Below are 56,174 nucleotides of genomic sequence, written 5' to 3' on the forward strand. Positions count from 1 at the left end.
CCGCATCGGCCTGTCGGCCTGCGACATCGGGGTCAGCTATTTCCTGCCCCGGATGGTCGGCAGCTCGGTGGCGGCCGAATACATGCTGACCGGCCGTTTCATGGGCGCCGAGCGCGCCTACCAGTTGGGCCTGGTCAGCCGGATCGTCGAGCCCGACGCCCTCGAGGCCGAGGCCCGGGACTTCGCCGCCGACATGCTGCACGCCACGCCCCTGGGCCTTCGCCTGACCAAGGAGGCGCTGAACCACGCCATCGACGCCCAGGGCCTGGAGGCGGCCATCGCCATGGAGGACCGCAACCAGATCCTCTGCGCCCAGGACGGCGATTTCGGCGAGGGCGTCCGCGCCTTCCTGGAGAAGCGCAAGCCGGTCTACGCCACGCGCGAGAGCTGATGCACAGGGTCCGGCGGACGGCGGCTCCGCGCCGCTTGTTCGCCTCATGTTCCGGTGTTATCCGGGGCTTTCTGCAAGGGGGAGTCCGCTAGCCCGTTACCGGGCCGCGGCGAGCGCGCCATGTCCGACGACCAGAACTTCATCCGGGTGCGGGGCGCCCGCGAGCACAACCTGAAGGACGTCGACATCGACATCCCGCGGGGCCAGCTGGTCGTGCTGACCGGCCTGTCGGGCTCAGGCAAGAGCTCGCTGGCCTTCGACACCATCTATGCCGAAGGCCAGAGGCGCTATGTCGAGAGCCTCTCAGCCTATGCGCGCCAGTTCCTGGAGCTGATGAGCAAGCCCGACGTCGACCTGATCGAGGGCCTGTCGCCCGCCATCTCCATCGAACAGAAGACCACCAGCCGCAATCCGCGATCGACCGTGGGCACGGTGACCGAAATCCACGACTATATGCGCCTGCTCTGGGCCCGGGTCGGCACGCCCTACTCTCCCGCCACCGGCCTGCCCATCGAGAGCCAGACCGTCTCGCAGATGGTCGACAAGCTGTCGGCCCTTCCCGAGGGCGAGCGGCTCTACCTGCTGGCCCCCGTCGTCCGCGGCCGCAAGGGCGAGTACCGCAAGGAGATCGCCGAGTGGCAGAAGGCGGGTTTTCAGCGCCTCAAGATCGACGGCGCCTTCTACCCGATCGAGGACGCCCCGGTCCTCGACAAGAAGTTCAAGCACGACATCGACGTGGTGGTGGACCGACTGGTCACCCGCGGCGGCCTTGAGAGCCGCTACGCCGACTCCCTGGAAACCGCCCTGCGGCTGGCCGACGGCATCGCCGTGGCCGAGTGGGCCGACAGTCCCGAGGGCGAGGATGAGCCTCGGCGACTGATCTTCTCCGAGAAGTTCGCCTGCCCGGTCTCCGGCTTCACCATCTCCGAGATCGAACCCCGGCTCTTCTCGTTCAACAATCCTTTTGGCGCCTGCCCGTCCTGCGACGGCCTTGGCGCGCGGCTGGCCTTCGACGCCGACCGGGTCGTGCCCGACCGCAGCCGCACCCTGCACGGGGGCGCCATCGCCCCCTGGTCCAAGGGCCCCTCCCCCCTCTACACCCAGACCCTCCAAGCCCTGTCCAGGCATTATGCCTTCTCGATGGATGCGCCCTGGAGCGACCTTCCCGAGGCCGCCCGCAAGGTGGTCCTGCATGGCTCGGCGGGCGAGAAGATCCTGTTCGTCTACGACGACAATGCGCGGAAGTACGAGGTCAACAAGACCTTCGAGGGGGTCCTGCCCAACCTCGAGCGCCGCTGGCGCGAGACCGATTCCGCCTGGGTGCGCGAGGAGCTGGGCCGCTTCCAGTCCGAGACGCCGTGCGAGGCCTGCGAGGGCTATCGTCTCAAGCCGGAGGCCCTCGCGGTGCGGATCGACGCCCGGCACATCGGCGAGGTCTCGCGCATGTCCATCCGCGAGGCCGGCGCCTGGTTCACCAGCCTGGAGGGGCGGCTGACGCCCAAGCAGATGGAGATCGCCCGCCGGATTCTGAAGGAGATCAACGACCGCCTCCGCTTCCTGGTGAATGTCGGCCTGGACTACCTGAACCTGTCCCGGGCCTCTGGCACGCTCTCGGGCGGCGAGAGCCAGCGGATCCGGCTGGCCAGCCAGATCGGCTCCGGCCTGACCGGCGTGCTCTACGTCCTCGACGAGCCATCCATCGGCCTGCACCAGAGAGACAACACCCGCCTGCTGGACAGCCTGCGCGGCCTGCGCGACCTCGGGAACTCCGTGCTGGTGGTCGAACACGACGAGGAGGCCATCCTTACCGCGGACCATGTCATCGACATGGGACCCGGCGCCGGGATCCATGGCGGGCACGTGGTCAGCCAGGGTCGCCCGGCGGAGATCATGGCCGATCCGGCCAGCGTCACCGGGCGTTACCTGAGCGGCGCCGAGGAAATTCCGCTTCCTGACCGGCGGCGCCCGGTCAAGGGCGCCAAGGTCCTGAAGGTCGTGGGCGCCACCGGGAACAACCTCCAGTCCGTCACGGCCGAGATCCCCGTCGGCACCCTGACCTGCATCACCGGCGTTTCCGGCGGCGGAAAGTCCACCTTCACCATCGAGACCCTCTACAAGGCCGCCGCCCGGCGCCTGCACAACGCCGCCGACGCGCCGGCGCCCCATGACCGGATCGAAGGGCTGCAGCACTTCGACAAGGTCATCGACATCGACCAGTCGCCCATCGGCCGCACGCCGCGCTCGAACCCGGCCACCTACACCGGCGCCTTCCAGCCCATCCGCGACTGGTTCGCCGGCCTGCCCGAGGCCAAGGCCCGGGGCTATGGCCCGGGGCGCTTCAGCTTCAACGTGAAGGGCGGACGGTGCGAGGCCTGCCAGGGCGATGGCCTGATCAAGATCGAGATGCACTTCCTGCCGGACGTCTATGTCACCTGCGACGTCTGCCAGGGCCGCCGGTACAACCGCGAGACCCTCGAGATCCTGTTCAAGGGCAAGTCCATCTCCGACGTCCTGGACATGACGGTTGACGAGGCCCACGACTTCTTCAAGGCCGTGCCCACGGTGCGGGAGAAGATGGCGACGCTAAAACGGGTGGGCCTCGGCTACGTCAAGGTCGGCCAGCAGGCCACCACCCTGTCGGGCGGCGAGGCCCAGAGGGTCAAGCTGTCCAAGGAACTGTCCCGCCGGGCCACCGGCAAGACCCTCTACATCCTGGACGAACCCACCACCGGCCTGCACTTCGAGGACGTCCGGAAGCTGCTGGAGGTTCTGCATGAACTGGCCGACGCCGGGAACACCGTGGTTGTGATCGAGCACAACCTCGACGTCGTGAAGACGGCGGACTGGATCCTCGACTTCGGCCCGGAAGGCGGGGATGGCGGCGGCCGGATCGTCGCCTCAGGAACGCCCGAGGCCGTCGCCGCCGAGCCGGCAAGCTGGACGGGACGCTATCTGGCGGACATTCTGGCGCGGCATGAAGACAGGCGATTGGCCCGGCGTCGCGCGGTCATGGCCTGAACATACGGACCGACGCTCCCAGGGAGGAAATCCATGAAGCTCTATGGCGCGCCGAACCCGGCCCCCAACCCGCGCCGTGTGCGCATCTTCCTGGCGGAAAAGGGCGTGGACCTGCCCGAGACGCGCATCGACATGATGAAGCGCGAGCACAAGTCCGAGGACTTCCGGGCCCGTAACCCCCTGGGCCAGATCCCCACCCTGGAACTGGATGACGGGACCTGCATCTCCGAGACAGTGTCCATCTGCCGCTATTTCGAGGAGATCCATCCCGAGCCGCGCATGTTCGGCAGGACGGCGGTGGAGAAGGCGCTCGTGGACCAGTGGGTCCGCCGGGTCGAGTTCGTCGCCATGATGCCGGTGGGCAATTTCTGGCGCCACGCCCATCCCCGCACGGCGGCCCTGCTGACCCAGTACAAGGACTTCGGCGAGTCGAACCGAGACACCTGGGCCGGGGCCCAGCGGTTCTTTGACCGCTCGCTACAGGGGCGAGAGTTCCTGGCCCTCGACACCCTGACCATGGCGGACATCTGCCTTCAGACCACGGTGGACTTCGCCGACTGGATAGGCCTGCCCTGCGACCCTGAGCTCAAGGCCCTCGCCGCCTGGCGGGAGAGGCTGGCCGCCCGCCCGAGCGCGGGCGCCTGACCTCAGGCCGCTGCGCGGCGCGCCCGGATCTCGCGGTAGATCACCGCCGCCGGGGCGGACATGACGGCGTTGTAGACTGCGCTCATGAAGGCGCCGAACAGGATCATCAGCACCTGTCCGGGTGAGAAGAAGGCCTGGATCGAGCTCATGTCCGGGTTCATCAAGCGGCCCACGGTCTCGATATCGCCGCCCGAGATCAGGGCTCCGAGGGCGGCCACCAGGACCATCGCCAGAAGGTAGAAGACGGCGATGGCGATGACCGCGAGGACATAAGCGCCGAGAATTGGCCAGAAGAGGCCCCGGGTCAGGTTCCAGGAGTCGAAGAGGGCGATCCGGCCCTCGGAGAAGGTGATGACCGGCCCCAGGGACATGCGGATCGCGACATAGACGAGCCCTCCCATGAGGGCGAAGCTGACCAGCAGTCCGACCAGCGGACTGGCGCCGACGGCGGCGGCAACGCCTGCGAAGACCCCACCGACCAGGACCGCCACGACAACCGCCACAAGGAAGAGCAGGGTGTAAGCGAGGGCCAGGACAATCTGGTGGACCTCTTCCCGCCCGAACTGGACGGGGTGAATCCGGGAATCTTCGGGGTCCAGGACCAGCCGGAAGACTGCGGCGGCGATCATGGCCTGAACCACGAGGCCCACGGGGATCAGGACGGCGTAGAGGGGCGCAAGAGCCGCCAGGCTCTCCATGGCCGCGGTGGGATCCTGGGAAGGGTTTCCGCTGGCCGCCTCAAGTTCGGCCACCTTGGTGTTCAGGCCCAGCCCGAACAGGGCCAGGGGCATCAACAGGTTCACGATCAGGAAAAAACCCGTCCAGATCAAAAGGGTCTTCGGCTTCTCCCAGGTGACCCGGAAGCCCTCGAAGGCCGCATCGACTGCGGAAAACACCGTCATTTCGTGCACCTGAACCGTGACCCGGCGGGTCCTGAATCGGCCCTTCCCCAAGTCCATTTGGCTTTCCGTCCGCCGCCAGTGCAAGCACTGCGGAGGTTCGGCTCGCGATCCGGCCGGATCGTTGCTAGTTAGCCACGCATGTCACCTGCACCCATCCATGTCATCGGCGGCGGACTCGCCGGTTCGGAAGCGGCCTGGCAGATCGCCGGGGCCGGCGTCCCGGTCATTCTGCACGAGATGCGCCCCGTCCGGGGCACCGACGCCCACCAGACCGACGGCCTCGCGGAACTTGTCTGCTCCAACTCCTTCCGGGCCGACGACTGGACGTCGAACGCCGTGGGCCTGCTGCACGCCGAGATGCGGAGCCTGGACTCGCTGATCATGGCCTGCGGCGACGCCTGCCAGGTGCCCGCAGGCGGCGCCCTGGCGGTGGACCGCGACGGCTTCTCGGAGGCGGTGACCGCCCGGCTGACGGCCCATCCCCTGGTGACGATCGAAAGGGGCGAGGTGGCGGGCCTGCCACCCGCCGAGTGGGACAGCGTGATCGTCGCCACGGGGCCCCTCACCTCGCCCGCCCTGGCCGAGGCCATCCAGGGCCTGACCGGCGAGGGGGAACTGTCCTTCTTCGACGCCATCGCCCCGATCGTCACCCTGGAGTCCATCGACATGGGCGCCGCCTGGCGGCAGTCGCGCTACGACAAGGCGGGGCCCGGCGGGGACGCACAGGCCTACATCAACTGCCCGATGGACCGCGACCAGTACGAGGCCTTCATCGACGCCCTCCTGGCGGGTCCGAAGTCGGAATTCCGGGAGTGGGAGAACGTTCCGTACTTCGACGGCTGCCTGCCCATCGAGGTCATGGCGGAACGGGGCCGCGAGACCCTTCGTCACGGCCCGATGAAGCCCGTGGGCCTGACGAACGCCCACCGGCCCGACGAGAAGGCCTGGGCCGTGGTCCAGTTGCGCCAGGACAACGCCCTGGGCACGCTTTGGAACATGGTGGGCTTCCAGACCAAGCTGAAGCACGGCGCCCAGACGGATATCTTCCGGATGATCCCGGGTCTGGAGAAGGCCGTCTTCGCCCGCCTGGGCGGCCTGCACCGCAACACCTTCCTCAACAGCCCACGGCTGCTGGACCGCAGCCTGCGGATGAAGGTCCAGCCGCGCCTGCGCTTCGCCGGGCAGGTCACCGGGGTCGAGGGCTATGTGGAAAGTGCGGCCATGGGGCTCCTGGCTGGACGGCTGGCCGCGGCGGAGCGCCTCGGACGCCCGCTTGAGGCGCCGCCCGCGACCACCGCCCTGGGCTCCCTGGTCAACCACATCACGGGCGGCCACCTCGATGGCGGCAAGGGCTCCTTCCAGCCGATGAACATCAACTACGGCCTGATGCCGCCCGTCGAGACGCCCAAGCGGGACGCCGAGGGCCGGCGACTGGGCGCCAAGGTGCGCAGCCGGGGCCGCAAGCTGGCCATGGGCGAGCGGGCCCTGGCGGACCTGGCGGCCTGGGCCTCAGACGCGCCCGGCCAGCACCGCCCGCACCAGGCGAAGGCGGTCGCCGAGGGGTGACGGGCGGCGCCCCTTCGCCCGGGCCCGGGCCAGGGCGGCGTGGGCGATGGCGGGAAAGGCCGCGGGGGTTACGCCGCGCGCGCCCGCGAGGCGATCCGCAAGGGCCTCCTGCGCCGCCTCGACCGACAGGCCGGCCGTAAGGATCAGGCGCCCGATGGACCAGGCCGCGCCGCCCGATGCAGCGGCCTGCGGATCACATCCGGGGTCCAGGACAGCGGCCGCCAGCCGGGCGCAGGTCCCGCCCGTGCCCTCGGCCCATTCCAGGGCCTCCTCGAGGGTCATGGGTCGAGGGTCCAGCTCCCTCAGCCTGGCGTCAATCAGGGTCTCAAGCTGATCGAGGTCCAGGCCATGCTCGCGCACTCCGGTGCTGAGGGCCAGGGCGGCCGGATGCCGACGGACTGGTCGGCCGGACCGGATCTCCTCCAGCACCTCACGCCACCAGGCCAGGCGCATTTCGGCGACGAGGGGCGTGGAGGCGGCGCGGGGCGCGCGTCCCAGCTCGTTGTCAAAGGCATAGATCGCGACAAGGGCGCGGCGGGCTCCGACGCCGGCGGCGAACCGGCTCGAGAGCCAGCGATCGGGATCGCTGCGCGCAAGCGCCCCCTCAAGGTCCTCGTCGGGACCCGGTTCCGTCGTCTGCAAACCGTCCGGGCTCAAGGCGTCCTCACATGGAAACGGGCCCGCAGGTGCTGCGGGCCCGTCCGTCCGGCGTTGATCCGAAGGATCAGCCGAAGATGGTCTGGTTCATGCCCATGGTGGCGAGCATGGGGATGGAAAGGAAGGTGTTCAGGCGCGAGAACAGCATGGCCGTCTTCGCGGCCTTGGCCTTGGCGTCGGCGTCGGCCTCCACGATCCCGAGGGCGATCTTCTGGTTCGGCCAGATGAAGACCCAGACATTGAAGAACATGATGGTCGCCAGCCACATGCCCAGTCCGATGAAGCTGTGCTGCGGGTTGCCGCTGGTCAGGCCCAGGGCGAAGGCGTCGAAGAGGTAGCCGCGGTTGTAGGCCAGGAGGACGCCCGCCACCCAGGTGAACAGGGCCGCCCAGCGGAACCAGAACAGGGCCTCAGGTGCGATGTACTTGGACACCGCCGGCTTCAGCTCGGCCGGGATCTCCGGCATTTTCCGAAGCTGGACGAAGTTGAAATAGTACAGCAGCCCGATCCACATGATGCCGAACACCAGGTGCAGGAACCGCAGGACAGCCTGCATGAACGTGGCGTCCAACGCGCCCGCGTGCTGCAGGTAACCGCCAACAACCACAAGCGTGATGATCGAGCTGAGGATCACCGTATTGCGGAGGTTCGACAGGAGTCCCGAGACAAGATTCGACATGTTTAGCCCTCTGAGAGTCTTCCCCTGAAACCTTCTCTTAAGGGCATTCGGGGGCGGCGGGAAGCGCGGGTTTGATCTGGATCAAATCGCGATAAGGGCGGCGGCGAGGCGGCGGCCTTCAGAGGTAAGAAGGTTGTAGAGCCGCGCCGCGGCGGGAGTGTCGAGGTATTCCAGCCCCACGCCCGCGCGCAGGAAGGCCTCGCGCACCTCGCGGGGCGGCAGGGCGTTGGCCGCGCCCATTCCCAGGACAAGGAGTTCGCAGGCGCCCGGGCCGGCCTGAAGCACGGCCGAGAGGCTCGCGACGGAAAGGCCGGAGACGGAGCTTACATCCCAGTCCTGGGCGACATCGTCCAGGATCAGGACCGAACCCTGACGCCACTCTCCGGACAGCCGGAAGCCCCCGCCCCCGAAGGCGTCGACCTGCGGAGCCGAGCGGCTCATCCTTGCCGTGCGCTGGCGGGCTTGAGGGGCACGGGGTCATCCTCGTCGCGCCTCACGCCCCAGAGCAGGATGATCGGAAGCGCGACGTAGATGGAGGAATAGGTCCCGACAATCACCCCGAACACCATGGTGAAGACCAGGGGGAAGAGGACCGGACCGCCGAAAAACAGCGCGCCGGCGAGGGCGATGATGGCCGTGGTCCCGGTGATCAGGTTTCGGGAGAGCCGCTCGTTTTCGGAGCGGTTGATGATGTCCCGCAGCGGCGTCGTCTTGTACTTGCGCAGGTTCTCGCGGAGCCGGTCGAAGGTGATGACCTTCTCGTTCATCGAATAGCCGATGACCGTGAGGAGGGCGGCGATCGACGTCATCGACACCTCGAGCTGCATCAGGGACAGGACGCCCATGGTCAGCACCACATCGTGCAGGATGGCGGCGATGGCGCCGAGGCCAAACTGCAGCTGGAACCGGAACCAGATGTAGAGAAGCATCAGGAGCATGGCGACGGAGAGGGCGATGATGCCCGACCTGGCCAGCTCGCCGGACACCTTCCCGCCAACGGTCTCTGCGCGCCGGATCTCGATGCCCGGGAAGGCCGCCTGCAGCGCGCCCTTGACCTTCTGGGTGCTCGCGTTGAGGTCCGCCTCATCGGGCACCCGGAAACGCAGGATGGCGCCATTGCCCTGGCCCAGGGACTGGACCTGCGCGTCCTCGCCGCCAGCCTCGGTCATGACCCGCCGGAGGCCGGAGATGTCGAGCGGCTTGGGCGTCTCGACCTCGATCAGGGCGCCGCCGACGAAGTCGATGCCGAAGTTCATGCCCCGGAAGGCGATGGATCCCAGGGAGATCGCGATGAGGACCGCCGAGAAGACCGCCGCCATGGGCGCCAGCCGCACGAAGTCGAAGTTGAACTCTCGGGGCAGGTTGGTGATGAGGGGCCAGCGCATGAGAGCCTCTAGACGATGGGAAGGGTCTTGGGCTTCTTCGCCCGGAACCACCAGCCGATCAGGAGCTGGGTGACCACCACGGCCGTGAAGACGGAGGTGATGACGCCGATCAGCAGGGTCCAGGCGAAACCGCGGACGGCCCCGGCGCCAAACATGAACATGATGATGGCCGAAATGGCGCTGGTGATGTTGGCGTCGAAGATGGACACCAGGGCCCTCTCATAGCCGTGCTCCAGCGCCTGCAAGGGCGATCGCCCCAGATGGGCCTCGTCCCGCACCCGTTCGTAGATGAGAACATTGGCGTCCACGGCCACGGCGAGGGTCAGGATGATGCCGGCGATGCCCGGGAAGGTCAGGGTCGCCTGGGTCATCGACATGGCGCCGACGATGAGCAGCACGTTCAGGGCCAGGGCCAGGGCGGCGAAGACGCCGAACAGGCCATAGGCCAGGACGATGAAGGCGAACATCGCCGCAGCGCCGATCGCCATCGAGATGGCGCCGGCCCGGACGGCGTCGGCGCCAAGCTCAGCCCCGACGGTATTCTGCTGCTCCACTCGCAGCGGGGCGGGAAGGGCGCCGGCGCGCAGTAGGACCGCCAGGTCGTTGGCGCTCTCGGGGGTGAAGTTCCCGGAGATCTGGCCCGAGCCACCCATGATGGCGCTCTGGATGACCGGCGCCGAGATGATCTTGCCGTCCAGGACGATGGCGAAGCGCTTGCCGATGTTCGCCGCAGTCACTTCGCCGAACCGGGCGGCGCCCTGTCCGTTGAATCGGAAGTTCACCACGGGCTGGCCGGACTGGCCGTCAAAGCCCTGGGAGGCCTCGGTCAGCATCTCGCCCGTGACCACGGCGCGCTTCTTCAGCAGGAGCGGCCCTTCATCCTGGCTGGGCAGGACCACCGAACCCGGGGGAACGCGGCCCTGAACGGCCTCGGCCACGGACACCGAGTCATCCACCATCTGGAAGGTCAGCTTGGCGGTCTGCCCGATGATGGACTTCAGGCGTTCCGGATCGCTCTCACCGGGCGCCTGGACCACGATCTGGTCGAATCCCTGGCGCTGGATGGCGGGCTCGCGCGTTCCCAGCGCATCAATGCGTCGCCGGATGATCTCAATCGACTGGTCGACGGCGCGGCTGGCCTCGGCGTTGAGGGCCTGCTCGGAATAGCCCATCCGGATGCGCTGGTCGGGCTGCAACGAAAGCTCAAGCCCGCTGCCGCCGCTGGCGATGGCGCCGCCCAGCCGGTTGCGCAGCAGGTTGAGGGCCTCGTTGGACTGGGCCGGGTCGGTGATCCGGACGGTGACGTCCGAACCCACCTGGCCAAGGTCGGTAAAGGCGATGTCCTCGGACCGAAGGGTGGTGCGCACATCCTCGATGAGGTTGGTCGTCTTTTCCGCGCGCAGGGCGCGGGTGTCCACCGATAGCTTGAGGTAGGAGCCCCCCTGCAGGTCCAGCCCGAGGTTCAGGGTCTGCTTCGGCAGGAAGCCGGGCAAGGCATCCCTGGCCGCCGCCGGAAGCAGGTTGGGCAGGGTGAACAGGACCCCGAAGATCAGGGCGGCGACGACGGAGATCAGTCGCCAGCGCGAAGGAGCCAGCATGGGGCCGGCCTAGGCCTTGGCGTCGTTGGCGGCGGTTTCGCCCCTGGAGCGGACCGAGGAGACCATCGACCGGACCACCTTGACGGTCACGCCCTGGGCGATCTCGACGCCGACCTCGGCGTCCTCGACCCGGACGATCTTGCCGACAACGCCGCTGGCGAGGACGACCACGTCATTGCGCTTGAGGGCGGCCAGCATCGCCTGGTGCTGCTTCATCCGCTTCTGCTGCGGACGGATCAGCAGGAAGTAGAACAGGACGAAAAGGCCGACCAGCGGGGCGATCTGCAGGAGCATCGCCTCGATCCCGCCTCCAGCGGGGGCTCCGGCGGCGGTCTGGGCATAGGCAGGGGTGGCGAACATGGCCTCTCCGGAAGGTGAACGGCCGGGCGTAGCGCCCGGATTCAGGGTGGCCGGAAGCTATGCGCTCGCCCCGCCTTTTGCAATGGACGGCCCGGATGGCTAATCACTTCGCATGACCGAGGACGTCCTCCCCCTACTCGCCCGGATCGCCGGGGCGCTCGAGCGGCTCTCGCCGCCCGCGTCCGCCGCGCCGGATTTCGCCCAGGCCCGCCTGTTCCGGCACGATGCGGCCCGGAGCCATTTTGTCCCGGCCCCGGACTATCCCCTGCCCCTTGAAGCCCTGGTGGGCGTCGACCGGCAGAAGGATACCCTGCTCAGGGACTTCCAGCGCTTCGCCGCCGGCCTGCCCTTCAACCACGCCCTGCTCTGGGGCGTGCGTGGAGCCGGGAAGAGTTCGCTGGCCAAGGCGGCCTTCATGGCCTGCGCCCGGGACCGCGACGACCTCAAGCTGCTGGAGGTGGACCGCGACGAGATCACCGCCCTGCCCCGGCTGTTCGACCTTCTGCGCGGCAGGCCGGAACGCTTTGTGGTCCTTTGCGACGACCTGTCCTTCGAGGACGGAGCCGAGGCGGCCAAGGCGCTGAAGTCGGCGCTGGAGGGCGGGGTTTCGGGTCCGCCGCCCAACGTGCTGTTCCTGGCCACCTCGAACCGGCGCCATCTCATGCCTCGGGGACACATCGAGGATCGCGGCCGGATCGCCGCCGCCGAGGACGCCGAGGAGGAGGTCAGCGTATCCGATCGCTTCGGTCTCTGGATCGGTTTTCCGCCCATGGACCAGCCGACCTATCTCGCCGCGGTGCGCGGCTATGCCCGCCGCTATGGCCTGCCGGTGCGCGGCATCGACCGCAGGGCCCTGCAGTGGGCCCAGGCGCGCGGCGGTCGGTCGGGCCGCGTCGCCTGGCAGTTCATCCTGGACCTTGCCGGTGAGAAGGGCGTGTCGCTGCCCCTCTGACCCGGATCAGCGCGGCAGCAGAAGGGTCGGAGACACCGGCCGCGCCCGTTCCGCAGGGGTGGGCGCATATCGGATCTCGAAGTGCAGCTGCGGCTCGGCGACCCCGCCGGTATCGCCGGCCTCGCCGATTTGCTGGCCCTGCAGGACCTTCTGCTGGATCTTCACGTCGACGTTGGACATGTGGGCGTAGGCCGTGACCCAGCCGTCGGGGTGTTTGATCAGCACGAGATTCCCGAAACCGGGCACCTGGTCGCCGGCATAGACCACCTCGCCCGCCGCCGAAGCCCGGACGGGCGCCCCGCGGGGCGCGCGGATGTTGACGCCATCATTGCGCTGGCCGGTGCCCTTGGGACCGAAGTCCGACAGGACCTCCCCACGCAAGGGCCACAGGAACCGTCCCTTGCCCAGGGCGGCGATCTGGACGTCCGTCAGGGGCGTGGTCGAGGCGGTTGGCGGCGGCGTGAAACCGCCGGACTGGGGCCGGGACGCCGCCGGAGGCGCCGACCGGGATGGCGGCGGGGTGGTCACCGGCGGGGGCGTCACCGGCGGGGGCGTGACCCGGACGGGCGGTGGGACCGGGCGCGATGCAGGCGGCGGAGTGGTGCGGGGCGGAGGCGCGACCGGGGGCGCAACCGCGGGCGTTGTCCGCTCGGGCGGAGGCGGAGGCGGAGCCTCGACCTTCGGCTGGGGCGGCGGGGTCGGCCCGGGGGCCGGAACGTTTGCCGTGGGGGCCGGAGACGTCGGTCGCGGCGCAGAGGCGACGCCAGGTTCCTTGCGCAGCTCTGGCGGACCCGAGACGCCGGGATCCTCCAGCGGCGCTTCAGGCTCAGGCGCGGTCGGAGCCGGGGGCGGACGCACGGCGGGGGCGGCCGGAGCCGGCGTGCGCACCGTCTCGCGGATCGGACCTCGGTCCTTGGCGCCGTCGGGAAGGATCACCCTCTGGCCGGACTTGAGCGCCGCGCCGGTCTTCAAGCCGTTCTGGGCCGCCAGGGCGCGGGGCGTCACGCCGAACCGGCGGGCGACCACCGAGACGGTGTCCCCCGTCACGGCCACATAGGCGCGCTGGGTTTCCGCGGGGCCCTTGAGCACCTGGCCGGGCTGGAGGGCGTAGGGCGACTTCAGCCCGTTGAGGCTGGCGAGCTCCTTGCGGCTCAGGCCCATGCGTCCAGCGATCTCGTCGACCGTGTCGCCCTTGCGGACGGTGTAGGTCTTCGGCTTGCCCTTGACGCTGATGACCCGCCCGCCAGCGAGGACCCGCACGGACTCCTGGCCGCGGGCGGCGGGCGCGGGGGCCTCCGCCTCCAGGGGCCGGGGGGTCTCTGTACGGGGAGTGCGGGCGGGCGCCTCGGCCGGGGGCCGGCTGGTCACAGAGGCGGGGCGCGAAGTGCTGCGGATCGGCCCGCGGTCACGATATCCCTCGGGAAGGGTCAGCTTCTGGCCAGCGCGAAGACTTGCGCTGGTGCGGATTCCATTCTCGGCCGCCAGGGCGCGCGGGCTTACGGAAAAGCGGCGCGCGACGGCGTCCAGGCTGTCTCCCTGCACCGCCACATAGGCCTTCCGGGTCTCCGGCGGCCCCTTCAGTTTCTTGCCAACGCTCAGGGCGTAAGGCGGCTTGAGCCCGTTCAGGTCGGCCAGGGCCTTGCGCGTGATTCCCATCCGGTCGGCGATCTCGTCGACCGTGTCGCCGCTCCGGACAACATAGGTGGAGGCGCCCCCCGTGACGGTGACAACCCGGCCTGCGGCCTGCGGTCCCGCCGAGGCGCGGGCTTCGCCCGACGCACCCGGCACGCGCAGCTTCATGCCAGCGTCTATGCGCGCGCCTGCACCCAGGTCATTGGCCTCGGCGATCGCCTCGGACGACACGCCCAGCTTGCGGCTGATGCCAAAAAGGGTGTCGCCCCGCTGGACCGTATAGGTGTCCCCGGACGCCTGGAGCAGGGCCAGTTGGACCGGCGCAACGTCACCTGACGGCGCCTCACGGGCCAGGACAGGTGTCGAAAGACCCGCAAGCGCCGTGGACGCCGCAAGCATCATGACGGTCCGGTTGAGAAGACTGCTCATTGCCGCTCCGGCTCTGTTCACCCAGTTTGGCGCCACGATTCAGATCGTCGACGCGATCCGGCTTCATGGCCCCAGAAAATCGTCACCAATTTGGCGGGCTCAGGATTCCTTCGCCACGCCGTCCAGCAGGGGTACGAACCTGACCTCGGTCAGGGTCTCCACCGTGAAACCGCCCTCCCCGTCCCCGACATATCGGTTCAGGTTCTGGACCGGACCGCGGCCCACCGGCGCCACCAATACCCCGTTTGGCTTCAGTTGCGCCAGCAGGACGCGAGGGTCCTCGGATGCGGCGGCCGTGACCATGACCCGGTCGAAGGGCGCCTGCTCGGGCCAGCCCTGCCCGCCGTCGCCAAAACGGGTGATGACATTGGTCAGGCCCAGGGTCTGGAACCGGCCCTCGGCGGCCGACATCAGGGTGCGGTACCGCTCCACCGAATAGACCAGCCGGGCCAGCTTGGAGAGGATGGTGGTCTGGTAGCCCGACCCGGTCCCGATCTCGAGCACCCGGGACCGCTTCTCGATCCTCAGCGCCTGGGTCATGAGCCCCACGATGTAGGGCTGGCTGATCGTCTGGCCGCAGGCGATCGGCAGGGCCTGGTCCTCGAAGGCCCGTTCCTGGAACAGGTCCGGAGTGAAGAGGTCCCTGGGCGTCGAGGCGATGGCGGCGAGGACCGCGGGGTCGGACACGCCCTGTTCCTTCAAGCCCTCCATCAGGCGGGCGTGCCGGGGGTCGGCCGGCGGCTGTGGACGACGAGCCATCCTCAGGCCCTCGGCGGGGCGCCGCCCAGGACCGACCGCATCCGGTGGACGGTTTCCTGGTGGGTCAGGTCGATGTGCAGAGGCGTGACCGAGATGCGGCCGTCGTAGATGGCCCGGAGGTCTGTGCCGTCTGCAGGCTTGGAGAGCTCCCGCCGGAAGCCCATCCAGTAGTAGGTCTCGCCTCTAGGATCGGTGCGCTGGACGGCCTGGCGGACATGGAGGTCGCGGAAGGTCTGGCGGGTGACCTCGACCTCGCGGATCTGGTCCAGGGGCCGGGACGGGAAGTTGACGTTCATCACCACGTCCGAGGGCCAGCCGATCTCCACCAGCCGGCGGACGATGCCGGGGCCAAAGTGCTCTGCGGGCAGGAAGACCGGCTGGTCGGCCGGCTCCTCGCCGGGGGTCGGCCAGCTCATCTGCGACAGGGCGATGGCCGGGACGCCAAGGGCCATGCCCTCGATGGCGCCGGCGACCGTTCCCGACATGGTGACGTCCTCGGCGAGGTTGGCGCCCCGGTTCACCCCCGACAGGACGAGGTCGGGCCTCTGGCCGTCCATGAGCTCGGTGACGGCCAGCATCACGCAGTCGGTGGGCGTCCCGGTGGTCGCGAACCGGCGATCGTCGAGCCGGCGAACCCGGAGGGGCTCGGCGAGGGTCAAGGATCGGCTGGCGCCGGACTGCTCGTATTCAGGCGCGCAGATCCAGATGTCGTCGCTCAGGACCCGGGCGATCCGCTCCAGAGAGACCAGGCCCTCTGCGTGGATGCCGTCGTCATTGGTCAGGAGGATGCGCACGGGATCAGCCGGCCGCGTCGATATGGGTGAGCCCGCCCATGTAGGGCTGGAGGGCCTGGGGAATGGCGATCCGTCCGCCCTCGTCCTGGTAGTTCTCGAGGATAGCCACCAGGGTCCGGCCCACGGCCAGGCCCGAGCCGTTGAGGGTGTGCACGAAGCGCGTGCCCTTCTCGCCGGCTGACTTGGTCCGGGCGTCCATCCGGCGGGCCTGGAAGTCGCCGCAGTTGGAGCAGGAGCTGATCTCGCGATACCGCCCCTCGCTGGGCAGCCAGACCTCCAGGTCGTAGGTGCGGCGGGCGCTGAAGCCCATGTCGCCCCGGCAGAGCAGCATGGTCCGGAAGGGCAGCTCCAGCCGCTTCAGGACCGCCTCTGCGCAGGACACCATGCGCTCGTGCTCGGCATCCGACTGGTCTGGCTCGGTGATCGACACCAGTTCGACCTTGTAGAACTGATGCTGGCGGATCATCCCGCGGGTGTCCCGGCCGGAGGCGCCCGCCTCTGAACGGAAGCAGGGCGTCAGGGCGGTCAGGCGCAGCGGCAGGGTCTCGGCTGCCAGGATCTGCTCGCGCGCGAGGTTGGTCAGGGACACCTCGGCGGTGGGAATGAGCCAGCGGTCGTCGGTGGTCCGGAAGAGGTCTTCCGAGAACTTGGGCAACTGGCCGGTGCCAAAGGCTGCGGCGTCCCGCACAAGGAGGGGTGGAGAGACCTCGGTGTAACCGTGCTCGAGGGTCTGGATATCCAGCATGAACTGGCCCAGGGCCCGCTCCAGCCGCGCCAGCCGGCCCTTCAGGACCACGAAGCGCGCGCCGCTCATGCGGGCGGCGGCCTCGAAGTCCATCAGGCCGAGGGCCTCGCCGAGATCGGCGTGATTGCGGGGGGACTGGATCGAGAAGGGCTCGCCCCACCGACGGACCTCGACGTTCCCGGACTCGTCCTCTCCCTCCGGAACGCCGGCGGCGGGCAGGTTGGGCAGGCTCGCGAGGAGGTCGCGCAGGGCCTCCTCGGCGGCCTTTTCGCGCTCGGCGTCCCCGGCGGCCTCGGCCTTCAGGGCCTCCACCTCGGCGAGCAGGCGCGCAGCCTCGGCCTCATCCTTGGCCGCCTTGGCCTGGCCGATCCGGCGCGAGAGGTCGTTCCGGCGCGCCTGTGCGGATTCGGAGGCGGTGCGAGCGGTGCGCACCTCGAGGTCGAGATCGATCGCCTGGGCCGCTGCGCCAGACCGGCCCTTCGCCGCCCAGGCCTTTTCGAAGAGGTCAGGGGTGTCGCGGAGCGCTCGGATGTCGTGCATGTCGGGGAGGTCCCAAGGCTGAGCCGACCTGTCTAGTCCGCGTCGGCGGAGGCGCCAACCATCCGCCGCGCCGGGTTCAGGCGATGACGTCTTCGGAGGGCTCATCCCGCCGCCGGAACTCGATGATGCGGACGCACCAGATCGAGATCTCGTAGAGCAGGATGATCGGCAGGGCGAGCATGAGCTGGCTGATCGGGTCCGGCGGCGTCACCACCGCGGCGACCACGAAGATGCCGACGATGGCGTAACGGCGGAATTCCCGCAGGGCCTGGGCGCTGACCATGCCCGCCAGGCCCAGCAGGGTCAGGACCACGGGAAGCTGGAAGCACAGACCGAAGGCCATCAGCAGGGTGGTGACCAGGGTCAGGTAGTCCGAGACCTTGGGCAGGAGTTCCACCGTGATCGCCCCGGCGCCGGTGATCTGCTGGGACAGGGAAAACCAGAGGACGAAGGGGAAGATGAAGAAATAGACCAGGGCTGCACCCAGGCTGAAAAGCAGGGGCGAGGCGACAAGGAAGGGCAGGAAGGCGCGACGTTCGCGCTTGTAAAGGCCGGGCGCCACGAAGCCGTAGACCTGGCTGGCAAGGACGGGGAAGGAAAGCACGATCGCCCCGAAGCCGGCCAGCTTGAGCTTGGTGAAGAAGAACTCGAGGGGGGCGGTGTAGATGAGCTTGAGGGTCTGTCCCTCGAGCGGCGGCATTTCCTTGAGCCCCACCAGCACCAGGAGCAGGTCGAAGGGGCCGCCTCCCCCGGTTCCCCCGGAAGCCGGTTTCAGGTGCAGCGCCTGCAGAATTCCATCCAGGAAGCCTGTCTTGACCGCATTTGCGGCAGCGGCCTTCTGGGCGGCGAGGATGGCCGCCGCCGCCTCGTAAGGCCGCAGGAGCAGGCTGTAGATGTCGTCGGCGAAGGCGAAGCAGACCACGAAGGCCAGGGCGACCGCGATCAGGGACCGGATCAGCCTCTGCCGGAGTTCGACAAGGTGGTCCAGGAGAGGCGCGCGCGAGGCCTCGATCTCGTCGTCGGGTTCGTGGGTCGCGCTCATTCCGGCGCCTCCGCAGACTTGCGACGACGTCGGGGCTTGGGCGACTCAGCACCCTCTCCCGAGGCCGGGGCCGGGGCCGGGGCCTCCGGAGCCTTGCGCCGACGTTTCGGCGCCGGGACAGGTACACTGGCTTCCGGCCCCGGAACAGGCTCCTGGGCTGGCAATGCGCCCCCTAGGGGCGGATGGAACTGGATGTCAGAAGCCTTCAGGCTATCGCCGATCTCGTTGAAGATCTGGTTCACCTCTGCGGTTTCGGAAGTGATCAGATTGCCCTGCGCCTGGCGCATGGCCTCGACTTCGCGCCGCAGCTCATCGAGTTCCGATTGCCGGGCCATGTCGTCGAAGCTGGCGCGGAACTCCGCCGCCATGGCGCGCAGGCGGCCCACCCACTGGCCCAGCTTGCGAAGCATGACCGGCAGGTCCTTGGGACCCACCACGATCAGGGCGACGGCGGCGATGATGATGTATTCAAGCCCGCCGACTTCAGGGAGCATGGCCAGGTCCTAGCAATGTGCCCACGCCCTTGGCCTGGGAGCTGTTCAGGTCGTCCGGGTCAGCCCCGGGCGTCCTCCTTCGGCGCCTCGACCTTGGCGGCCGCGTCCGCAGGCGGGGCAGGCTTTCCCTCGTCCTTGAGGCCTTCGCGGAAGGCGCGGATGCCCTTCCCGGCGTCGCCGAGCAGGCCCGACAGCTTTCCTCGACCGCCGAAGAGCACCAGGACGACCACTGCGACGATGATCCAGTGGACCGGAGACATCCCGCCCATGTGCAAACTCCTTATCGGGTCCCAGGCGACCCGACGGGTCGCTCAGGCCCCTATATAGACGCCCCGCCGCCGCAGCGCCAAGGGTCAGGCGCCGACGTCGTCTCCTCGGTCCGCCTCCGTGGCCTCCCCCAGGAAGTCCAGGTGGAACTCCGGCGCCTCTCCGTCGTCCTCGATCGGGTCCTCCTCCGGGGCGGCGAGCCCCGGCGTCGGCACGTTGAAGTCGGCCGGAAGGTCGAGGCTCAGCAGGCCGGCGGCCCGCATTTCCGCCGCCCCGGGCAGGTCGGCGAGGGTGGCGAGACCGAAGTGCTCGAGGAAGGCGTCCGTGGTCCCGTAGGTGACCGGGCGGCCCGGCGTGCGGCGGCGGCCGCGCATGCGGACCAGCTTCAGCTCCAGAAGGACGTCGAGGGTGCCCCGGCTGGCCTGGACCCCGCGTACGGACTCGATTTCCGCCCGGGTGACCGGCTGGTGGTAGGCGATGATGGCCAGGGTCTCCTGGGCGGCGCGGGAAAGCCGCCTCGGCTCCTCCCGTTCGACGGTCATCAGGAAGGACAGGTCCGGGGCGGTCTGGAAGCGCCACCGGTCAGCGACGCAGGCCAGTTCCACCCCCCGCCCCACATATCGCCGGGACAGGGCGGCCACGGCGCCTTCGACATCAGAGCCTTCGGGCAGGCGCCGGGCGAGGTCATCCAGGCTGAGCGGCCCGGCGGCGGCGAAAAGCAGGGCCTCGACCCGGCGCTCGGTTTCTTGGGGATCGGGCGAAGCCGGAAGGTCGTCGGCGGCCGTCACGCGGCGGCCCCGTTTCGGCTGCGCAGGTAGATGTCGGCGAAGGCCTCAAGCTGGCGGGCCTCCAGGGCGCCCTCACGCACCAGCTCCAGGCTGGCCGAGAGGGTCGACGCCACGTAGGAGGCCCGGCTGGGAGCCGCCTCTGCGTCGATTGGAGGATGCGGCGCCACGCCCGCCAGGGCGGTCCAGCGGGCGAGTTCCGGCAGCAGGCCCCGCAACCGGTCGCGGGCGGCCTCCAGGGCGTAGGCCTTGGGCAGGGCGGGTGTGTAGCTGCGGGTGTCTGATCGCCGCCTCTGTTCCACATAGGCCTGCATCAGGGCGTAGAGATCGCCCTCAAGCCGGGTCGAGGGAAGGATACGGATCGCGTCCGGGTCTCCGCGGACGAAGACGTCCCGGCCCAGCTGGGGCCGGGCGCGGAGGGTCTCTGAGGCGCCTCGCATGGCGTCAAGCTTGGCCAGTCTGAAGGCCAGCTGCGCGGCGATCTCCTCGGCTGGCGCCTCCTCGGCCTGCGGCCGCTCAGGCCGCGGAAGCAGGAGGCGCGACTTCAGGTAGGCGAGCCAGGAGGCCATGACCAGGTAGTCCGCCGCCAGGGCGAAGCTGCGCCGCCGTGCGTGCTGGACAAAGGTCAGGTACTGGTCGGCCAGGCGGGTCACCGAGATCCGCAGGAGGTCCACCTTCTGGCTCCGGGCCAGGGCCAGGAGGACGTGGAGCGGGCCTTCGTAGCCGTCCACGTCGACGATGAGGGCCTCGCCGTCGAGGGCGGCGCCCTCGGCCGCCTCAAAGTCCAGGCGCGGCTGGAACCCGGGCGCGTCGTTCACGGCGTCGCTCCGGCAATCAGGGCGTCGAAGCGGGCCTCGGCCTCGCGCCGGTCCAGCGGTTCAGGACGGCGGGGAATCCGGGCCAGCGCGGCCTCGGCCCGGCGGGCGGACAGGCCCGAAAGGGCGCCCGTCCCGGACGCGACCGCCTGCATCTCGGCCATGTCCCCGTTGCAGTGGAGGACGACGTCGCAGCCGGCCGAGAGGCTCTGGCGCGCCCTCTGCCTCATGTCGCCGTCCAGCGCCTTCATGGACAGGTCGTCGCTCATGATCAGGCCGGAAAAGCCAAGCGCATCCCTTAGGACGCCCCGGATCACCCGGCGGGACGTCGTCGCCGGCCGGCGCCGGTCCAGGGCGCGGTAGAGGACATGGGCGGTCATCGCCAAGGGCATGTCGGACAGGGCCTGGAAGGGCGCGAAGTCCGTCTGGCGCAGGGCCTCCGCCGAGGCCTCGACCACAGGCAGGTCGAAATGGCTGTCAGCGCCGGCCCGGCCATGCCCCGGGATGTGCTTGATCACCGGCAGGACTCCGCCCGCCAGAAGCCCTTCGGCGACAGCGCGGCCAAGGACGGCCACCTCCTCCGGCGTCTCACCGTAGGCGCGATCGCCGATAACGTCGTGCGCCCCGGGTTGGGGCACATCCAGCACCGGCGCGCAGTCCACATTGACCCCCAGGGCGTGGAGATCATCCGCCATGAGGCGGGCGCCCAGGCGGACCGCCTCCCGGCGCGCGCCAACGCCGCCTGGCAGGCGCGCCAGGATGCGGGCCGGTGGATACTTCCGCCAGTGGGGAGGGCCGAAACGCTGGACACGACCACCTTCCTGGTCAATCAGGACGGGCGCGTCCTCCCGGCCCACCGTCTCGCGCAGGGCGTTGACCAGGCTGCGGACCTGGTCCGGCCCCTCGATATTGCGGGCGAAGAGGATGAAGCCCCAGGGACGCACGTCCCGGAAGAAGGCGATCTCCTCCGCGCCGAGGCGCGGCCCGAGGCAGCCATAAATGGCGGCGGACGTCCTCATCGCACGAAGCACGACTTGCCGGCCGACTTGAGCCGGTCGCAGAAGGCCTGGGCGGAGGCCCGATCGGGGAAGCCGGTCACGGTGGTCCGGAACAGGGTCGAACCGTCGCGCTCCACCTTCTCGATGCGCTTGCCGCGCCCGCTGCCGCCACCCTTGGCCACGGCGGCGCTCCATTCCTTTTCCGCGATCGCGGCCGAGGAGAAGGCTCCGATCTGCACGCTGGAAGGGCCGCCCGCCGCCGCCGGCTTGGCGGGGACTGGCGCGGGCGCCGCGGCAGGCGGCTTGGCCGCAGGCTTCGGCTCGGGCTTGGGCTCCGCCTTCGCAGGCGGCGCAGCGGGCTTGGCCGGCTCAGGAGCGGGGGTTTTGGGCAGGACGGTCACCGGCGCCGGCGGCGGCGAGGCGACAGGGGGCGCAGGGGGCGGCGCCGCCACCGCTGCAGGGGGGGCGACGACGGCGGGGGCCGGGGCTGTCGGCCGCGGCAGGGGCTGCTCTGGCGGCGGCGTGAAATTGGGCTGGAGGGGCGGCGGCTCTCCCTCGGCCTGCTGGTAGATCTTAAGGCCCGCAGCGGGATCGACGTCGCCCTCCCCCGCCGGCGGCGCCGCGCGAAGCTCGCCGACCGGTGCGCCGATGGCCTTGGGCGCCCGGGCGCCTTCCGACAGGCCGCCGCGGTAGAAGGCGAAGATCGCCGCCGCCAGGGCGAGCAGGAGGAGCACCGACAGGATCAGGGTCAGGGGTGCAGGGTCCCGGGCCGCCGGCCGGTCCCGTCGGTCAAACGCCAGGGGTTCGTCGTGCGGCGGGCCGCCGCGATCATGGTCAGACATGGCCCTTCCCGTCCCGGCCGCGCGAATCATCAGGAATCGCAGCGTGACGGCCAGTCTAGCCGTCCCGACCGGCCCCGCGCACCCCGGGCGTCTTCAGGTCCACGCCTCCAGCTGGAACAGGCGCCGGTGCTCCTCGATGGCGAACCGGTCGGTCATGCCGCCGATATAGTCACAGACCGCCCGGGCGCGGGAGGCTTCATCCCGTCCCTCCAGCGCCGCGTAGATGTCGGCGGGCAGGACGTCGGGCTCGGTCATGAAAAGCTGGAACATCTCGGCCAGGATGCGCCGCGCCTGGCTCCGCGTGCGGTTGACGCGCCAGTGGCGGTACATGCGGTTCATCAGGAATTCCCGCAGGGCGGACAGGTCCTCCAGCATGGGCCTGGAAAAGGCCACGAGGGCGTGGTCCAGGGCCCGAACCGCGTCGGCCGAGGCCACCCCCGTCTGCGCCACCCGGCGGGTGGTCTCGGCGATGACGTCATCGACCATGGCCCCGATCATGCGGCGGACCGCCTCCATCCGCAAGATGGCGGGATCGAGGTCGGGATAGTCGCGCTTCACCCCATGCAGGATGGGGCCGATCAGGGGCACGTCCATCAGGTCCGCCAGGGTGAACATGCCCGCCACCAGGCCGTCGTCGACGTCGTGGTTGTTGTAGGCGATGTCGTCCGCCAGGGCGGCGACCTGCGCCTCGGCGGAGGCCCAGCCGCCCAGCTCCAGGCTGTAGCCGCGGTCGAACTCGGCAACCGCGCTCCAGGAGGGCCTCTCCAGGCGCGCCGTGACCGGACCATTGTGCTTGATGATCCCCTCGAGGGTCTCCCAGGTCAGGTTCAGGCCGTCCCAGCGCGGATAGCGGCGCTCCAGCCGGGTGACGACCCGGAAGGTCTGCACGTTGTGGTCAAAGCCGCCGAAGGGCTGCATGGCGCTGTCCAGCTCGTCCTCGCCGGCATGACCGAAGGGCGGATGGCCCAGGTCATGCGCCAGGGCGATGGTTTCGGCGAGGTCGGCCTCCAGGCCCAGGGCCGCCGCCACCGACCGAGCGATCTGGGCCACCTCCAGCGAGTGAGTCAGGCGGGTCCGGTAGTGGTCGCCCTCGTGGGCGACGAAGACCTGGGTCTTTTCCTTGAGCCGCCGGAAGGCCGTAGTGTGGATGATCCGGTCCCGGTCCCGGGCGAAGGGCGTGCGCGTCCGGCTCTCGGGCTCGTCATGGCGGCGACCGCGCGAGGCGGCGGCGTTCTGGGCGTAGGGGGCGCTGGGGAAGACCATGCGGGAGACGGCTCCTTGGGATCGGCCCCTTCCAAGGCGGCCAAACCCGGCTCATATAGAGGACTATGGCCAAGGATGCAGTCTTGAACGCCCCGGACCTTTCCCTTTCCCCCGCGGCGGCGCGGCGGATCGCCGAGCTCTCACGGATCGAGGGCCGTCCCCTCATGCTCCGGATCGGCGTCGACGCCGGGGGGTGCTCGGGCTTCCAGTACCAGTTCGAACTCGTCGAGGCGGCTGCGCCGGACGACTTGCGGATCGAGCGCGACGGCGCCGCCGCCCTGGTGGACGAGATCAGCCTCGTCCTCCTGAAGGGATCCGAGATCGATTTCGTCGACGAGCTGGCCGGCGCCGAGTTCCGGGTGCGCAACCCCAACGCCCGGTCCAGCTGCGGCTGCGGCGTCAGCTTCTCGATCTGACCCCGTGCGGATCGCCACCTGGAACGTCAATTCCGTCAACGCCCGCCTGGAAACCGTCCTGCGCTGGTTCGAGACCGAGCGGCCGGATGTCGCCTGCCTCCAGGAGATCAAGTGCGTCGACGAGAAGTTCCCCGCCGAGGCCTTCGAGCGCCTGGGCTACAACGTCGCTGTGCACGGCCAGAAGACCTACAACGGCGTGGCCATTCTGAGCCGCACCCCCCTTGAGGATGTGGTCTGCGGCCTTCCCGGCGATGAGACCGACGACCAGGCCCGCTACATCGAGGCGGTGGTCTCCGGCCAGAAGCCGGTCCGCGTGGCGTCGATCTACCTGCCCAACGGCAACCCCCTGGGTACGGAGAAGTTCGACTACAAGCTGGCCTGGATGGAGCGGCTCCATCGCCACGCCGCCGACCTGCTCCGGCAGGAGGAACCCCTGGCCCTCATGGGGGACTACAATGTGATCCCCGGGCCGCTCGACGCCGCCAATCCCGGCGAGTGGACGGGAGACGCCCTCTTCCAGCCCGAAAGCCGCGCCGCCCTGCGCGCCCTCCTCTGGCTGGGCCTGACCGACGCCTGGACCGAGGCCGGCGAAGGGCCCGGCGGCTATACCTTCTGGGACTACCAGGCCGGAGCCTGGCCCAGGAACAACGGGATCCGCATCGACCACGGCCTCCTGTCCCCCCAGGCGGCGGACCGGCTGACCGGTTGCCGGATCGACCGGGCGCCCCGGGGCTGGGACAAGCCGTCCGATCATACACCCCTGATCGTCGAACTGGCGCCCTGACACCTCCCGACGTACCGGAGACTTCAGGCGCGGCTTCTGTTTCCAGCGGAACGCTGGAGATGTCCTACGTTGTATTCTGAAACAGTACAGTGATTACGCTGTTCTTGAGCGATGAATGCGGAAACACAACAAGACTGATAACTTTTGTTAATGCCTTTTGTTTACTGATGATTAAGAAAGATACCAAGCCCGAGGCGCTGATCAGGCCGAATGGGCTCCGGAAACATGGTTAATGCCTTTTTTACCCACCCCCGTTAACTTCCATTAACTTTTGAACCCCTATACGGATGCTGCTCACCAGTGTCATTCCGACCGAAGGAAGCAGGATATGTCTCGCAGGTTCAACACGCGCCGCAGCTCCCTCGCCCTGGCCGCCATGGCGGGGGTTTCCCTGCTCGCTGTGCAGGCGCACGCCGCCTCCTCGGTCGCGACCGCCAAGCCGGCGACGACTCCTGCGTCGACCAAGACGTCTTCGAAGTCGTCTCCGACGAAGACCACCACGCCTCCTGTGACGACGCCTGCGGCGAGCGCGACGGGAAAGCCGGCGGGATCGACGACTGCGACCAAGCCGCCCGTGACGACCACGGGCACGACCACCGCTCCGCCCACCACCGCCACGACGCCGGCTCGGCCGATCGGGGCGTCCTGGGGCGACATCCAGCCCTTCTGGGGTGACATCCAGCCCTTCTGGGGAGACATCCAGCCCTTCTGGGGCGATATCCAGCCCTTCTGGGGTGATATCCAGCCCTTCTGGGGCGACATCCAGCCCTTCTGGGGTGATATCCAGCCCTTCTGGGGAGACATCCAGCCGTTTTCGACCACCTCGAATGGCGCGAGCGCGACAAGCTCCTCCTTCTGGGGTTCAGAAGCGGGTTTCACGGACTCCAAGGGCAAGTCCAACGGTGCAGCCGTGGGCGAGTACTGGAAGGAAGCCGGCTCGCAATGGCGGGAAGTGATGACGGTCTGGGCGGAAGCCCAGAAGTCGGGGACCCGTTCGAAGTATACCGAGGTGAACGCCAAGATCGCCGAGGTCACCAAGAAGGCCGACGAGTTCTGGGGGACCGCCTACAAGGCCAAGACCGGCCAGGCCCTGTCGGCGGGCTTCGTCGCCCCCCTCCTGGCCAAGTACGGGATCAGCAGCACGGACCCGACCTCCCTTTCCAAGCTCTCCGGCTCCCAGCAGGCCATGCTGTTCATGGAGTTCTATGACGGGCTCATGAACTATGCCGGGGCCGACCATGTCGACCACTGGATGGGAACGACCCGCTGGACGCCCCAGCTGACCCAGACCATGGGCTCCGGCGCCGATACGGTGATCGGCCTCCTGGACTTCACCGTCCTGAATGGCTCCATCGTGAAGAACAATGTCGTCAGCTATGATGGCGCCTCGAAGTTCACAAACGGACACGGCGCCGCTGTGGCCGGCCTGATGGTCGGCGCCCACGACGGCTTGGGCGTCATGGGCATTTCGCCCCGGTCGCACGTGGTGGCCTATAACCCCTTCGACGAGACGGGAACCGCCGGCTGGGAAGACATCGCCTCCGGCATCAAGATGCTGACCGCGAACAGGGCGAGCATCGTCAACATGTCCCTGGGCGTGCCCGGAACGGTCCTGGACCAGGGCTGGAACGATGTCTTCACGCGCTCGGACGTGTCCCCCACGGCCAAGAACGCCCTCTTCATCGTCGCCGCCGGCAACCAGGGCGTGTCCCAGACGTCTGACGTGAAGTGGAACTTCTCGACCAATCCCCAGATGCTCTTCGTGGGGTCGGTCACCATGGACGGGCGGATCTCCAACTTCTCCAACCGTCCAGGTACGGCCTGCCTGCTGGATGGCGATACCTGCAAGACCGGCTCCCGCCTGATGGACCGGTTCCTGGTGGCGCCGGGCGAACTTATCCTGGTCGAAGACGACAAGGGTGGCGTCAAGCGCGCCACCGGCACCTCCTTCGCCGCTCCCCTGGTCTCTGGCGCAGCCGCCCTGATCCAGGACCGCTGGCCCTGGTTCGCGGCCAAGCCCGCCGAAACCGCCGAGATTCTCCTGCGGACTGCGCGGGACCTGGGCGATCCTGGGGTAGACCCGGTGTATGGCGCCGGTCTTCTCGACATCACCGCCGCCCAGTCACCGCTCGATTTCGGGGCGCTCCGCTGGTACACGGTCAGCCCCTCCGGAAAGACGAGCGAGTACTCGGTCAAGCAGGTCCTGAATGACTTCGCTTCAGAGTCCCTGAAGGGAATCCAGTCCGTTGGACTCTACTACTATGCCTTCGAGACTGTCGGGACGACCGAGCGTGACTTCGGCATCCCCCTCTCATCGCGCCTCATCGGACAGACCTTCAACGCCAAGTCCGGCGCTTCGGAGTACTTCCAGGGCTACATCCTTGACCGCCTCAGCACCTGGGCGAAGACCCAGACCCAAGGCTTCGCGTCGGGCGGCCTGGGCTTCGGCGCCGGGGCCTACACCGTGGCCAACCCCTGGGGCGCAGACCTGACCCTTTCGGTAGCTCCCAGACAAGCCCGGTCGGGGTTTGATTCCGAGGGCCTCGAGACCCAGTCGCGACTGCACCTCACGACGGATGCGGGAACCGCTGACTTTGGCTTCGGCGACGGCGCGCGTTACCTCGCCTCCGGTTCGCCGGCCACCGTTGCTTCCGATTTCGATCCGGCAATGGGGGGCGCCAATCCCCTCCTCGGCTTCGCCTCAGGCGGCGCCTTCATGGGCTACCAGGCGCATGTGACTGACCGGCTAGACCTCACGGCCGGCGCTACACAGCGCCTGGACCGGCGGGACGCCTCCGCCGGGTGGGCGGTCACCCAACCCGGCAGCGCCGCAGAGACCTATTCGGCCCAGGCGGCGACCCTGGGACTGCGCTATGCCCTGTCCGATCGCGTGAACGTCAGCGGATCCTATGTCCGCCTGCGCGAGGACGCCGCGATCCTCGGCGTCCAGTCGCTCGACGCCTCGGACCTTGGTGCGGGCGCCGTCAGCGATGCCGTTACGCTCGGCCTTGACGCCGACCTTGGCGCGGGCGTCCGGCTGGCTGTCTCGGGCTCGGTCGGGCAAACCCGGGCGGAAGACGGCTTCCTGCGCACCGATGCGGACGGGCTGAAGACTTCGGCCTGGCAGGCGACCCTGTCGGCAGACGACCTCTTCGCAAACGGAGACTCCGCCAGGATCTCCCTCCTCCAGCCCCTCTTCATCGAGAAGGGCCGCATGGCCTTCACCGGTGTCGAGGTCGTAGACCGGCGGACCGGAGAAAAAGGTGTCGTGACGCGTTCGTTCGATGTCGAACAGGAGCGGCCGCTCGCTGGGGAGGTCTCCTATGGCCGGCAGCTGCCATTCGGCCAGTCCGAGGTTTCCTTCTTCGGTCGCGCTGAAGTGAACCCGGGGTATACGCCGGACCGTCAGGTCTACCTTGCCGGCGCCCGGGTCCGCATTGGGTTCTAGCACTTAGCGCAAGCTTAACGCATTCGGGGCAACCTCTGTTGTGGCGGATTGCCGGGAGGTTCTCGAATGCGGGCGCTGAAGTCTTTGGGCTTGGCTGCGACCCTCTTTGCTGTCGCCTTTGCGGTGTCCGCACCCGCTGCGGCGGCGTCCCCTCCGCGCGATCGGGCAGAAGCACTCGTTTCGGAAGCCGAAGGACTCGTTCCCACAGACCCTGCCAGAGCGCTGGACCGAAGCCGTGCTGCTCTCTCCGAGATAGAGCAGTTGCCAGCAGACCCGGAGACAAGGCGCCTCGAGGCAAATGCGGTCTGGCTCGAAGCCCAGGCCTTGAACAGGCTGAACAGGCTGGATGAAGCCCGGCAGGTGCTCGCGCCTGTGCTTAGTCAGGTGGAAACGGCAGAGCCGGGGTCGCCAGTGCACGCCGAACTTCTATATACCCTCGCAAGTATTTTACAGAAGCAAGGAAAAGTTCAGGATTCATTCTCCGGTCTTCGTTCTTCTTTTTCTTATTTTGAGAAAGCCGGTGATAAAAAGGGACAGGCAAAGTCACTTGTGCTGATGGCGTCTCTCTATAGACAGGCCGGAAACTACGAAAAATCAATCGAGTATTATGACCAGGCAATTGATCTATATTCCGGAGATCGGTTCTTTAATCTCGCTTCTTTCAACAACAGGGCGAATTCGTATAGGGATATGGGTCAAAACGGAAAGGCTCGGGAAGATTTCATTAAAAGCCTTCAAATCGCCCGTGAGTTCCGAAATCCAGGATTGATATGCCAAGTACTCTCCAATCTCGCTTACGCAGAGATTTCAGAGGGACGATTTGAGGAGGCGAGGTCTCATATCGAGGAAGCACTCGGTATAGTTGGAAGCGCCAAGGAGCAAGCCGAAACCTCCTACATACAGGGCGTCTATGCATTTTACTGGTCGCGACAGGGCAATTATTCCTCTGCTGCAGAATGGATGGATCGCGCCTTCAGAGGTGTGCGTACTACAGAGACAACACCGCCATTCAAGGATTTCCACCGTATCGCAGCGGAGATCTATGAGCGGGTTGGTCGATACAATGCAGCACTGGATCATCAGAAAGCCTTCAAGAGACTTGACGACCAATCTCGTGAGTTGATGGTCAACACCAACTCCGCCCTGGTGGCGGCTCAGTTCGACTTCGCCAACCAGGACCTTCGCATCGCCCGGCTCAAGGCCGACCAGCTGCAGAAGGATGCGGAGCTGGCGCGATCCCGGAACCGGATCACACTGATCCTCCTGGGCGGCTCGGTCCTGACGGCCGGGCTTATGGGCTTCAACTTCCTGTCCCTGCGGCGCAGCAGCCGGCGGATCGAGGCGGCCAATACGCGCCTTAACGCCGCCAACGACTCCCTGGAGCAGGCCCTCAAGGCCAAGAGCGAGTTCCTGGCCACCACGAGCCACGAGATCCGCACCCCGCTGAACGGCATTCTCGGGGTGACCCAGGTCCTTCTGGCCGACCCGAACATCACGCCCGAGGTCCGCGACCGGGTCACGCTCATGCATGGCGCCGGAGAGACCATGCGCGCCCTGGTCAGCGATATCCTGGACGCCGCCAAGATCGAGAATGGATCCCTGACCATCGAGAAGGGGGAGACGGACCTGGCTGGACTGCTGGACGATGCAGGCCGTTTCTGGACCGACAAGGCGGAGGAGAAGGGACTTTCCCTGACGGTGGACCGGGGCGAAACGCCCGCCCGCATCGTCGAGGACGGTCCGCGCCTTCGGCAGGTCGTGTTCAACCTCCTGTCCAACGCCATCAAGTTCACGGACGCGGGATCGGTGGGGCTCACCGCTGGCGTCGAGGGCGAGGGCCCCGCAGAGCGCCTTGTCATCCGCGTGGCCGACTCCGGCATCGGCATTCCCCTCGATCAGATGGAAGGCATCTTTGAGTCCTTCCGCCAGGTGGACAGCGGGGTGACCCGCAGGTTCGGCGGGACGGGCCTTGGCCTGTCGATCAGCCGGGACCTGGCCGAGGCCATGGGCGGAACCCTCGGCGTGGAAAGCGAGTTGGGCAGGGGATCCACCTTCACCCTCACCCTGCCTCTTGTCCGGCTCTCCTCGAGCGCCGCAGGCATGGACGAAGACCCCTGCCCCGATGGCGATGTCTTCCTGATCGTCGAGGCCAATCCCCTCACCCAGTCGGTCCTGAAGTCGGTGGTGGCGCCCCTGGGCCTGGCGGCTGAGACCGCAGCCAGCCTTGACGCTGCCATGGAAAGGCTCGCCGCCGGCGGCGTTTCTGCAGTTCTCGTGGATGCGGCGGGCCTGGGCGCGGAGATGGAGGATCGCCTCCAGTCGGTTTCGCGGCTGGCCGCGGCCGGCGCGCGGCGCATCGTCGTGACCTGGCCCTCTCCGGACGCGGAGACCCTGCACGCCCTTGGGGAGGCGGGCGCAGCCCAGGTGATCGCCAAGCCGATCTCCGCCGCCCGCCTGATAGCCGCCCTTCGCGAGGGACTTGACGCAAAGGCCTGATTTTTTGGGTCTGGGGAAATTGCAAGTTAACCGCTTTGGGCGCAGGCTGAGTCAAGTTGCGTAGATCTGGTCATGATCGTGGAAGCTGCTGACGTGGACGTTCTCTTCGTCGAGGACAACGAGATGAACCGGCGTGTCGTGAAGGACATGCTGGGCGTCGCCGGCGTGCGCGTCGACGAGGCGCCTGAGGCCATGACCGGCCTTCGGATGATCGACGAGGGCGATTACGACCTCATCCTGATGGACCTTCGCATGCCGGGCATGGACGGTCTGACCGCCATCCGGCACATCCGCGCACGGCCCGACGACAAGGCGCGCCTTCCCGTCATTGTCGTCACCGCCGACACCAGCCTGACCATCCGCGAGGACTGCCTGGCCGCCGGGGCCGATGACGTCGTGCTCAAACCGGTGTCCATGAACCTGCTCTTCGACGCCATGGGCCGGACCATGACCGCCCGGGATGGCGACGGACCCATCCTGGAATAGGCCTTTCGCTTGACAGCGTAAGCGGTCATGCCCAGCCTCTTCCCAGACCCTCGGGGAGGCCAAGGTCTTGCTCCAGCTCATCCTGTCCTGCGCCGTCTTCCTTATCCTGCACCTCTGGGTGTCCGGAACGCCCCTGCGGGATCGCCTGGTCGCCCGCCTGGGCGAGGGTCCCTACCTGGGCCTCTTCTCCCTGGCCTCGGTGGTCGTGCTGGTCTGGATGCTCATGGCTTACGGCGCCGCCCGGTCTGAGGGACCCCATGCGGTCTGGTGGGGGCCCTCCCCTCTGACCCTCCATATCCAGCTGGTCCTCATGCTGGTCGCCTTCCTGCTGGCGGTTCCCGGCCTTTTGACCCGGAACCCCGGCTCGGTGGGCCAGACCGGCGCCCTCCAGGACCCCGATCCGGTGCGAGGCGTCCTGCGCATCACGCGGCACCCCTTCCTCTGGGGGGTGGCGATCTGGTCGGCCGGGCACCTGTTGGTGAACGGCGACCTGATCTCGCTCATCCTGTTCGGGACGATGGGCGTGCTGGCTGTCGGCGGCGCCGCGAGCATCGACGCCAAGCGGCGGCGGACCCATGGCGAAGGCTGGGCGGCCTTCGAGGCCCGCTCGTCCTTCCTGCCCTTCGGCGCCATCCTGCAGGGCCGGCAGGCCCTGCGGCCGGCCGAGTTCGGCCTGCAGGCCCTGATCGCCCTGGCGATCTACCTGGCGGCCCTGCTGGCCCACCCGCTCATCGCCGGAGTCCCGGCCCTGGGCTGACCCCGACGTTCAGATGTCGGCGTAGACGTGACGCTCGCCGGCCAGCCCGGGATGCGTCACCGCGCCCTCATGCGCCGGGCCGACAATCTGGGCGTACTTCCAAAGGGCGCCGGAGCCGTAGTCCGTCTGGCGGGGCTTCCAGGACTTGCGGCGACGCTCCAGCTCCTCGGGGGCGACCTCCAGGTCGAGGATCCCCGCATCGGCGTCGATATTGATGATGTCGCCGTCCTGGATCAGGCCGATGGGACCGCCCATCTGGGCTTCGGGGCCGACATGGCCGATGCAGAGGCCGCGCGTGGCCCCCGAGAAGCGGCCGTCGGTGACCAGGGCCACCTTGTCGCCACGCCCCTGTCCGCTCAGCGCCGCGGTCGTCGACAGCATCTCGCGCATGCCCGGCCCGCCGCGGGCGCCCTCGTAGCGGATGACCAGCACGTCGCCGTCCTGGTAGTCGCCGCGCTCGACGGCCTCGAAGCAGGCCTGTTCGCCATCGAACACCCGGGCCGGCCCCCGGTGCGACCGGTGCGAGGCCATGCCCGCCACCTTCACGATGGCGCCGTCCGGGGCCAGCGAGCCCCAGAGCCCGACCACGCCGCCGGTGGGCGAAAGGGGGTTGGAGACCGCGCGGATCACCTCCTGGTCATCGCGCCAGGCCACGTCGCGGACATTCTCGGCAATGGTCTTGCCGGTCACGGTCATGCAGTCGCCGTGGATGTAGCCGCCCTCCAGCAGGGTCTTGAGCAGCATGGGCATGCCCCCGGCCTCGCCCATGTCCTTGGCCACGAAACGGCCGCCCGGCTTCAGGTCGGCGATGTGCGGGGTGCGCTGGGCGATCTCGGCGAAGTCGCGGAGGGTGAAGGACACGCCGCACTCGTGGGCCATGGCCGGAAGGTGAAGCGCCGCATTGGTGGAGCCCCCCGTCGCGGCGACCACGGCGGCGGCGTTCTCGAAGGACTTGCGGGTGATGAAGTCCCTGGGCCGCAGCTGGGTCTCGATCAGGCGAACGACCGCTTCGCCCGAGGCCACGGCGTAGGCGTCACGGCTGAGATAGGGCGCCGGCAGGGCCGCCGAGAGCGGCAGGGCCAGCCCGATGGCCTCGGAGACGCAGGCCATGGTGTTGGCGGTGAACTGGCCGCCGCAGGCGCCGTCCGAGGGACAGGCGTGCTGCTCGAGGGAGCACAGGTCATCCAGGCTCATCTTGCCCGCAGAATGCTGGCCGACCGCCTCGAAGACGTCGACCACGGTGACGTCCCGGCCCTGCCAGGACCCCGGCAGGATCGAGCCGCCATACAGGAAGACCGCGGGCACGTTCAGGCGCAGCATGGCCATCATCATGCCCGGCAGGGACTTGTCGCAGCCGGCGATGCCCACCAAGGCGTCGTAGCCGTGGCCGCGCATGGTCAGCTCGACGGAGTCGGCGATCAGGTCGCGGCTCACCAGGGAGGAGCGCATGCCCTCATGGCCCATGGCGATCCCGTCGGTAACGGTGATGGTGCAGAACTCCCGGGGCGTGGCGCCGGCCTTCTTGACCCCTTCCGAGACGGAATGGGCCTGGCGCATCAGGGCGGTGTTGCAGGGGGCGGCCTCGTTCCAGCAGGACGCCACGCCGACGAAGGGCTGGGCGATCTCCCGCGTCCCAAGGCCCATGGCGTAGTAGTAGGACCGGTGCGGCGCCCGGGCGGGTCCCTCCGTCACATGACGGCTCGGCAGGCGGGACTTGTCCCAGGTTCCGTCGGGCTTGCGCATCATGTCAGGGGCTCCTTGTCGGCGTCGGTCCTTACCTAGTCGCCGCGACGGGGACAGGAAAGCCCCTGCGGCGACAAGCCCGGCGAAGCAGGGTATGGCCGGGGGGAAGGAAACGGGGGGACTTCATGGCGCACAAGGCCAGCGCGGACCGCTCTCGGCTCAGGTCGATCCTGGCCGGATCCACCGGCAACATGGTCGAGACCTTCGACTGGTTCGTCTACGCCGCCTTCGCCCTCTATTTCGCCCCCGCCTTCTTCCCCAAGGGCGACCAGACCGCCCAGCTCCTCGGCTCGGCGGCGGTCTACGCCGTGGGGTTCCTGGCCCGGCCCTTCGGCGCCTGGATCATGGGCCTTTACGGCGACCGCTCCGGCCGTCGCGCGGCGATGATCGCCTCCGTGGCCCTCATGTGCCTGGGCTCGCTGATCATCGGCCTGTGCCCAGGTTACGCCCAGATCGGGATCGCCGCCCCGGCCATCCTGGTCTTCGCCCGTATCCTGCAGGGGGTCAGCATGGGCGGGGAGTACGGCGCCAGCGCCACCTACCTGTCCGAGATGGCGTCGCGGGACCGCCGCGGCTTCTGGTCGGGGGTGTTCTATTCCACCCTGATGAGCGGCCAACTCCTGGCCCTCTTCCTGCTGCTCGCCCTCACCGCCCTCCTGCCGCCGGACCAGATGAACGCCTGGGGCTGGCGGGTCGCCTTCATCGTCGGCGCCCTGATGGCGACGGCGGTCCTGTTCATGCGGCGCGGGATGGAGGAAACCCCCTCCTTCAAGGCGCGCGATGGCTCGCGCACCGCCACCTTGCGTCTCCTGACCGAGCATCCGCGGGAGACGATGATGGTCTTCGGCCTGACCGCCGGGGGCACCCTCGCCTACTACACCTTCGGGACCTACATGCAGAAGTTCCTGGTCAACACGTCAGGCTTCTCGAAGGACCAGTCCAACCTGATCACCACGGCGGCGCTCGCCTGCTTCGTGCTGATGCAGCCTGTGTCCGGAGCCCTGTCCGACCGGTTCGGCCGGCGGGCCCTGCTCCTCGCCTTCGGGGTCGGTGGGGTGCTGATGACCTGGCCGGTCCTCACGACCCTTGCGGTGACGCGCGAGCCGTTGACCGCCTTTCTCCTGGTGCTGGGCAGCCTAGCGGTGATCAGCGGCTACACTTCGGTCAGCGCCATCGTGAAGGCCGAGATGTTCCCCACCGAGATCCGGGCCCTGGGCGTCGCCCTGCCCTACGCCATCGCCAACGCCCTGTTCGGCGGTTCAGCCGAGTTCATCGCCCTCAGCTTCAAGAAGGCGGGCTTCGAGCCGGGCTTCTACATCTACGTCACCGCAGTGATCGGCCTTTCCCTCCTGACCTACCTCCTCATGCCCGACACCCGTCGGACCAGCCGGATCCTCGAGGACTGAAGGGCCTCAGGCGTCCTCGGGCACGTCGAAGCTGCGCGGCGCCAGCCCGGCCATCCGGCGACGCCAGGCCGTCGCGTAGGCCGCCTCCACCTGCCGCCGGGTCCGGTCCGTATCGAACAGGGGGGCGTCGGGAAGGTTGGCCGCCAGGCGCGCCCGGAGGGCGGCGAGGCGCTGCGGATCGCGCGCCAGGGCCAGGGCCAGGGCCTGGTAATCGTCCAGGGAGGTCGTCGCCAGGTCCGGCAGGCCCGTGGCGGCCAGCAGGGAGGCCGCCACCCTCGCTGCAAAGCTGCGGCCGGCGCAGGTGATCAGCGGCAGGCCGGCCCACAGGGCGTCGCTGGCGGTGGTGTGTGCATTGTACGGCAGGGTGTCTAGGAAGAGGTCAGCCAGGCGGTGGCGGGCCAGGTGCGCCTCCAACGCGACCTTCGGGGCGAACACCAGCCGCTCCGGAGACACTCCCCGTTCCGACGCCGACGCCCTGAGGTTGCGCTCGATCCCGGCGTCCCCGCCCAGAAGCCACAGGACCGAGTTGTCCACCTGGCGCAGAAGCCCCATCCAGACATCAAAGACTTCGGGGGTGATCTTGTAGCTGGCGTTGAAGCTGCAGAAGACGAAGCCCGTTTCCGGCAGGCCGGCCTCGGTGCGTGTGGGCGTCTCCTGCGCAATCACCCGGCGGTCGTCATTGGGCTGGTAGGCAAAGGGAAGCCGGATGATCTTTTCGTCGTAATGAACGGATTCAGAAGGTGGAATGACGGTTCGATCCGCCAGGATGTAATCCGCCGCCAGGCTGCCCATGGCTCCCGGATAGCCCAGGTAGTTGATCTGCACGGGGGCGCATCGTCGCGCGAAGACCCCCGGCCGGCAAAAGGTCGTGAAGCCGTTGAGGTCCACCGCGATGTCGATCTCCGCCGTGCGGATGGCGGCGGCGATGGCCGCGTCGTCAAGGCCCGAGACGTCCGTGAAGACGTCGCAGGCCGCCCGGACCCGGTCGCGCATGTCGTCCTCGACCCGGGGCGGAAGGGCCAGGCCATGGATCTCGAACCGGTCCCGGTCGTGACGCTCCAGCAGCCCGACCAGCAGCTGGGAGACCGCGTGAATGCGGAAGTCGGAAGAGACATAGGCCACCCGGATGCGGTCGTGGCGATAGGTCTGTCCCGTCCAGAGCGGTGCGGGGACCTGCGGGAACCGGACCTTCACGTGGGTGCGGACACAGGCCATCTGGTCGCCCGGGTCATCATTGTGGGCGAGGAAGGTGAAGGGGATGGTGACCGGCTCCAAGCGCCGGACCCCGTCGCGCACCCGCACCTGCAGGTCGCCGAAATCCCGCCAGTCGCAGCAGCGCATCTGCTGGTCCAGGAGGGCTCCGGCAAGGTCGGGCAGGTCCGGGTCCAGGGCGAAGGCCGCCCGGTAGGACTCCACGGCCTCGGCATGTCGCTTGAGAGCGGACAGCAGGTGGCCGCGGTTGGCGTGCCCGAGGGCGTAGGATGGATCGGCCTTGAGGGCGAGGTCCAGGGCCTCCAGCGCCTCGCCATTGCGCCCCAGGCTTCGAAGGGCGTTGGATCGCAGGTTCTGCGCGTCCGCAGAGGCGGGTTCGACCGCGGCGGCGCGCTCTGCAAACGCGAGGGAACCAGCATCGTCTCCCAGGGTCCGGTAGGCCCGGCTCAGGGCCAGCAGGGCCTCGACACGCCGGGGCTCGGCCTCGACCAGGCCCGTCCAGAGGCGGATCGCCTCTCCGACCCGTCCAAGGGACCGCTCGGCGACCCCGAGGTTGTAGAGGGCGTGGCCATGGCCAGGAACGGCGGCCAGGACGCTCCGGTAGCCCTGTCGCGCGGCGTCGAGGCGGCCGGCCCTGTGATCCGCGACCGCGGCGTCGAACAGGGCCGCCGGATCCCCCGTTGTCACGCGCCGGCGGGGGCCGCGAGGGCCGCCTCGACCGCCGAGACGATCTCGGGAGCCTGGGGATCCGTGCGCGGGCCGAAGGCGGCGATCAGTCGCCCGTCACGGCCCACCAAAAGCTTGTGGAAGTTCCAGGCCGGGTCCGCCGCCTCGCCCAGGGTCTCGAGGGCCCACTTGTAGAAGGGATGGGCCGAGGCGCCCTTCACGTCCGCCTTGGCGGTCAGGGGGAAATCGATCTTGAAGCGCGTCTCGCAGAATTCCTTGATCTCGGCCTCGGTGCCCGGCTCCTGCCCCATGAACTGGTTGCAGGGCACGCCGAGCACGGTCAGGCCCTGCTCCCGGTACTTGGCGTAGAGGGCCTCAAGGCCGTCATACTGGGGCGTCAGCCCGCACCGCGAGGCGGTGTTGACCACCAGGACCGCACGGTCCCGGAACCCGGTCATTGGCAGAGGCTCTCCGTCGATGGAGGTGAAGCTGAAGTCGTAGAGGCTGGTCATGGGGCTCTCCTGGTTCCGGACTCAGACGTGGTGACGGGGACCGGCTTCGTCCACCGCCCTTTCGATGGCGAGGGCGAGGTCGAGGGCCCGGGCGGCCTCCTCGCCGGTCACGACGGGACGGCCCCGCTCTCCGCGGACGCAGGCCAGGAAGGCGCCGACGCTGGCCCCCAGAGGGTCGCGGGCGCCGGGCGTCTCGGCGAAGTCCGGATTGAGGTCGAAGCCGGTGGTGTTGCGGAAGGTGCGGGCCAGGAAGTCGATCTCCAGCTCGCCGGAGGGATAGACCACCTTCATCGACCGCCGTCGCTCGGGCGCCATGCGCGAGGCGTCGAAGAGGGCGGTGAAGCCATCGTCGAAGGTCACCTCGGCGCGCACGGCGTCCAGCCCGCCGCTGTAGGCGATGTCGCCCTCCCCCTCCGCCGCCAGGGGCGCGCCCGCCGAGAGGGCCAGGGCCAGGTCGAGGTCGTGGATCATCAGGTCGAGGATGACGGAGATGTCGAGGCTACGCTGGCTGACAGGTCCCTGCCGCACCGCCTCGAGCCTCAGGGGTCGCTCCGGCGCGCTGAACAGGCCGATGGCGTCGAAGACCACCCTCTCCTGGTGCCCGCACGCCACCACCAGGCCGCGCCGCGAAGCCTCCGCCAGGATGCGGTCGGACTCCTCCAGGCTCACCGCCAGGGGTTTCTCGACATAAACCGGACGCCCCGCCTTGAGGGCCGCCAGGGCGCCGTCGGCATGACGGACCCCCGGGGACGCCACGGTCACCACATCGACGGCGTCCAGGAAGGCCGGGAGTTCCGAGAAGGCCTCCGCCTCATGTCGGGAAGCCACCTCGCGGGCCCGCTCCAGGTCCGGGTCGAAGACGGCGGCCAGTCGCGCGCCCGCAGCCTGGGCGTACTGTCGGGCGTGGTAGCCCCCGAACACCCCGGCGCCGATCACCCCGCCCCTCAGGACCTTGTCCATTCTCTGCTCCGGAATTCTCGCTTGCGCCTAGCATTCCAAGCCCCCGGGCGCCACCTTGGGTGCGGTTCCAGAGCGGCGGCGCCGCCGCCTCACCAAGTTCCTTAGGGGGAAGACATGACCACTTCACGGGAAATCCGACTGCGCAGCCGCCCGCAGGGCCTGCCCGCAGCCGCCAATTTCGAGCTCGCCACCGTCGAGCTCGCCGCCCCCGGGCCGGGCGAGGTCCAGGTCCGCAACACCTGGATGACCGTCGATCCCTACATGCGCGGCCGCATGAACGACGTGAAGAGCTATGTCCCGCCCTTCCAGCTGGGGCGGCCCCTCGAGGGCGGCGCCATCGGCGAGGTGATCGCCTCGAACGACCCGTCCCTGAAGCCCGGCGACCTCGTCCAGTCCAACTTCGGCTGGCGCGAGGCCTTCAACGCTCCGGCCTCCAGCGTCCAGAAGCTCAACACCCATGGCCTCCCGACCGAGGCCTTCCTGGGCGTGGCCGGCATGCCGGGCCTGACCGCCTATGCGGGCCTGCTCCGCGTCGCCGCCCTCAAGCCGGGCGATGTGGTCTTCGTCTCCGGCGCCGCCGGGGCTGTCGGCTCCCTGGTCTGCCAGATCGCCAAGCTGAAGGGCCACAAGGTCATCGCCTCGGCCGGCGGCGCCGAGAAGGCCCGCTTCCTGAAGGACGAGATCGGGGTCGATGCGGTGATCGACTACAAGGCGACCGGTGACAGCGCCGCCGCCCTGACCGCCGCCCTGGCCGAGGCCGCGCCCGAGGGGATCGACGTCTATTTCGACAATGTCGGCGGCGGCCACCTGGAGGCGGCCCTGAACGCAGCCCGCCCCTACGCCCGGTTCGCCATCTGCGGCATGATCTCCATGTACAACGCCGAGGCCCCCGTTCCGGGCCCCGCCAACATGGCCCTGATCATCGGCAAGAACCTGCGGCTGGAAGGCTTCATCGTCTCCAACCACTGGGACATGATGGGCGACTTCCTGAAGGAACTCGGCGCCTGGCATGCCAAAGGCCAGCTGAAGTGGCGCCAGACCGTGCGCGAGGGCATCGCCTCCGCCCCCGACGCCTTCATCGGCCTCTTCACCGGGGCCAACATGGGCAAGATGCTGGTCAAGCTGGCCTAGCGGCTGGCGAATGACTTTAGGGCGGCCTCGGCGACGGGGCCGCCCCACTCCTGGACGAAGTGTCCGGCCTCCGGGATCCGAAGGGGCTCGGGGCAGTTTGGCAGGAAGCGCCTCAGGTTCTCCATGACCGGCGGTCCCAGAACCATGTCGGCCTCGCCGATCGCCATGAAGACCTTGCCCTTGAAGTCCTTGGACCAGAAGTCCTGGGCGACGAGGCTCTCCTCAATGCCCTCCATGCCCGGATCGGTCATGACCCGTTCGGGAAAGGCCCGGACCCCGGCCTTGTAGCGGATGTCCGGGAACGGGGCGTCGTAGGCGGCGCACTCAGCTTCCGTCAGGTGCGGCGTCCCGCGTCCGAGAAGGGCGCCCACCTCAAGGTCCGGATTGGCCTTGGCGTAGGCGCGCCAGGCGAGGAAGCCCGGGGAAGGCGGACTTCCCGTCGCCAGGGTCGTATTCATGACGATCAGGCGGGAGAGCCGGCCCCGGAACCCTTCTTCCACGGGCAGGGTCAGGCCGATCAGTCCGCCCCAGTCCTGGACCACCAGGGTGATGTCCTGCAGGTCCAGCCGCTCGACCAGGGCCAGCAGCATGCGCCGATGGAAGTGAAAGCCGTAGACGGCGTCGTCTACCGGCTTGTCCGACCGTCCGAAGCCGAACAGGTCGGGCGCTACGACCCGGGCGCCCGAGGCCAGGAAGGCCGGGATCATGCGGCGATAGAGAAAGCTCCAGCTCGGCTCGCCATGCAGGCACAGGAAGGTCGGCGCTCCGGACTTCGGGCCTTCGTCAATCACGGCGCAGCGCAGGCCCTCGTAACCTGGCAGGTCGTCGATGTAGCGCGGCGCCCAGGGAAAATCGGGCAGGTTGGCGAAGCGTTCGTCGGGGGTTCGCAGGGCGTCGATCATGGAGCGGTCCTCATCAGGCTGGGCACAGCCTCCCACGGGTTCGCCCCTCGACCAAGTCCGCCCGTTGGCGCGGCCACGCCCAGCCGCTAAAGAGACGCCAGCAAAATCCGGAGCCCGCCCGTGTCCCGCCTTTTCAACGCCTACGTCATCGTCGACTGGAGCGCCGCCGCCAAGCCGACCACCGGGGCGGACTCCGTCTGGATCGGCGTGATGAAGCGGGACGTCCGCTTCCGCCTGACCTTCGAGGCCTTCAACCCGCCGACCCGGGCGGACGCCGAGAAGAAGCTCACCGTCCTGCTCGAGGACTTCCGCAAGCGGTCAGAGCGCGCCCTCCTGGGCTTCGACTTCCCCCTCGGCTTCCCGCGCGGCTTTGCGGCGGCGCTCAACCTGCCCGGCGAGGCGCCCTGGCGGGCGGCATGGGACCAGCTGGACCGGATGGTCAAGGACAAGCCGGACAACACCAACAACCGGTTCGGCGTCGGCTCGGAGATCAACCGGCGTATGACCGGCGGCCCCTTCCCCTTCTGGGGCTGCCCGCCCAAGGACACGCTGACCACTCTCCAGCCCAAGCGCACCCGCGAGCACGGCCCGGAGGACCTGCCGGAGTTCCGCCACGCCGACGCCGCGGCCAAGGCGGCCTCGATCTGGAAGCTCTATTACAACGGCTCGGTGGGCGGCCAGGCCCTGCTGGGCATCCCCTTCGTACGCCGCCTGCAGGCGAACCGCGGCGAGGGCTTCCGCATCTGGCCCTTCGAGACCGGCTTCCAGCCCCTGTCCGAGGCCGCCCTCGCGGGGGTGGAGGTGGTGGCGACCGAGGTCTACCCGTCCCTCTACAAGGCCCAGCCGGGGCCGGGCGAGGTCAAGGACCTGGCCCAGGTTCGGGCGACCGCCGAGCACTTCGCCCGGCTGGACGAGGCCGGAAAACTCGGCGCCGTCTTCGGCCCCGGCAAGGCGCTCGCCCCTGAGGTCATCACCGACGCCGAGCGTGAGGAAGGCTGGATCCTGGGCGTCGAGGGCTAGCCGTCAGCCTCCCCTGAACCGGTCACGGCCAAGCCGACCGGGGGCAAGCCGCGAGGCCATTGACCCCCTCAGTCAGCTTCGCTGACAGCTCCCGCTTGGGGGAGCAATGGCTCTGCAGCTCCTCCCCCAGGGGGAGGACGGAGGGGGGGCAGCTGGTAGGCTGTAGACCCCCTCAGTCAGCTTCGCTGACAGCTCCCCCTTATGGGGAGCAATTGCTGAGTCATTCCTCCCCCAAGGGGGAGGTGGACCGCGCAGCGGGCCGGAGGGGGTCGCCGGAATCGCCGTAGCTTCCCTCATCGCGCTTCGCGCGGAGCTCTCCCTAGGAGCGCGCAATTCAGGGGCTCTGTGGAGGCCGCCGCAACCTTTAGCCGAACGTGGCCAGGAAGCTCGTCGGCGCCAGGCGGACATGGGCGTCCAGGGGCGGCGCCAGTTCGAAGGCGCGCGGCTCGCGGGCGAAGTTCCAGACCCTGACAAGACGCCAGGTCTCGCGGTTGTCATTGGCTACCGCCAGTTCGTTCCGGGAGATGTGGAAGGCCGAACGCTCCCATCCATTCGTGGTCTTGACCTCGACCAGGCGCGGCCGGCCTTCAGGCGTGAAGCTGGCGATGTCGTAGCCGGCGCCGTCGCCGTCCTCCTGGGAGGTCCAGCGGACCTGGGCGGCGAGGTCCTCCCTGCCGGACGCCGCAAGGGCGTGGCGCTCGTGGGCGAACACCAGGGCCTCGCCGGCACGGCCCAAGTCCCGGTTCCTGGCATCCGCCTCAGCCGGGTCGAACCGGCGCGCGATGGCCTCGGCGCGCATGGGGTCGATGGAAGGTCGGTTGAGGGGCGGCGGCGGCGGCTGGAAGAAGAGCGCCCGTGCCTCCTGTCCGCCGGACACAGAAGCCCGATAGGGAGCCCCCTCCCTCCCAAGGCGCCTCAGCACGGCGTCGATCAGTCGGACCTGGAAGGCCTGCGCAGGCAGGTACCCCTGGATCCAGGGCTGGTTGAGGAGTTGCAGGACCGCGCTGATGTTCCGGTGCTTGAACTCGATGGACTGCTGCGATCGCCCCGGCAGGCGCGCCTGCAGGGCCCGGTTGTGCGCCGCCTTGTTGAAGGGGCGGCCGGACAGCTCATCCGCCAGCATATCGAGATAGTCAGCGACGATCCGGTCGTTCTCCGCGTCGGTCCAGTCTCCGGCGCCGGTCACACCGCGGGCCTCCGCGACAGCAGGGCGAAGCGGATGAGGAGCAGGGCCGACGACAGGAGACTGGCGATCAGCACCCCCTCCACGATGCCGTTAATCCCCCGGCCGCCGGGCAGGGCCAGGAACCAGGCGAGGGGCGCCATGACCAGGACGTAGCTGACGAAATGGGTTGCGGTGGGAATGAGGATGTCGCCCCTGGCCCGAAGGGACTGGGCGATGACGACTTGAAGGGCGTCCGGCGGGATGATGGCCGCTGCAAGGACAAGGGCCGGAACCGCAAGGGCGACCGTCGCGGCGTCCGTGGTGTATCCCGCCGCGATGAAGCCGGCGCCCAGCCAGACGACCAGGGTGACGAGGAGGCAGAACGCCATTGTGACGCCGTAGGCGATCAGGCTGATGCGGCGGATCCCCTCGGCGTCCCCCGCGCCATAGGCGCGGCCCACCAGGACCGACACCGCGGTGGCGATGCCCAGGGGCACCATGAAGGCCACCGAGATGACATTGACCACGATGCTCCAGGTCGCCACCTGGAGGATCCCCAGCCATCCGGCGATGACGTTCATGCCGGCGAAGGCCGCCATCTCGAAGAAGCCGGAGGCGCCGGCGCCCAGGCCGATCTGGGTCTGTTCGGAACTCGCCTGGGGCGTCGGGGGCGGCGGGGTGAAGACGCCAAGGCTCCGGGCCTCGGGCATGCGGAGGATATAGACGACCAGGGCCAGGGTCAGCGCGCCCCGGGCGATCAGGGTGGCGAGGGCTGCGCCTGCGGCGCCAAGGGCCGGAAGTCCGAAGCTCCCCGGCACCAGAACCAGGAGGGCGAGAAGGTTGATGACATTGGCCATCCACATGAGGACCGCGCCGACGCGGGGACGGCCCAGGCCCTCCAGCCAGGCCGAGCAGGCCGATCCGATCACGAAGATGGGCATGGAAAGGGCGAAGATCTGCAGGGGTGGCGTCGCCCCGGCCACCAGGTCGTACGGCAGTTGCAGCAGCCCGAGAATCCAGGGGCCCAGGAAGAACAGGACGGCCGCAGCCAGGATGCCGACCTTGGCCCCATAGACCAGTCCCCGCCGCAGGACGGCGCCGGTCTCCTCCGGCCGGCCCTCGCCCATGGCCCGGGCGGTCATGACCTGGACGCCGCCAAGAAGCGCAGTCCCCACAACCAGGACCACCGTGCTGGGCGCCCAGGCCATGGCGTGCCAGCCCAGCTGGATGGCCGAGTGGTGGCCCACGACAATGGCGTCGCTCAGGCCCATGGCCATCATGCCCAGCCGGGAGATGACCACCGGCCAGGCCAGGGTGAAAAGGGCGGCCAGGTCCTGGCGCACCGCATCGTGACGGCGCTCACCCGCCCCTGCGGTCATGCCGGAACTCCCATCGAGAAACCGCGCGACACTGCCTTTTCCGGACGCGCCGGGCAAGGCGCGCGCCTCAGCGGCTGAACACCGCCACGAGTTCGAGGTGCGATGACCAGAGGAACTGGTCCACCGGAAGGATGCGCTCCAGGCGGAATCCCGAATCGACCAACCGCCGGGCGTCCCGGGCGAATGTGGCGGGATTGCACGAGACGCCCACCACGCGGGCGGCCCCCGACTGGGCGATCTCGGCGACCTGCGCCAGGGCGCCGGCGCGGGGCGGGTCGAACACGACGGCGTCGATCCGCTTGAGTTCGGCCGCGGAAAGGGGGCGCCGGAAAAGATCTCGAGCCTCGGCGGTGATCCCGTGCAGGCCGGGTGCGGTGGCCACGGCGGCGCCCAGGGCCCGGATGGCGGGGGCGGACCCATCGACGGCCAGGACCGGGGCGACTTCCGCGAGGGGGAAGGTAAAGGCGCCCAGGCCGCAGAAGAGGTCGGCGATCCGGCGCGCGCCATCGACCGCGGACCTTGCCTCGGCGACCATGGCGGCCTCCGCGGCGGGATCGGCCTGAAGGAAGGCCCCGGCCGGCAGGGCCACCCGGGCCCGGCCGATCTTCAGGCTGGGCTGGCGCTGCTGGAACAGGATGTCTCCCGCGAGGGTCAGGCGGGCCAGACCGGTCTCGGCCGCAAGCGCCGCGACCTCCTGGCGGGCGTCCGCCGACAGGCCGCCGGACCTCGCCTCGACGCCCGTCACGTCGATGTCGAGGCCGTCATCCGTCATGGTCACATGCAGGGAGGGCGCCGACTTCGGGTGCTCCAGCAGCGGCGCCGCCAGCCGCCGCAGGGCCGGAAGGGCGCGAACGATGGCCGGGTTCAGGACCGCACACCCGTCGATGTCGACCAGGTTCCAGGACTTGCGCGCCTTGAAGCCAATCCGCGCCTCGGTGCGGGAGGATCCCCGCCGGGCGTGGAGGGCCGCCCGACGACGTCCGCCGGGCGAGGTCCAGAAGACGGGCAGGATCTCGGTCTCCAGCCGCTCCAGGGCGAGGGTGGCCCTCAGGCGCTCGACCTTCCAGGCCAGGGCGGACTCCGCATCCCAGTGCTGGAGGACGCAGCCGCCGCAGGCTCCGAAATGCGGACAGGGCGGAGTCCGGCGCGAGGCGCTGGGCTCAAGAACCTCGTCGAGGACGAAACCTTCGGGACCGGCCCGCAAGCGCACCGTCTCCCCGGGCAGGGCCCCGGCCACATGCAGGACGCCGCCGTCCTCGAGGCGGATCACACCATCCCCCTCCCCGCCCATGGACATGACGACGAGGGGCCCGGTGGGGGGCCCGGCGGGGGGCCCGGCGGGAGGTGCGGATGCAGCCGGGCGAGGGGCGGCGGAACGGGGGGCTCTGCGGGGGGGGCTGCGGGGGGGCACGGCGACAGTCTAGACCATTTGCCCGGAAGACAGTGAGCCCCGTGCGGCCTGTCTTGCAATCGTCGCATTCCGCCATAGGCTCCATGTCGTACGCAAAGGAGTCCCGACATGCGTTCCTTGGTCACCTGCGCCGCCGCCTTCGCCCTGTTCGCCGCCGTCCCGGCCCCAGTCCGCGCCCAGTCCGCGCCGCTCCAGGAGTTCGGCCGCGGCGACGTCTGCCAGGAGCAGAAGCAGGAAGCCGGGACCAAGGGCGCCCTGATCGGCGCCCTGGGTGGCGCGCTCCTCGGCCGGGCCATCGCCGGCCGGGGCCACAAGACGGACGGAACCCTGCTGGGCGCCGCCGCGGGCGCAGGCGTGGGCTTTGGCGTCGGGCGCGGATCGGTGACCTGTGTCGACTACCCGCCCCAGGTCACCCAGACCGACTACAGCCGCGAGCACTGCCGCTGGGTCCAGCAGTCGCCGCAGGACGGCAAGCCCCGCCAGTTCGAGGTCTGCCAGAACGCCGACGGCGTCTGGCGCGCCAGCGGCCGCGAGTAATCAGGCCTTCCGGGCCGACACCAGGAACTCGACATTGCCGTCCGAGCCCGTCACCGGGCTTGGCGCCGTGCCCGTGACCCGCCAGCCTGCCGCCTCAAGGAACCGGCAAGCCGCCTGCAAGGCCTCTTCCCGCGCAGAGGGATCGCGGACAAGGCCGCCCTTGCCGACCCGCTCGGGTCCGACCTCGAACTGCGGCTTGACCAGGGCGAAGAGCCAGGCGCCCGGACCCGCCAGGGCCAGGGCCGCCGGCAGGACCTTGGAAAGGCTGATGAAGCTGGCGTCACAGACCACCACCGCTGGCGCCTCCGGAATCAGGCCGGCGTCCAGCCGGCGCGCATCGACGCCCTCCAGGCTGACCACCCGGGCGTCGGCGGCCAGCCGCTGGTGCAGCTGGCCCCGCCCCACATCCACCGCATAGACCCGGGCGGCGCCGCGGCCGAGACAGACCTCCGTGAAGCCCCCCGTAGAGGCTCCGACGTCCAGCACGACGGCGCCCTGCAGGGGCGCGGCGTCAAAGCCCGGCGCGGCCTTGAGCTTGCCCGCCGCCCGGCTGACCTCCTCGAAGGCGGGGCGGAAGCCGATGTCCGCATCCGGGTCGATGAGGTCCGAGGCCCGCACCAGGAGCCGTCCGTCCGCCGTCACCCCGCCCGCCTCGATGGCCGCCCTGGCCCGGGCCCGACTTTCCGCAAAGCCGCGCCCGGCCAGAACGGCGTCAGCGCGCCGGCGGATCGGTTGGGCAGGAGCCTCTTTCGCCATCGCCCCAGTCTCGCCCGTTAGCCGGCGCGAGACAACGGCGATGGCCGGACCGTCTGGACAAGCGAGGGTCGAGGGCATACCTCCCGCCGCATGCGCGTTGCGGGCTTCCTTCATAGGATCCGGCGGGCCGCCCCTGTCCTGGCGGTCCTGGCCCTGACTCTGCGCATCCTTGTCCCCACCGGAGTGATGGTCGCCGCAGCGCCGGATGGCGGCCTGCAGATGACCCTCTGCACCGGCATGGGCGCCATGACTTTCGCTCCGGACGACGGAGGAAAGGCTCCGGATACCGGCAAGGGCGCTTCAGACTCCCCCTGCGCCTTTGCAGGCCTCGCCGTCTTCACTCCCGCCGAGTCCGTGCTGCTGCCCGTTCCCGCGCCCTGGCCTGCTCCGGCGGTGTCCGGGGACGTCCGGACGGAGGATCTTCGACCCGGCCTCGGGCTCCCGGCGCCCCCTCCGCCAAAGACCGGTCCCCCCATCCTCGCCTGAATCCGTCGCCCGGCCGGACGCGTCCGGTCACGCCTGACATTCAGTCGAGAGATACTGCATGCCTTCCCCATATCGCGCCGGCGCCCCGCGCCGCGCCCTCGCGGCGGCCCTGACGCTCGCCGCTGCGCCCCTGCCTGTGATCGCCGCCGAAGCCCCGGAAGTCGACGCCGTGATCGTCGTCGGCCAGGGCGACCGGCCTATCACCGTCCAGCCCAGGGGCCTCTCGGTCTCGCTTGGAGAGACCGAGTTCCGGGCCGTGAACGCCATCAATGTCGAAGACCTGATGAAGTACGCGCCCAACTTCTTCGTCCGGAAGCGGTTTGCCGGCGATGACAACGCCGTGGTCGCCCTGCGCGGCGCCAACACGGTCCAGAGCGCCCGGACCCTGGTCCTGGTCGACGGGTTTGTCGTCTCCAACTTCCTCGGAAACCGGTTCGACTTCCCGCCGAAATGGAATGTAGTGGGGCCCGCAGAGGTCCGGCAGTTCGACATCGTCTACGGCCCCTACTCGGCGCGCTACGGCGGCAACTCCATGGGCGGGGTGATCTCGGTCACCACCCGGGCGCCTGAGCGGAACGAGGTCTATGGCCAGGCCCAGGTCATGCTGATGCCCTTCACGGAGTACGGCTTCGACGAGACCTTCCGGGGCTACAGCGCCGAGGCGGGCCTGGCCTGGAAGCCTGATGACTCGCCGTTCAGCCTGCGGGCCGGCTTCCGGCATTTCGAGAACACCGGCCAGTCCATGACCTACAACCTCCTGACCCCAGCGACCGGAACGGGAGCGGCGGTGACCGGAGCCTTTGTGGACCCGAGGCTGGCGACCCCGGTCTTCGGCGCAGCCTCGCCAGTCCACGTCATCCAGGACCAGTTCCGTCTCCGCGCGAGCTGGGAGCTGGAGAACGGGTGGAAGCTGGAGGCCATGGGATTCGCCTGGCTGACCGACCAGGACCTCACCGACACGCGGACCTTCCTGAAGGACGCCGGCGGGTCGCCGGTCTGGCAGGGCCGCGTGGCCTTCGGCGGACGGACCTGGAACGCGACCGGCCTCACCCAGTCCCTGACCCGTCGAACCGAGTATCTCACCGGCCTGCGGGCGGGCGGCGACGCTCTCGGCTGGACGGTGTCGGCCAACGCCTCGCGATACTGGATCGCGAGCCAGGATGGGCGGACCTCTCGCGACATGGCGACAGGACTGGCCAACGGCGCGGGGACTCAGACCCAGGCCCGGGAACCCGGATGGTGGACGGGCGCCGTGACCCTGGAGAGGACGATCGGCGATCACGCCGTCGCCTTCGGGGCTGACGCCAGCCTCTATGAGACAAGGTCGGAGACCTTCAACACCACCGCCTGGAAGAACGCCTCCAACCCCGTCTTCTCAGCCTCCACCTGGGGCAAGACGACCACCTTCGGGATCTTCGCCGAGGACGAGATCTCTCTTCCGGGCGACTACAGCCTGACCGCAGGCGTCCGATACGACGCCTGGAAGGCGCACGATGGCGGCATCGGCAAGCAGGTCGCCGGCCGGAGGGTGGACGACGTCTATCCGGAGCGGACCGATAGCGCCATCAGCCCGAAGCTGAGCTTCCAGGGTCCGTTGGCCGCAGGGTGGGACGTCCAGCTGAGCCTCGGGACAGCGACCCGCTTCCCGACGGTGGGCGAACTGTTCCAGGGACGGATTGACGACATCACCCAGCAGATCGATCCGCAGAGCTTCGATCCCAACCTGAGGCCGGAGACTTCAGTTGACGCCAGCCTCATCCTGAGGCGCAGCTTCGGCGACGTCCGGGTGACCAGTTCTGTCTTCCTGCAGGACGTTCACGACGCCATCTTCAGCTTCCAGGGTCTCAACCCCTTCGGCCAGGTCGTCTCGTCCTTCAAGAATGTCGACCGGGTCCGGCAGGTGGGCGTCGAGCTCATCGCCGAGGCAAGGGATGTCGGCGTCGCCGGCCTGGACATCGACGCCAATCTCTCCTGGATGGACGCTAGGACGCTCCGTAACGCCTCGGCGCCCGCGGCGGAGGGACGGATGTTCCCGCGGATCCCGGAATGGCGTTCCAACGGCTCGATCCGGTACCGGGTGAGCGACTCTGCGCGCGCCTCGCTGGGATGGCGCTACGCCACGCGTCCGAACTCCGACCTCTTCGGGCTTTCGCGGGGCGACGCCTATGGCTTCCAGACTGAGTACTTCACCCTCGATGGTCGGTTCACCTGGGCGATCGGCCAACACGCGGAAGTGGGGCTGGGTGTCGATAACCTGCTGAACGACCAGGCCTACGTCTCGCATCCCCTGCCCCAACGGACCTTCGTGGTCGACCTCAAGAGCCGGTGGTGAGGGCCATGACCGAACCCGACACCCTGCCCGGCGCAGAGCGCAAGTCCATCCTGGCCCACAGGACGGTCTGGCGCTGGCACTTCTACGCCGGCCTGTTCTGCATCCCCTTCGTCATCATCCTGTCCGTGACCGGGGCGGCCTATCTCTTCAAGCCACAGGTCGAAGCCTTCCTCGACAGCCCCTACGACCACCTGGTCACAGAGGGCGGGCCGCGAAGCGCCGAGGCCCAGGTGAAGGCCGCCCTCTCGGCCGCGCCTGAAGGCTCCCGGCTCAAGTTCTATGAGGTCCGCCGTGAGACGGACGACGCGGCGAGGGTCATCCTGTCCACGCCGAACGGCCCCCTGATCGCCTTTGTCCATCCGGAAGCCAACGTGGTTCTGGGTCTGGAATGGGAAGCGGACCGGCCGATGGAAGTCATCAAGACGATCCACGGTGAACTCCTGATGGGTGAGCGGGGTTCGATTCTTGTGGAGCTGGCGGCGGGCTGGGCGGTTGTGATGATCCTCACCGGCCTGGTCCTCTGGTTTCCAAGGGGGGGGCGCGGCCCTGGCGGCGTCCTCTGGCCCCGGCTGGGCCTGGGCGGGCGTCTCGCCTGGAGGGACCTGCACGCCGTCACCGGGTTCTGGGTCTCGGGCCTTGCCCTCTTCCTGCTCCTGACCGGACTGCCCTGGACCACGGTCTGGAACGACGCCTTCAAGGAGGTCCGGCGGGCGACGGGGACCCTGAACGCCCCCCAGGAGTGGTCGTCCGGACGAAAGTCCGAGCAGGCGGACGCACAGGCCGGCCATCGCGCACTGGCCAGCCAACCCGTCCCTGCGGGAGAGCCCGCTGCGGCGTCGCTGGACCGGATGGCGGCTGCGGCGCGACTGATGGACCTGCCGCCGCCGGTGCTGATCGCCCCGCCAGCGCCGGGCGGCGGGTGGCGATCCTCGCCGACCTGGACGGTCCGGTCAGAGACGGCAAACCGCCCCCAACGGGTGGTGCTGACCCTTGATCCCGCGACCGGCCAGGTGACGGGCGCCGAGACCTTCGCCGGCAAGCACCCCATCGACAAGGCCATCGGGTTCGGGGTCGCGGCCCATGAGGGACAGCTCTTTGGACTCGCCAACCAGCTCCTCGGCCTGCTTGCGGCGACAGGTCTGGTGACGCTCTCGCTGAGCGGGATCGTCATGTGGCGGCGGCGCGGACCTCAGGGCGTGCTGGGGGCGCCTGAGCGGCTGGCCAACGTAAACGCCGCCCGGGGCGTCGGCCTCGCCAAACTGGCCCTCGGCGTCTTCATGCCGGTCCTCGGCGCGAGCCTCGTCCTGGTCGCCCTGGTTGAGTTCCTGGTCCTTCGCCGGATCCCGCGAGTCCGGTCCTGGCTGGGCCTGGATCCCTTCAGATGAAGACGGCCACCATCTGGCGGGCGCGGGCGACGAGTTCGCCGGCGTCGTTCCAGAGGCTCATGTCCTGGGAGGCGTATCCGCCGTCGGCGGCGTCGATGGTGCTGTCCAGGAGCCACCAGCCCGAGGCGCTGGCGGGCGCCGCCGAGGTCAGGTCCAGGGACCAGGTCATGGTGCTGAAGGGGGCGAACTCGGGAAAGAGCACCAGGGCGGGCGAGGGAATGGCGTCGGCCAGGGCCACCAGTGCGGGAAGGCCGTCTGGGGTCTCGCCGTCGCCGTGGCGAATCCAGACCGTGATCCGGGGCTCGGCCCCGGGGGTCATGGGCCGGGCGCCGCCGGCCAGGCGAACGTCGAAGTGACGGGCGAAGCTGGGCTTTCGGTCCGCAGCGAAAAAGGTGGGACAGGCCTCGGGGGCGGGAACGGCGGGCGGGATCGCGCCCGAAGCCCGGACCTGGGAGTCCCGGCCCACCCCGTAGGTCAGGAGGGCGCGGGCGGCGGGACCGGCCTCTCCTGTCACAGAGGCCTCGATGACGACGGCGGACTTGCCCTGGCGGACCACCTCCGCCTGAACGGCAAGCCTCCCGGAGGCCGGTCCGGCCAGGGCGAAGTGGGCGTTGCGCAGGGGCGGGAGGTCGGGATGGAGGCGAGCGGCCGCCTCGACGCAGAGGGCGCCGGTCAGGCCGCCGTAGGCGGTGCGGCCCTGCAGCCAATCCCCCGGAAGGTCGATGCCCAGGCCGCCAGCCTCGGGCGCGAGGGACTCCAGCATCTGGCGAAAGGGCGTTGCATCGGTATCTGACATGTCCGGCCTCCTGGGGTCCCGAGTAGCGGAGGCGTCCTCCCGGCGCCAGACTTCGTTGAGGCTGGCGCAAGGCCCGGGACAGCGGCTAGATGCCCGACATGTTCAGTCGTCGTCGCCTCCTTCAGGCCGCCCCCGCCCTGGCCGCGCCCTCCGGGCTGATGGGTCAGGTCCGGACCCTCGACCGTGTCGACCTCGTCGATCCGGCCCGGGGACGGCCCATCCCGACCCGCATCCACATGCCGGCTGAGCCCGGTCTCTGGCCTGTCGTCATCTTCAGCCACGGCTTTGGCGGGTCGCTCGCCGCCTTTGGCAATTCCGGACGGGCCTGGGCGTCGAAGGGGATGGTGGTCCTTCACCCCACCCATACCGACTCCGTCCAGCTCCCGGACCCGACCCTGCCGGCGGACGACGCCCGCGCGGTGCGCGCCGCCCTCGCCGCAGCCATGGGACAGGGGGCGTCGGGGGTCTCGCTGACCGAAGTGATGGAACGCCCCGTCTTCCTGCGAAGCCGGCTGGCCGACATCGGCTTCCTGCAGGGCCTGGTTAAATCGCGGGACGCTCGCCTTCCCGCGGCGGTGCGCGAGCGGATCGACCCGTCGCGGATCGGCATGGGCGGTCACTCCTTCGGGGCCTACCTGACCCTGGTGGCCTGCGGCGCCCGCCTGGCGCCCGAGCCGCAGATCCTGCCTTCAGGCTTCCGGAGCGGGCTCGTCATCAGCGGCCAGGGAACGGGCCGGCTCGGACTGAAGCCCGGCGCCTTCGACCGGATGAGCACCCCCCTCTTCAGCATCACTGGCAGCCGCGACTTCGGGGCGGCGGGGGAGACCCCGGACTGGCGTCTGGAGGCCTTCCGAACCGCGCGGCCGGGGCGGCAGTACGCCGCCATTCTCGACGGCTTCCGGCACGGCGACTTTGACGCGCCGGACAGCGATCCCGCCCTGGGCAAGGCCGCCGGCCGACTACGGGGCCTGCAGTCCGCCTTCTGGCGCGCAACCCTGTCGGGAGACGCCTCCGGCTGGGCCGAGCTTGACCGGGCGGCAGGCGCCTCGCGCGCCGGTTACCCCATGGAGGTGCGCCGGCGCTGAAGCGCCCTCAGGCCAGGGTGGTCTCGGCGATCTTCTTGGCGGTGGCGTAGTCAGCCTTGCCATTGCTGGCGCGGATGGACTGGTCGGTGGAGACGACCCGCTTGGGCGTCTTGTAGCCGGCCAGCGACTTGCGGACGTGGGCGCGCAGGGCGTCCTCGTCCAGGCTGGCGCCCTCTGCGAGACGGACCACGCCGGTCACCGACTGGCCCCACTTCTCGTCGGGCAGGCCCACCACCAGGGCGTCGTCGACGCTGGGATGGGTCTTGAGGGCCTCCTCGACCTCCTCGGGGAAGACCTTTTCGCCAGCCGTGTTGATGCAGGCCGAGCCGCGCCCCAACAGTGTCAGGGTGCCGTCCGCCTCGACGATGCACCAGTCGCCGGGGATGGAGTAGCGGACGCCGTTGATCGTACGGAACGTCCGGGCGGTCTTCTCGTCGTCCTTGTAGTAGCCGAGCGGATTGGGCGGCCCGATGGCCACCATGCCCGACTTGCCCGAACCCGGCTCGACCGGCTGGTCGTTCTCGTCGAACACCTTGCAGCGCTCTCCCAGCATGAACTTGGCGGTCTGGACCTCGGAGTCCTTCGTCATGATCGAGTTGCCCATGCCCAGGGCCTCGGAGGATGAGAAGCCGTCGCTCAGCATGGCCTGGGGCATATGCTCCAGCATGCCCTTCTTGACCTCGTGGCTCCACATCACGCCGGAGGAGACGATGGTCAGGATGCTGGACACGTCGTAGCGCCCGGGGGCGGCGTTGAGGGCGTTCAGGATCGGCTTGCCAAAGGAGTCGCCCACGATGACCAGGGTCTGGGGCTTGTGGGCGTCGATCGCCGTCAGGAGTTCCTCGGCGTCGAAGTTGGGCTTCTCCAGGGTGATGACGCAGCCGCCGGCCATCATCGTGCCCATGGAGGTCAACAGGCCCGTCCCGTGCATCAGGGGCGGCGCCGGCAGGATGCGCGAGCCTACCGGCATGCGGCGGGTCGCCTCGGCGAGTTCCTCGAGGGTCTCGGGAACCGGGCCCAGCTTGCGCGCGCCCTGCAGGGTGATCTCGCGCATGTCGTGGTGGGTCCACATCACGCCCTTGGGCATGCCCGTGGTGCCGCCGGTGTAGATGAAGAACTGGTCGTCACCGGAGCGCTGGATGTCGAGCGGACCGCCATTGCCCTCTTCGCCTAGGGCGTCGAAGTGCTCGGCGAAGGAAGCGACTTCTCCGGTCTCGCTGACCTCGACCCAGGTCTTCACCTTGGGCAGGCGCGGCCGGATTTCAGTGACCGCGTCTCTGAACTCGCTGGCGTAAACCACTGTCTGGGCGTCAGAATTATCGAAGATGTACCACACCTCCTCAGGGGTGTAGCGGTAGTTGACGTTGACGTGGGTCAGGCGCGCCTTCCATCCCGCGGCGACGGCCATCAGGTATTCCGGACGGTTGCGCATGTAGATGGCGATCTTGTCGCCGGGCTGGGCGCCGCGGGCGATCAGGCCCCGCGCCATGTTGTTGGTCATCCGGACGGCGTCGCCCCAGTTTATGACCCGCGAACCGTGGATGAAGGCCGGCGCCTCAGGGGACACGTTCGGACCCACCGCGTCGAGAATGTCACCAAAATTCCAGCCCATGACTCTGTCATCCTCCTCAATCACCCCGCTCTGGAGGGCTTGTGACAAACGTCCCCCGACAGGAGTGCAAATGCAAGGCCGCGAATGGACGCCCGCGGCGGACGCTGGCCCCGGCGGGCGGGCTTGTGTAGCAAGGAGGGCATGGAAGCCCTGCGAGAGACCGCGTCGCCCAGGACGCCCCCGTCCGAGGACCCCGGCGCGCTGGCCCTCCGCGCCCGTCCGGCGAGCGCCCGTGGGCTGAACACCCTGAACAGGATCCTTGAGGCGACCACCGACCTGGCGGCCGAAGTCGGCTTCGAGGCGGTGAACACCAACCTGATCGCCGCCCGCGCAGGCGTGAACATCGCCTCGATCTACAAGTACTTTCCCAACAAGCAGGCCATTTTCGCGACCATCGCAGAGCGCATGGCGGAGGCGAACCAGGCCCAGCTGGCGGAGCTGATCGCCCAGATCGACGGCGGGCGCCCCTGGCGTTCTGCAGTCAGCGAGGGGATCCGCCTGGCGGCGCGCCGCCGGGTCCACTCCCCGGGCGAAAGGGCTATCTGGATGGCGATCCGCCTGTCGCCGGAACTCCAGGGCGTGGATGCAAGCGCCTCCCTGGCCACTGCCCGGCTCCTCGCGGGGTCGATCCTCCGGAGCACTGGGGGAGACGCAGACAGGGCCCTGCTGGTCGCCCGGGTGGCGATCGAAGGCGTCTCCGGGGTCCTGGACCTCCTGCTGACCGAGCCCGCCTCCGAGGCCGAACTCCTGGTGCAGGAGGCGACCGAAGCCTTTGTCCGCTATCTGGAGCCCTGGATGGAGGGATCGGTCACTTCGGACGCGCCAGCGCCGCCTCCCGCAGGGCGTTGACCAGGGCGATCCGGCCGTCCCTCAGGTCGGGTCCACCGGACTTCGGCCAGGCGGAGTTCACGACGATGATGATGCGATCCTCCCGGAAGGTCGTGATGGACTGCCCGAAGATCCCGGTCGCCTGGTAGGCGCCGTTGGGCTGCATCCACCAGAAGTAGCCGTAACCGGCCTGGCCGTTCTCGATCTGCTGGGTTGTCGCTTCGCGCGCCCAGCCCGGCGGCAGGACCGGACGGCCGTCGATGACGCCGTCCTCCAGGACGAACTGCCCAATCCGGCCATAGTCCCTCAGAGTCATGGACATGCAGCATCCGCCGCGCTCCAGCCCGCCGGGGTCCGTCACCCAGTCGCCTTCCGCCTCCATGCCATAGGGCTTCCAGATCTTCTCCGAGGCGTACTCGGCAAGGCCCTTGCCGACCGCCCGGGCGAGCAGGATGCCGACCAGGTCCGTTTCACCGGTATTGTAGTTGAACCTCGTCCCGGGGGCGTGGGCGCGCGGCAGGGTGCGCATGTAGGCGACCACCGGGTTCAGGCCGGGCTTGCCCTCCGCCAGCTTCAGGCCCTCGAGCGGCCCCTTGGCGACGTCAGAGTTCGGGTCGGAATAGTCCTCGTTCCACCGCACCCCAGAACTCATCATCAGGAGCTGGCGAAGGGTGACCCCCTCGTAGGCCGAGCCCTTCAGCTCGGGCAGGATGTCGGTGACGGGGGTCTTCAGGCTCTTGATGTGACCGTCCTGGATCGCGGCGCCCACGAGGGTGGCGGTCACGGACTTGGCGACGGAAAAGGACGTCCAGCGATCCTTCGGACCCCTACCCAGGCCGTACTTCTCCAGCAGCACCCGCCCATCCCGGATCACCAGCAGCCCGGAGACACGGTAGGCCTCCATG

51 protein-coding genes and 1 pseudogene (2 of these 52 running past the window's edge) are annotated in these 56,174 nt (G+C 69.0%); 21 read left to right on the forward strand and 31 right to left on the reverse strand.

Annotated features, from left to right (window positions below; translation table 11 throughout):
• From HYN04_RS07735 to HYN04_RS07745, 3 genes are all read left to right on the forward strand, one after another.
• On the forward strand, positions 1 to 391 hold the 3' end of the coding sequence (locus HYN04_RS07735; protein WP_110450227.1) for an enoyl-CoA hydratase/isomerase family protein. Its footprint begins 413 nt before the window's first position; only the last 391 of its 804 coding nucleotides appear in the window; its start codon lies off the left edge, out of view; it ends in the stop codon at positions 389 to 391.
• Positions 392 to 511: 120 nt separating this feature from the next.
• On the forward strand, positions 512 to 3,409 hold the full coding sequence (gene uvrA, locus HYN04_RS07740) for an excinuclease ABC subunit UvrA (protein WP_110450228.1): 2,898 nt from the start codon (positions 512 to 514) through the stop codon (positions 3,407 to 3,409).
• A 33-nt stretch (positions 3,410 to 3,442) separates the two neighbouring features.
• Positions 3,443 to 4,054 (forward strand): glutathione S-transferase family protein, encoded by a 612-nt coding sequence (locus HYN04_RS07745; protein ID WP_110450229.1) that lies wholly within the window; start codon positions 3,443 to 3,445, stop codon positions 4,052 to 4,054.
• A gap of 2 nt (positions 4,055 to 4,056) precedes the next feature.
• On the opposite strand, the gene HYN04_RS07750 is transcribed toward HYN04_RS07745, so the two are convergent.
• The gene (locus HYN04_RS07750; RefSeq protein WP_110450230.1) at positions 4,057 to 5,013 is read right to left on the reverse strand and encodes a hypothetical protein; all 957 of its coding nucleotides are present in this window, start codon (positions 5,011 to 5,013) and stop codon (positions 4,057 to 4,059) included.
• Between the two features lie 81 nt (positions 5,014 to 5,094).
• Here HYN04_RS07750 and trmFO point away from each other — a divergent pair, with 81 nt between their 5' ends.
• Complete coding sequence (gene trmFO / locus HYN04_RS07755) at positions 5,095 to 6,522, forward strand: methylenetetrahydrofolate--tRNA-(uracil(54)-C(5))-methyltransferase (FADH(2)-oxidizing) TrmFO (RefSeq protein ID WP_110450231.1); 1,428 nt, start codon at positions 5,095 to 5,097, stop codon at positions 6,520 to 6,522.
• Here the strand turns inward: trmFO and HYN04_RS07760 are convergent.
• The 6 genes from HYN04_RS07760 to yajC form a co-directional block, all read right to left on the reverse strand.
• On the reverse strand, positions 6,466 to 7,179 hold the full coding sequence (locus HYN04_RS07760; protein ID WP_110450232.1) for a squalene/phytoene synthase family protein: 714 nt from the start codon (positions 7,177 to 7,179) through the stop codon (positions 6,466 to 6,468). The genes trmFO and HYN04_RS07760 overlap by 57 nt on opposite strands.
• A gap of 67 nt (positions 7,180 to 7,246) precedes the next feature.
• Entirely contained in the window at positions 7,247 to 7,858 is a 612-nt protein-coding gene (locus tag HYN04_RS07765) for a urate hydroxylase PuuD (RefSeq protein WP_110450233.1), read from the reverse strand.
• Positions 7,859 to 7,939: 81 nt separating this feature from the next.
• The gene (locus HYN04_RS07770; RefSeq protein ID WP_110450234.1) at positions 7,940 to 8,299 is read right to left on the reverse strand and encodes an Mth938-like domain-containing protein; all 360 of its coding nucleotides are present in this window, start codon (positions 8,297 to 8,299) and stop codon (positions 7,940 to 7,942) included.
• Positions 8,296 to 9,243, reverse strand: coding sequence for a protein translocase subunit SecF (gene secF / locus HYN04_RS07775; protein WP_110450235.1), 948 nt, complete (start codon positions 9,241 to 9,243; stop codon positions 8,296 to 8,298). Before secF ends, HYN04_RS07770 begins: the two co-directional genes overlap by 4 nt.
• An 8-nt stretch (positions 9,244 to 9,251) precedes the next feature.
• Positions 9,252 to 10,841, reverse strand: a complete 1,590-nt coding sequence (gene secD / locus HYN04_RS07780; RefSeq protein WP_110450236.1) for a protein translocase subunit SecD — start codon at positions 10,839 to 10,841, stop codon at positions 9,252 to 9,254.
• 9 nt (positions 10,842 to 10,850) lie between these two features.
• Entirely contained in the window at positions 10,851 to 11,201 is a 351-nt protein-coding gene (yajC, locus tag HYN04_RS07785; protein WP_110450237.1) for a preprotein translocase subunit YajC, read from the reverse strand.
• A 112-nt stretch (positions 11,202 to 11,313) separates the two neighbouring features.
• Between yajC and HYN04_RS07790 the strand changes: the two genes are divergently transcribed.
• Positions 11,314 to 12,153, forward strand: a complete 840-nt coding sequence (locus HYN04_RS07790) for an ATP-binding protein (protein WP_110450238.1) — start codon at positions 11,314 to 11,316, stop codon at positions 12,151 to 12,153.
• Positions 12,154 to 12,159: 6 nt separating this feature from the next.
• Here the strand turns inward: HYN04_RS07790 and HYN04_RS07795 are convergent, their stop codons facing one another.
• From HYN04_RS07795 to HYN04_RS07850, 12 genes are all read right to left on the reverse strand, one after another.
• Entirely contained in the window at positions 12,160 to 14,214 is a 2,055-nt protein-coding gene (locus tag HYN04_RS07795) for a LysM peptidoglycan-binding domain-containing protein (protein ID WP_110450239.1), read from the reverse strand.
• A gap of 99 nt (positions 14,215 to 14,313) precedes the next feature.
• Positions 14,314 to 14,973 (reverse strand): protein-L-isoaspartate(D-aspartate) O-methyltransferase, encoded by a 660-nt coding sequence (locus HYN04_RS07800; RefSeq protein ID WP_110450240.1) that lies wholly within the window; start codon positions 14,971 to 14,973, stop codon positions 14,314 to 14,316.
• A 2-nt stretch (positions 14,974 to 14,975) separates the two neighbouring features.
• Positions 14,976 to 15,767 carry a 5'/3'-nucleotidase SurE gene (surE, locus tag HYN04_RS07805; protein WP_110450241.1) on the reverse strand — a complete coding sequence of 264 codons (792 nt, stop codon included), beginning with the start codon at positions 15,765 to 15,767 and terminating at the stop codon, positions 14,976 to 14,978.
• A gap of 4 nt (positions 15,768 to 15,771) precedes the next feature.
• A complete protein-coding gene (serS, locus tag HYN04_RS07810; protein WP_110450242.1) occupies positions 15,772 to 17,052 on the reverse strand; it encodes a serine--tRNA ligase in 1,281 nt (426 codons plus the stop codon).
• A gap of 76 nt (positions 17,053 to 17,128) precedes the next feature.
• Positions 17,129 to 18,094: a twin-arginine translocase subunit TatC gene (tatC, locus tag HYN04_RS07815; protein ID WP_110450243.1), complete on the reverse strand. Its 966-nt coding sequence runs from the start codon at positions 18,092 to 18,094 to the stop codon at positions 17,129 to 17,131.
• Positions 18,091 to 18,588, reverse strand: a complete 498-nt coding sequence (tatB, locus tag HYN04_RS07820; RefSeq protein WP_110450244.1) for a Sec-independent protein translocase protein TatB — start codon at positions 18,586 to 18,588, stop codon at positions 18,091 to 18,093. Before tatB ends, tatC begins: the two co-directional genes overlap by 4 nt.
• Positions 18,589 to 18,647: 59 nt before the next feature.
• Entirely contained in the window at positions 18,648 to 18,857 is a 210-nt protein-coding gene (tatA, locus tag HYN04_RS07825) for a twin-arginine translocase TatA/TatE family subunit (protein WP_110450245.1), read from the reverse strand.
• 84 nt (positions 18,858 to 18,941) lie between these two features.
• Positions 18,942 to 19,643, reverse strand: a complete 702-nt coding sequence (scpB, locus tag HYN04_RS07830) for an SMC-Scp complex subunit ScpB (protein WP_110450246.1) — start codon at positions 19,641 to 19,643, stop codon at positions 18,942 to 18,944.
• On the reverse strand, positions 19,640 to 20,458 hold the full coding sequence (locus tag HYN04_RS07835; RefSeq protein ID WP_110450247.1) for a segregation and condensation protein A: 819 nt from the start codon (positions 20,456 to 20,458) through the stop codon (positions 19,640 to 19,642). Before HYN04_RS07835 ends, scpB begins: the two co-directional genes overlap by 4 nt.
• Complete coding sequence (nagZ, locus tag HYN04_RS07840) at positions 20,455 to 21,474, reverse strand: beta-N-acetylhexosaminidase (protein WP_110450248.1); 1,020 nt, start codon at positions 21,472 to 21,474, stop codon at positions 20,455 to 20,457. The genes HYN04_RS07835 and nagZ overlap by 4 nt, the downstream gene beginning before the upstream one ends.
• Positions 21,471 to 22,295, reverse strand: a complete 825-nt coding sequence (locus HYN04_RS07845; RefSeq protein WP_110450249.1) for an SPOR domain-containing protein — start codon at positions 22,293 to 22,295, stop codon at positions 21,471 to 21,473. Before HYN04_RS07845 ends, nagZ begins: the two co-directional genes overlap by 4 nt.
• A 93-nt stretch (positions 22,296 to 22,388) precedes the next feature.
• Entirely contained in the window at positions 22,389 to 23,558 is a 1,170-nt protein-coding gene (locus tag HYN04_RS07850) for a deoxyguanosinetriphosphate triphosphohydrolase (protein WP_110450250.1), read from the reverse strand.
• A 65-nt stretch (positions 23,559 to 23,623) separates the two neighbouring features.
• On the opposite strand from HYN04_RS07850, the gene HYN04_RS07855 reads away from it, so the two are divergent.
• The 7 genes and pseudogenes from HYN04_RS07855 (at position 23,624) to HYN04_RS07890 (ending at position 31,945) form a co-directional block, all read left to right on the forward strand.
• Positions 23,624 to 23,974: a HesB/IscA family protein gene (locus tag HYN04_RS07855; protein WP_110450251.1), complete on the forward strand. Its 351-nt coding sequence runs from the start codon at positions 23,624 to 23,626 to the stop codon at positions 23,972 to 23,974.
• A 4-nt stretch (positions 23,975 to 23,978) separates the two neighbouring features.
• Complete coding sequence (gene xth / locus HYN04_RS07860) at positions 23,979 to 24,758, forward strand: exodeoxyribonuclease III (protein WP_110450252.1); 780 nt, start codon at positions 23,979 to 23,981, stop codon at positions 24,756 to 24,758.
• A 328-nt stretch (positions 24,759 to 25,086) separates the two neighbouring features.
• A complete protein-coding gene (locus HYN04_RS07875; protein WP_162599592.1) occupies positions 25,087 to 28,206 on the forward strand; it encodes a S8 family serine peptidase in 3,120 nt (1,039 codons plus the stop codon).
• 66 nt (positions 28,207 to 28,272) lie between these two features.
• Positions 28,273 to 29,004 (forward strand): annotated as a pseudogene (locus HYN04_RS13825) (tetratricopeptide repeat protein); the annotation flags it as partial.
• Between the two features lie 324 nt (positions 29,005 to 29,328).
• On the forward strand, positions 29,329 to 30,702 hold the full coding sequence (locus tag HYN04_RS13670) for an ATP-binding protein (protein WP_241962589.1): 1,374 nt from the start codon (positions 29,329 to 29,331) through the stop codon (positions 30,700 to 30,702).
• 72 nt (positions 30,703 to 30,774) lie between these two features.
• Positions 30,775 to 31,188, forward strand: a complete 414-nt coding sequence (locus HYN04_RS07885; protein ID WP_241962590.1) for a response regulator — start codon at positions 30,775 to 30,777, stop codon at positions 31,186 to 31,188.
• A 67-nt stretch (positions 31,189 to 31,255) separates the two neighbouring features.
• Positions 31,256 to 31,945: an NnrU family protein gene (locus HYN04_RS07890; RefSeq protein WP_110450255.1), complete on the forward strand. Its 690-nt coding sequence runs from the start codon at positions 31,256 to 31,258 to the stop codon at positions 31,943 to 31,945.
• 9 nt (positions 31,946 to 31,954) lie between these two features.
• Here HYN04_RS07890 and ilvD read toward each other — a convergent pair whose 3' ends face one another.
• Positions 31,955 to 33,691 carry a dihydroxy-acid dehydratase gene (gene ilvD, locus HYN04_RS07895; protein ID WP_110450256.1) on the reverse strand — a complete coding sequence of 579 codons (1,737 nt, stop codon included), beginning with the start codon at positions 33,689 to 33,691 and terminating at the stop codon, positions 31,955 to 31,957.
• Between the two features lie 122 nt (positions 33,692 to 33,813).
• On the opposite strand from ilvD, the gene HYN04_RS07900 reads away from it, so the two are divergent.
• A complete protein-coding gene (locus HYN04_RS07900; protein ID WP_110450257.1) occupies positions 33,814 to 35,094 on the forward strand; it encodes an MFS transporter in 1,281 nt (426 codons plus the stop codon).
• A 6-nt stretch (positions 35,095 to 35,100) separates the two neighbouring features.
• Here HYN04_RS07900 and HYN04_RS07905 read toward each other — a convergent pair whose 3' ends face one another.
• Genes HYN04_RS07905 through HYN04_RS07915 form a run of 3 tightly spaced genes read right to left on the reverse strand, consistent with a single transcriptional unit; the run spans position 35,101 to position 38,444 of the window.
• Positions 35,101 to 36,993, reverse strand: a complete 1,893-nt coding sequence (locus HYN04_RS07905; RefSeq protein WP_110450258.1) for an O-linked N-acetylglucosamine transferase, SPINDLY family protein — start codon at positions 36,991 to 36,993, stop codon at positions 35,101 to 35,103.
• Complete coding sequence (locus HYN04_RS07910) at positions 36,990 to 37,484, reverse strand: glutathione peroxidase (protein WP_110450259.1); 495 nt, start codon at positions 37,482 to 37,484, stop codon at positions 36,990 to 36,992. The genes HYN04_RS07905 and HYN04_RS07910 overlap by 4 nt, the downstream gene beginning before the upstream one ends.
• 21 nt (positions 37,485 to 37,505) lie before the next feature.
• Positions 37,506 to 38,444 carry a Gfo/Idh/MocA family protein gene (locus tag HYN04_RS07915; RefSeq protein ID WP_110450260.1) on the reverse strand — a complete coding sequence of 313 codons (939 nt, stop codon included), beginning with the start codon at positions 38,442 to 38,444 and terminating at the stop codon, positions 37,506 to 37,508.
• A 114-nt stretch (positions 38,445 to 38,558) separates the two neighbouring features.
• Here HYN04_RS07915 and HYN04_RS07920 point away from each other — a divergent pair, with 114 nt between their 5' ends.
• On the forward strand, positions 38,559 to 39,575 hold the full coding sequence (locus tag HYN04_RS07920; protein WP_110450261.1) for an NADP-dependent oxidoreductase: 1,017 nt from the start codon (positions 38,559 to 38,561) through the stop codon (positions 39,573 to 39,575).
• On the opposite strand, the gene HYN04_RS07925 is transcribed toward HYN04_RS07920, so the two are convergent.
• Entirely contained in the window at positions 39,572 to 40,477 is a 906-nt protein-coding gene (locus HYN04_RS07925) for a haloalkane dehalogenase (protein ID WP_110450262.1), read from the reverse strand. The two genes, HYN04_RS07920 and HYN04_RS07925, sit on opposite strands and share 4 nt — an antisense overlap.
• Positions 40,478 to 40,597: 120 nt before the next feature.
• Between HYN04_RS07925 and HYN04_RS07930 the strand changes: the two genes are divergently transcribed.
• Entirely contained in the window at positions 40,598 to 41,497 is a 900-nt protein-coding gene (locus HYN04_RS07930; protein WP_110450263.1) for a cobalamin biosynthesis protein CbiG, read from the forward strand.
• A 364-nt stretch (positions 41,498 to 41,861) separates the two neighbouring features.
• Here the strand turns inward: HYN04_RS07930 and HYN04_RS07935 are convergent, their stop codons facing one another.
• The 3 genes from HYN04_RS07935 to HYN04_RS07945 form a co-directional block, all read right to left on the reverse strand.
• Positions 41,862 to 42,683: a protein NO VEIN domain-containing protein gene (locus HYN04_RS07935; protein WP_199285935.1), complete on the reverse strand. Its 822-nt coding sequence runs from the start codon at positions 42,681 to 42,683 to the stop codon at positions 41,862 to 41,864.
• Entirely contained in the window at positions 42,680 to 44,041 is a 1,362-nt protein-coding gene (locus HYN04_RS07940) for an MATE family efflux transporter (protein ID WP_110450264.1), read from the reverse strand. The genes HYN04_RS07935 and HYN04_RS07940 overlap by 4 nt, the downstream gene beginning before the upstream one ends.
• A gap of 67 nt (positions 44,042 to 44,108) precedes the next feature.
• Entirely contained in the window at positions 44,109 to 45,338 is a 1,230-nt protein-coding gene (locus HYN04_RS07945; protein WP_110450265.1) for a class I SAM-dependent RNA methyltransferase, read from the reverse strand.
• A gap of 222 nt (positions 45,339 to 45,560) precedes the next feature.
• On the opposite strand from HYN04_RS07945, the gene HYN04_RS07950 reads away from it, so the two are divergent.
• Complete coding sequence (locus tag HYN04_RS07950) at positions 45,561 to 45,989, forward strand: glycine zipper 2TM domain-containing protein (RefSeq protein WP_110450266.1); 429 nt, start codon at positions 45,561 to 45,563, stop codon at positions 45,987 to 45,989.
• On the opposite strand, the gene HYN04_RS07955 is transcribed toward HYN04_RS07950, so the two are convergent.
• A complete protein-coding gene (locus tag HYN04_RS07955) occupies positions 45,990 to 46,745 on the reverse strand; it encodes a TlyA family RNA methyltransferase (protein WP_110450267.1) in 756 nt (251 codons plus the stop codon).
• A 90-nt stretch (positions 46,746 to 46,835) separates the two neighbouring features.
• On the opposite strand from HYN04_RS07955, the gene HYN04_RS07960 reads away from it, so the two are divergent.
• Genes HYN04_RS07960 through HYN04_RS07970 form a run of 3 tightly spaced genes read left to right on the forward strand, consistent with a single transcriptional unit; the run spans position 46,836 to position 50,948 of the window.
• Complete coding sequence (locus HYN04_RS07960) at positions 46,836 to 47,231, forward strand: hypothetical protein (RefSeq protein ID WP_110450268.1); 396 nt, start codon at positions 46,836 to 46,838, stop codon at positions 47,229 to 47,231.
• 58 nt (positions 47,232 to 47,289) lie between these two features.
• A complete protein-coding gene (locus tag HYN04_RS07965; RefSeq protein ID WP_110450269.1) occupies positions 47,290 to 49,563 on the forward strand; it encodes a TonB-dependent receptor in 2,274 nt (757 codons plus the stop codon).
• A gap of 5 nt (positions 49,564 to 49,568) precedes the next feature.
• On the forward strand, positions 49,569 to 50,948 hold the full coding sequence (locus HYN04_RS07970) for a PepSY-associated TM helix domain-containing protein (RefSeq protein WP_110450270.1): 1,380 nt from the start codon (positions 49,569 to 49,571) through the stop codon (positions 50,946 to 50,948).
• Here the strand turns inward: HYN04_RS07970 and HYN04_RS07975 are convergent.
• Complete coding sequence (locus HYN04_RS07975; RefSeq protein ID WP_110450271.1) at positions 50,941 to 51,744, reverse strand: thioesterase family protein; 804 nt, start codon at positions 51,742 to 51,744, stop codon at positions 50,941 to 50,943. The genes HYN04_RS07970 and HYN04_RS07975 overlap by 8 nt on opposite strands.
• A gap of 89 nt (positions 51,745 to 51,833) precedes the next feature.
• Here HYN04_RS07975 and HYN04_RS07980 point away from each other — a divergent pair, with 89 nt between their 5' ends.
• The gene (locus HYN04_RS07980; RefSeq protein ID WP_110450272.1) at positions 51,834 to 52,829 is read left to right on the forward strand and encodes an alpha/beta hydrolase family protein; all 996 of its coding nucleotides are present in this window, start codon (positions 51,834 to 51,836) and stop codon (positions 52,827 to 52,829) included.
• Between the two features lie 7 nt (positions 52,830 to 52,836).
• Here HYN04_RS07980 and HYN04_RS07985 read toward each other — a convergent pair whose 3' ends face one another.
• Entirely contained in the window at positions 52,837 to 54,441 is a 1,605-nt protein-coding gene (locus HYN04_RS07985) for an acyl-CoA synthetase (RefSeq protein WP_110450273.1), read from the reverse strand.
• A gap of 141 nt (positions 54,442 to 54,582) precedes the next feature.
• On the opposite strand from HYN04_RS07985, the gene HYN04_RS07990 reads away from it, so the two are divergent.
• Positions 54,583 to 55,290, forward strand: coding sequence for a TetR/AcrR family transcriptional regulator (locus tag HYN04_RS07990; RefSeq protein WP_162599594.1), 708 nt, complete (start codon positions 54,583 to 54,585; stop codon positions 55,288 to 55,290).
• Here HYN04_RS07990 and HYN04_RS07995 read toward each other — a convergent pair.
• A protein-coding gene (locus HYN04_RS07995; RefSeq protein ID WP_110450275.1) for a serine hydrolase domain-containing protein crosses the window boundary here: on the reverse strand, positions 55,250 to 56,174 show its 3' portion. Its footprint extends 263 nt past the window's final position; the window shows 925 of its 1,188 coding nt (coding positions 264-1,188); its start codon lies off the right edge, out of view; the stop codon is at positions 55,250 to 55,252. The genes HYN04_RS07990 and HYN04_RS07995 overlap by 41 nt on opposite strands.

It is taken from the genome of Phenylobacterium parvum, assembly GCF_003150835.1.
In the GTDB taxonomy this organism is placed as follows: domain Bacteria; phylum Pseudomonadota; class Alphaproteobacteria; order Caulobacterales; family Caulobacteraceae; genus Phenylobacterium; species Phenylobacterium parvum.

Bases quoted from the DNA above. Each gene is read 5' to 3' on its own strand.
- uvrA (WP_110450228.1), top strand. From the start codon at position 512: ATGTCCGACGACCAGAACTTCATCCGGGTGCGGGGCGCCCGCGAGCAC.
- HYN04_RS07745 (WP_110450229.1), top strand. From the start codon at position 3,443: ATGAAGCTCTATGGCGCGCCGAACCCGGCCCCCAACCCGCGCCGTGTG.
- HYN04_RS07750 (WP_110450230.1), bottom strand. From the start codon at position 5,013: ATGGACTTGGGGAAGGGCCGATTCAGGACCCGCCGGGTCACGGTTCAG.
- trmFO (WP_110450231.1), top strand. From the start codon at position 5,095: ATGTCACCTGCACCCATCCATGTCATCGGCGGCGGACTCGCCGGTTCG.
- HYN04_RS07765 (WP_110450233.1), bottom strand. From the start codon at position 7,858: ATGTCGAATCTTGTCTCGGGACTCCTGTCGAACCTCCGCAATACGGTG.
- HYN04_RS07770 (WP_110450234.1), bottom strand. From the start codon at position 8,299: ATGAGCCGCTCGGCTCCGCAGGTCGACGCCTTCGGGGGCGGGGGCTTC.
- secF (WP_110450235.1), bottom strand. From the start codon at position 9,243: ATGCGCTGGCCCCTCATCACCAACCTGCCCCGAGAGTTCAACTTCGAC.
- secD (WP_110450236.1), bottom strand. From the start codon at position 10,841: ATGCTGGCTCCTTCGCGCTGGCGACTGATCTCCGTCGTCGCCGCCCTG.
- yajC (WP_110450237.1), bottom strand. From the start codon at position 11,201: ATGTTCGCCACCCCTGCCTATGCCCAGACCGCCGCCGGAGCCCCCGCT.
- HYN04_RS07790 (WP_110450238.1), top strand. From the start codon at position 11,314: ATGACCGAGGACGTCCTCCCCCTACTCGCCCGGATCGCCGGGGCGCTC.
- HYN04_RS07795 (WP_110450239.1), bottom strand. From the start codon at position 14,214: ATGAGCAGTCTTCTCAACCGGACCGTCATGATGCTTGCGGCGTCCACG.
- HYN04_RS07800 (WP_110450240.1), bottom strand. From the start codon at position 14,973: ATGGCTCGTCGTCCACAGCCGCCGGCCGACCCCCGGCACGCCCGCCTG.
- serS (WP_110450242.1), bottom strand. From the start codon at position 17,052: ATGCACGACATCCGAGCGCTCCGCGACACCCCTGACCTCTTCGAAAAG.
- tatC (WP_110450243.1), bottom strand. From the start codon at position 18,094: ATGAGCGCGACCCACGAACCCGACGACGAGATCGAGGCCTCGCGCGCG.
- tatB (WP_110450244.1), bottom strand. From the start codon at position 18,588: ATGCTCCCTGAAGTCGGCGGGCTTGAATACATCATCATCGCCGCCGTC.
- tatA (WP_110450245.1), bottom strand. From the start codon at position 18,857: ATGGGCGGGATGTCTCCGGTCCACTGGATCATCGTCGCAGTGGTCGTC.
- nagZ (WP_110450248.1), bottom strand. From the start codon at position 21,474: ATGAGGACGTCCGCCGCCATTTATGGCTGCCTCGGGCCGCGCCTCGGC.
- HYN04_RS07845 (WP_110450249.1), bottom strand. From the start codon at position 22,295: ATGTCTGACCATGATCGCGGCGGCCCGCCGCACGACGAACCCCTGGCG.
- HYN04_RS07850 (WP_110450250.1), bottom strand. From the start codon at position 23,558: ATGGTCTTCCCCAGCGCCCCCTACGCCCAGAACGCCGCCGCCTCGCGC.
- HYN04_RS07855 (WP_110450251.1), top strand. From the start codon at position 23,624: ATGGCCAAGGATGCAGTCTTGAACGCCCCGGACCTTTCCCTTTCCCCC.
- HYN04_RS07875 (WP_162599592.1), top strand. From the start codon at position 25,087: ATGTCTCGCAGGTTCAACACGCGCCGCAGCTCCCTCGCCCTGGCCGCC.
- HYN04_RS13670 (WP_241962589.1), top strand. From the start codon at position 29,329: ATGGTCAACACCAACTCCGCCCTGGTGGCGGCTCAGTTCGACTTCGCC.
- HYN04_RS07885 (WP_241962590.1), top strand. From the start codon at position 30,775: ATGATCGTGGAAGCTGCTGACGTGGACGTTCTCTTCGTCGAGGACAAC.
- ilvD (WP_110450256.1), bottom strand. From the start codon at position 33,691: ATGATGCGCAAGCCCGACGGAACCTGGGACAAGTCCCGCCTGCCGAGC.
- HYN04_RS07900 (WP_110450257.1), top strand. From the start codon at position 33,814: ATGGCGCACAAGGCCAGCGCGGACCGCTCTCGGCTCAGGTCGATCCTG.
- HYN04_RS07910 (WP_110450259.1), bottom strand. From the start codon at position 37,484: ATGACCAGCCTCTACGACTTCAGCTTCACCTCCATCGACGGAGAGCCT.
- HYN04_RS07915 (WP_110450260.1), bottom strand. From the start codon at position 38,444: ATGGACAAGGTCCTGAGGGGCGGGGTGATCGGCGCCGGGGTGTTCGGG.
- HYN04_RS07920 (WP_110450261.1), top strand. From the start codon at position 38,559: ATGACCACTTCACGGGAAATCCGACTGCGCAGCCGCCCGCAGGGCCTG.
- HYN04_RS07925 (WP_110450262.1), bottom strand. From the start codon at position 40,477: ATGATCGACGCCCTGCGAACCCCCGACGAACGCTTCGCCAACCTGCCC.
- HYN04_RS07940 (WP_110450264.1), bottom strand. From the start codon at position 44,041: ATGACCGCAGGGGCGGGTGAGCGCCGTCACGATGCGGTGCGCCAGGAC.
- HYN04_RS07945 (WP_110450265.1), bottom strand. From the start codon at position 45,338: ATGTCCATGGGCGGGGAGGGGGATGGTGTGATCCGCCTCGAGGACGGC.
- HYN04_RS07950 (WP_110450266.1), top strand. From the start codon at position 45,561: ATGCGTTCCTTGGTCACCTGCGCCGCCGCCTTCGCCCTGTTCGCCGCC.
- HYN04_RS07955 (WP_110450267.1), bottom strand. From the start codon at position 46,745: ATGGCGAAAGAGGCTCCTGCCCAACCGATCCGCCGGCGCGCTGACGCC.
- HYN04_RS07960 (WP_110450268.1), top strand. From the start codon at position 46,836: ATGCGCGTTGCGGGCTTCCTTCATAGGATCCGGCGGGCCGCCCCTGTC.
- HYN04_RS07965 (WP_110450269.1), top strand. From the start codon at position 47,290: ATGCCTTCCCCATATCGCGCCGGCGCCCCGCGCCGCGCCCTCGCGGCG.
- HYN04_RS07970 (WP_110450270.1), top strand. From the start codon at position 49,569: ATGACCGAACCCGACACCCTGCCCGGCGCAGAGCGCAAGTCCATCCTG.
- HYN04_RS07975 (WP_110450271.1), bottom strand. From the start codon at position 51,744: ATGTCAGATACCGATGCAACGCCCTTTCGCCAGATGCTGGAGTCCCTC.
- HYN04_RS07980 (WP_110450272.1), top strand. From the start codon at position 51,834: ATGCCCGACATGTTCAGTCGTCGTCGCCTCCTTCAGGCCGCCCCCGCC.
- HYN04_RS07985 (WP_110450273.1), bottom strand. From the start codon at position 54,441: ATGGGCTGGAATTTTGGTGACATTCTCGACGCGGTGGGTCCGAACGTG.
- HYN04_RS07990 (WP_162599594.1), top strand. From the start codon at position 54,583: ATGGAAGCCCTGCGAGAGACCGCGTCGCCCAGGACGCCCCCGTCCGAG.